Raw genomic sequence first — 57,298 nt, 5'->3', positions numbered from 1 at the left:
GTGGCAACGGCGCGACAATGCGCCTTTCCCGATTCTCCGCGGCCAGGACCGCGCCTCGTCTTCATGCCTCGACTGAGTTCCGTCGCTCCCGTCCCCGCCGCTGCCGTTGCCACCGAGGCACCGGCGCGTCGCAAGGGCGAGCCGCAGCCGGCCGAGCGCTTTGCGCTCACCGTGGACAAGAGCCCGATCGATGGCCTGGGCGTGTTCGCCGCCGAGCCGATCCCGGCGCGACTCAAGATCGGCGAGATGCGCGGCGAAATCGTGCCGGTGCGCGAGGCCCGCCGGCGCATCGAGGGTCGACGCCGCATCCACGTCGTCGAGGTGACCGACAAGACGGCGATCGACGCAACGAAGTCCGACTGCGCGCTGCGCCACGTCAATCACAGCTGTGCGCCCAACGCGGTGCTGCGCATCCGGCAGGGACGGGCCGAGTTCTACGCGATCCGCGACATCGCGCCCGGCGAGGAGATCTGCGCCGATTACGGCGAGAGCCATCACGAGGGGCGATTGCGTTGCCGCTGCGGCGCGCCGAATTGCAAGGGCCGGCTCTGACGCTGAAGGCGCGCCGGGCCCTGGGAAGGACGAACCGCGCGGGCAGGCCGAGGTCGAACCAGGCCGTCGAGGCCCCTCCGCCGGCACCATGAACAACGCCGGCGCGAGGCCGGCGTTCGGTGGTCGGTGTGATGTCCGTGTGAGGCTCAGTGCGTCGAGTCGTCGCCCGCCAGGCCGGAGATCGCATCCTTCAGCACCCGTTGCTGCATCCAGAACAGGCGCAGGTCCTGCACGGTGAAGAGCATGTCGTCGATCAGCGCGTTCTGGTCGATGCCGTCCGGTTCTTCATAGGCCTTCTCGATGTAGGCCGCGCGCGGCGTCGAGTCCGCCGCCAGCGTCACCGCCTCGACCGCCTCCAGCATCAGCCGCAGGTCGTCGGCGCCGTCGCCGTCGGGCAGCGTCCAGGCGTGCGTGTCCTCGACCGCCTGCAGGAAGCCCTGGGCCCACATCGCGCCGGGCGCGGGCATGCGCTCCAGCAGTTCGGCGGTGATCGCGCCTTGCGCGACCAACTCGGCCTTGGTTTCCTCATCGAATTCGGAAATCAGCGGCGTCAGGTGCATCTGCTCCGGCGCCTCCAGCAGCGGCTGCGGCTCGAGGCTGTCGCCGATCTCGTTCCAACGCACGTGCAGCGCTTCCATGAACGCGTCGGTCAGGTCCTCCTCGTCCAGGCCGGCGGGCCAGTCCTCGCCGAACAGCGCGTCCATCGCCTGGATCGGCGCGGCGTCCGAAGGGCCGACGCGCAGCGCGGTCAGGTAGCCATCCAGCGTGTCCAGCGTGATCGCCGGGGCATCCGGATCAGCCTGGCCGGCCAGCACGGCCAGCAGCTCGCCGAGGCGCTGCGCGTTCTCGACGTCAATCGAGTCGCCGAACTCGTCGGCCATCGGGGTGTCAGTCATTGCTACTCCAGTTGCATGAAACGACAAGGGCCCGACCGGGGCCCTTGAAGAAGAGGGTTCGTCAGCGCGCCGGGCCGGGCGGTTCGATGACCGCCGCCACCCGGAGTCTGCGCCGCTTGTGTGTCAGACGCGTTCGCCGACCCAGGCCTGCACGCTGGCCAGCGCGGCGGGCAGCCCCTTGGCATCGGTGCCACCGGCCATGGCCAGGTCCGGCTTGCCGCCGCCCTTGCCGCCGACCTGCTGGGCGACGAAGTTCACCAGCTCGCCGGCCTTGACCTTGCCGATCGAATCGGCCGTCACGCCGGCCGCCAGCTGCACCTTGTCGCCATCGACGGCGGCCAGCACGATCGCGGCGGTCTTGAGCTTGTCCTTGAGCTTGTCCATGGTCTCGCGCAGCGTCTTGGCGTCGGCGCCGACCAGCGTGGCCGCCAGCACCTTCAGGCCCTTGACGTCGACGGCCTGCGACAGCAGCTCGTCGCCTTGCGCGGAGGCCAGCTTGCTCTTGGCGGCGGCCAGTTCCTTCTCCAGCGCGCGGACCTGCTCCAGCACGGCATGCACGCGTGGCTCGAGTTCGGCCGGTGCGGCCTTGAGCGTGCCGGCCACGGCCTGCACCGTCGACTCCAGCGATTGCAGGTAGTGCAGCGCGTTGTCGCCGGTCACCGCCTCGACGCGACGGATGCCGGCAGCGACGCCGCTCTCCGCGACGATCTTGAACAGGCCGATGTCACCGGTGCGATGCACGTGGGTGCCGCCGCACAGTTCCTTCGACGAACCGATGCTCAGCACGCGCACGGTCTCGCCGTACTTCTCGCCGAACAGCATCATCGCGCCGCTCTTCTGCGCGTCGTCCAGCGCCATGACGCTGGCGTCGGTGTCGGCGTTGGCCAGGATCTCGGCATTGACGATGGCCTCGACCTTGCGGATTTCCTCGGCCGTCATCGGCGCGGTGTGCGCGAAGTCGAAGCGGGTGCGCTCGGCATTGACCAGCGAGCCCTTCTGCTGGACGTGCGCGCCCAGCACCTCGCGCAGCGCCTTGTGCATCAGGTGGGTCGCGCTGTGGTTGCGGACGGTCTTGGCGCGACGTTCGGTGTCGACCTTGGCGACGAAGCTGTCGCCGACCTTGACCGAGCCTTCGACGACCTGGGCATGGTGACCAAACACGTCGGCCTGGATCTTCAACGTGTCGTCGACGACCAGGCGGGTGCTCGCGTTGCGCAGCTCGCCGGCGTCGCCGACTTGGCCGCCGCTCTCGGCATAGAAGGGGGTGTGGTCCAGCACGACGACGACGTCGTCGCCGGCATCGGCGCTCTGCACCGCAGAGCCGTCGACGTACAGCGCGACGACCTTGGCGTCCTCGCGCGTGAGGTGCTCATAGCCGTGGAAGGTCGTGGCCGCGCCGGTGTAGGCCAGGCCCTGCGCCATCTTGAACTTGCCGGCCTGGCGGCCGCGGTCCTTCTGCTCCTCGAGCAGGCGGTTGAAGCCGGCCTCGTCGACGGTCACGCCGCGCTCGCGGCAGACGTCGGCGGTCAGGTCCACCGGGAAGCCGTAGGTGTCGTGCAGCTTGAAGGCGGTCTCGCCGTCGACCTGCTTCGCGCCGCCGGCCAGCGCCGATTCCAGCAGTTCCATGCCGGTGGCGATGGTCTTGAAGAAGCGCTCCTCTTCCTGCTTCAGCACCTCGGTGACGCGGGCCTCGTCGCGGCGCAGTTCGGGGTAGGCGTCGCCCATCTCCCTGGCCAGCGCGGCGACCAGCTTGTGGAAGAACGGGGTGCGCGCGCCCAGCTTGTAGCCGTGGCGGATCGCGCGGCGGGCGATGCGGCGCAGCACGTAGCCGCGGCCGGCATTGCCCGGGATCACGCCGTCGACGACGGTGAAGGAGCAGGCCCGGATGTGGTCGGCGATGACCTTCAGCGACGGCGAGTCCTTGTCGCAGTCCCCCGCGCCGGCGCCGTCGACGGCCTGCTTGGCCGCGGCCAGCAGGTTGACGAACAGGTCGATCTCATAGTTCGAGTGCACATGCTGCAGCACCGCGGCCAGGCGCTCCAGGCCCATGCCGGTGTCGACGCTGGGCTTGGGGAGCTTGTGCATCACGCCGTCTTCAGTCCGGTTGAACTGCATGAAGACGTTGTTCCAGATCTCGATGTAACGGTCGCCGTCCTCCTCGGCGGAGCCCGGGGGGCCGCCGGCCACGTCGGGGCCGTGGTCGTAGAAGATCTCGGTGCAGGGGCCGCAGGGACCGGTGTCGCCCATCATCCAGAAGTTGTCGGACATGTAGCGGCCGCCCTTGTTGTCGCCGATGCGCACGATGCGCTCGGCGGGCACGCCGACGACCTTGTTCCAGATCTCGTAGGCTTCGTCGTCCTCGGAATAGACGGTGACCCACAGCTTCTCGGCCGGCAGCTTGAAGTGTTGGGTCAGCAGTTCCCAGGCATAGGCGATCGCATCCTTCTTGAAGTAGTCGCCGAAGCTGAAGTTGCCCAGCATCTCGAAGAAGGTGTGGTGGCGCGCGGTGTAGCCGACGTTGTCCAGGTCGTTGTGCTTGCCGCCGGCGCGGATGCACTTCTGCGCGGTCGTGGCACGGGTGTAGGCGCGCTTGTCGAAGCCCAGGAACACGTCCTTGAACTGGTTCATCCCGGCGTTGGTGAACAGCAGCGTCGGGTCGTCGCCGGGCACGACCGGGCTCGACGCGACGATCTGGTGGCCCTTGGATTCGAAGAACTTCAGGAAGGTGTTGCGGATCTCAGCGGCTTTCATGCCTGTCCTTTGCTTGATGGGCCTGGCGGTGCGGTGTGGCGCAGACGTCGCTGCGACATGAATCAGTTTGTGTCTTCGCGGGTGCGCGGTTTGCCGGAGAACGGGGCCAAACGCTTGATTTCGCGAAGCTTTCGATTATAGGGAGCCGAGCCCGTTGACGCGGCGTTGACATGGCGGCCGGGATGGCGCGGCTAGGATGCCGGCCTTCCCCGGACAGAGACACGGAGCACGGACATGGCGACGATGGACCCCAAGACCTCCCCGCTGGCACAGCTCAAGGATCCGAGCCTGCTCAAGACCGACGCGCTGATCAACGGCGAATGGGTCGGCGGCGTCAGCCGCTTCGACGTCGATGATCCGGCCACCGGCGCGCTGCTGACGCATGTGGCCAACCTCGGGGCGTCGGAGGCCGACGCGGCGATCACCGCCGCGAACGCCGCCTGGCCGGCCTGGCGGTCGAAGACGGCCAAGGAGCGCGCGGCCATCCTGATGCGCTGGTATCACCTGCTGATCCAGCATGCCGACGACCTGGCGCGCATCCTGACGGCCGAGCAAGGCAAGCCGCTGGCCGAGGCGCGCGGCGAGATCGTCTACGGCGCGAGCTTCGTCGAATGGTTCGCGGAGGAGGCCAAGCGCGTGCGCGGCGAGGTGGTGCCGACCACCGACGCGTCCAAGCGCACCCTGGTCATCAAGCAGCCGGTGGGGGTGTGCGCCGCCATCACGCCGTGGAACTTCCCGCTGGCGATGATCACGCGCAAGGTCGCGCCGGCGCTGGCGGCCGGTTGCCCAGTGGTGATCAAGCCGGCCGAGCAGACGCCGCTGACCGCGCTGGCCGCGGCCGAACTGGCGCAGCGCGCCGGCATGCCGGCCGGGGTGCTGAACGTGGTCACCGGCGACGGCGAGCACTCGATCGCCATCGGCCGGGTGCTGTGCGAGAGCGAGGTGGTGCGGCACCTCTCGTTCACCGGCTCCACCGAGGTCGGCCGGATCCTGATGGCGCAGTGCGCGCCGACGATCAAGAAGCTGTCGCTGGAACTGGGCGGCAACGCGCCCTTCCTGGTCTTCGACGACGCGGACCTGGACAGTGCCGTCGAGGGTGCGATCGCCAGCAAGTACCGCAATGCCGGCCAGACCTGCGTCTGCGCGAACCGGCTGTACGTTCAGGCCGGGGTCTACGACGCCTTTGTCGCGAAGCTGGCGGAGAAGGTGGGTGGCCTGAAGGTGGGCAACGGCTTCGAGCCCGGCGTGACGCAGGGACCGTTGATCGAGGACGCCGCCGTCGAGAAGGTCGAGCGCCATCTCGCCGACGCCGTGGCCAAGGGCGCCAAGGTGCTGGTGGGCGGCGCGCGGCTGCACGACCGCTTCTTCCAGCCGACGGTGCTGTCCGAGGCGACGTCCGAGATGCTGTGCGCGCGCGAGGAGACCTTCGGGCCGGTGGCGCCGGTGTTCCGCTTCAACACCGAGGCCGAGGGCATCGCGATGGCCAACGCCACCGAGTTCGGGCTGGCGAGCTACTTCTTCAGCCGTGACATCGGCCGCATCTACCGCGTGGCGGAGGGTCTGGAATCCGGGATGGTGGGCATCAACACGGGGCTGATCTCGTCGGCGGAGGTGCCGTTCGGTGGCGTCAAGCAGTCGGGGCTGGGGCGCGAGGGCGGGCACCAGGGCATCGACGAATACGTCGAGACCAAATACCTGTGCATCGGCGACATCAATCGTTGATGTGGCCGGCGGCGCGTCGTTGCCGACGCGCCGCCGGTGCGGTCGCCGTTCCGCGATCAGCGGATCAACGGATCCGCGGACCGGCAGGTCAGCGCGAGCCGGCGCTCGTCACCGCGGGGCCGACATAGGTCCAGTACGTGTTGGCGCTGGACGTCGTCGGGAAGTACCAGTAGCGGCCGTCGGACCCCGTGGCGCGGAGCTCGTAGACCTCCATCGGCAGGCCCGGCTTGTGCGGGTTCAGGTAGCGGAAGCGGTCGCCGATCGCCGCCTTGCGATCATTGGCGCCCCAGGACTGGAGCGCGGCGATCCGGCCGTTGGCGACCAGCGCCTCGGTCTTGTCCGTGCCCAGGTAGACCCAGAAGCGGTTGTTGGTCTTGTCAGTCGGGAAGTACCAGTAGCGACCGTCGCTGCCCAGGCCCTGCAGGCTGAAGTACTCGGTCTGGCGGGTGTAGGGATTCTGGTACTCGTAGACGGTGTCCAGCGTGCCCTTGCGGTCGTTGCTGCCCCAGGTCTGGACGCGGTCATCGACGATGGTGGCGTCGGGGAAGTGATGCTTGACGCAGGCCACGTAGTCCCCGGCCGTCAGCGCCGAATGCGGCGTCTGGTAGCCGACCAGCTTGCAGGCGTAGCTGCGACCTTCCGGGTTCGTGGGAACCCAGCGATAGTCCTGCTCCCAGTAGATCGGGGTGGCGCCGGCGCCGCCTTCGTCGAACTGCTTCATGCCCTTGCAGCCGAGCACTTCATCGGCGGGGACCGCCACCTTGAAGTGGGCGGCGAACGCGCGGTAGTAGCTGATCCGGTTCAGCGATTGCGCGACCTCCACCGAGCCGCCGCATTCGACGCCGCCGTTGATGATCTGCGTGGTCACGCCGAAGCCGGGCTTGAGGCCGTTCTCCAGGTCGCGCGCATTGGGCTGCCAGGTGCCGTCGACGACAAACAGCATCGGCGGCTTGGGCGGCTGCGGGTACATGTAGAAGAAGACCGCGCTGGCCAGGTTCAGCCAGGTGTCGGCGACCAGTTCCGGCTTGTCCAGCAGCGGGCGCACGGACCCGAACATCGCCAGCGAGAACGGGCCGTAGTTGTAGTTGTAGGACAGCTGCTTGGCGCCGCGGCCGAAGTAGCTCTTGTAGTCGCCATTGGCGAAGGTGCCGCAGGGCCAGGTCTTGCCTTGCCAGGTGGCCGGATTGCACTCGCCGTTGTAGCCGCCGCGCATGTCCTCGGTCCAGCCCATCTCGCGCACCCAGCGCAGGCCCTGGCGCCATTCGGGTTCGGGACGGTAGCTCTCGTGCGCCCCGGTTTCCTGCGCGAAGTGGGCGAACATCGTCGCCAGGGTCTTGCGGCAGATGGTGTCGGCATCCCGGCCGTCGGTGTAGTCGCCGCAGACCGCCGGGAACTTGCCGATCGCGCGCAGGAAGCCGCCGTAGGTGTACTCGGGCGCGCGCAGCGGGAACAGATAGTCCCAGTCGGCGCTGGACATCAGGCGCTCGACGCGCCGGACATTGGCCGGGTTCGCGCTGCGATTGGGCACGATCGCTTCGACCTGCTCGTTGGGCAGCGTGGCGATCGCCCGCTTGATCGCCGTCATGAGCGGGCCGTTGGTGAGGCGCGCTTCGTCGGCGAGCAAGGCCGACTGCTTCAGCACGTGGCCGCCCGTGGCGCCGTCCGCCGCGGTGGCCGGACCCGCGCCGATCAGCAGGGCGGAAGTGGCAAGGAAAGGCGGCAGGATGGACCGCGCGAGGAGAGGGAGACGGGGGAAGGAGAGCGTCATGGCTCGGCTCCGTAGTGAGGGAGCCGAGATGCTCGCGGCGTGGGCGGCCGGGCACCATTCCGTCCATCTGCGTCTGTCGGCGAGGGCTATCGCATGGAGAGGTGGGCCACAGCCTCTCCAGGGGAGGGCGGCCCGCCACGCGCGCTTCAGGCGCCCTGCAACACGGCCATGTGTTCGGCCAGGTAGTCGAGGAAGCAACTGATGCGGGAGGCCAGCGCCGTGTTGCGGTAATAGACCGCGTGCACCGGTTGGCGGGTGTCGACGGTGTGCGGCGCCAGCACCTGCACCAGCGTCCCGTCGGCGCGGTCCTGCGTCGTCATGAAGTCCGAGAGCGTCACCAGCCCCTGGCCGGCGAGGGCGAGCTGGCGCAGGGTCTCGCCGCTGGACGCGCTGAGCGTGGCGTTGATCAGATATCCCTCGCCGCCGGACCAGCGCAGGGGCCAGGTGTTGAGGCTCTCCGGCGCGGTGAAGCCGAGCAGCCAATGCCCGCTCAGCTGTTCGACCTTGGTGGGCCGGCCGTGCGCCGCCAGATAGGCCGGACTGGCGAGCACGCGCAGCCGGAAACTGCCCAGCGGCCGCGCATGCAGCGAGGAATCCGCCAGCGTGCCGATGCGCAGCGCGACATCGGTGCGTTGCTCCAGCAGGTCGATGATCTGGTCGCTGCTGTTGAGCTCGAGCTCGATCTGCGGGAAGCGTTCGCGAAAGCCGCCGATCAGCGGCACCAGCACATGCAGCATGAAGGGCGAGGCGGCATTGATGCGCAGCCGCCCGGCCGGCTGGTCGCGGCGCAGGGCGAGCTGCTCCTCCGCCTCCTCGACCGAGGCCAGCACCTTGCGGGCGCGGGCCAGGAAGAACTGGCCCTCCTCGGTCAGTTCCAGGCGGCGCGTCGAGCGTCGCATCAGCGTCGTGCCCAGCTTCTGCTCAAGCCGGCTCAGCGCCCGGCTGACGGCCGAGACCGCCTGCCCGAGCTGCTCCGCAGCCGCGCTGATCGAGCCGGCATCCACGATGGCGGCGAGGACGGCGAGTTCGTCGAGGGTGCTCTTCATGGGCGGGCGCTCCTGTCCAAGGTCGGGCCCGAGGCGGGCCGCGCCCCGGGGTCACGGCATCATATTTGCGACCGATGCAAAAATCATTTGGATGTTCGAGGCTTTTTCTGCAAGGGATGAATGCGCACACTGGCGCCCATCGTCCCCTCACCGCAGGAGTCCTCCTCATGCCGATCGCCCTCTGGGCGCTGACCGTCAGCGCCTTCGCCATCGGGACCACGGAATTCGTCATCGTGGGCCTGATCCCGACCATGGCCGCCGACCTCGGCGTCAGCCTTCCCTCCGCGGGCCTGCTGGTCTCGCTCTACGCGCTGGGCGTGGCCATCGGTGCGCCGGTGCTCACCGCGCTGTCGGGCCGCTGGCCGCGCAAGCAGCTGCTGCTGGCGCTGATGCTGCTGTTCACCGCCGGCAACCTGCTGGCATGGCTGGCGCCCGGTTACGGCGCGCTGGTCGTCGCGCGCGTGCTGACCGGCCTGGCGCACGGCGTGTTCTTCTCGATCGGCTCGACCATCGCCACCAGCCTGGTGCCCCGTGAGAAGGCGGCCAGCGCCATCGCCACGATGTTCTCGGGATTGACCGTCGCGCTGGTCACGGGCGTGCCGCTGGGCACCTTCGTCGGCCAGCATTTCGGCTGGCGCGCCACCTTCCTGGCCGTCGCCGCGCTGGGCCTGGTCGCCTTCGTCGCCAGCCTGGTCTTCGTGCCGCGTCAACTGGCCCAGCCCGCGCCGGCCCGCCTGCTGCAGCAGCTCGAGCCGCTGCGCCAGCCGCGCCTGCTGCTCGTCTATGCGATGACGGCCGTCGGCTACGGCGGTTCGTTCATCGCCTTCACCTACCTCGCGCCGATCCTGCAGCAGGTCAGCGGCATCTCGGCCAACGGTGTCAGCCTGGTGCTGCTCGTGTATGGCGTGTCGGTGGCCTTCGGCAATGTCTGGGGCGGCAGGCTCGCCGACCGGCGCGGCCCGGTGGGCGCGCTCAAGCGCATCTTCCTCGGCCTGGCCGTGGTGCTGGTCGTGCTCAGCGTCACCGTGCACTCGCCGATCGCCGCGGTGCTGACCGTGCTGGCCTGGGGCGCCTTCGCCTTCGGCAACGTGCCGGGCCTGCAGCTCTACGTCGTCCAGCAGGCCGAGGCCCATGCGCCGAAGGCGGTGGACGTCGCCTCGGGCCTGAACATCGCCGCGTTCAACCTCGGCATCGCCGGTGGCGCCTGGGGCGGCGGCCTGATCGTCGACCGGCTCGGGCTGCTGCACACGCCGTGGATCGGCGCGATCGTGGTGCTCGGCGCCTTCGCGCTGACGGTGCTGGCCGGCCGCCTGGACCGCCGCTTCCCGCTGCCGCGACGCGCGCCGGGCGCCGGTCCGGTCGTCGTCGGACATTGAACGCGACCGCCCGCCGCCGCCCTTCCTGTTCCTCCCCGATTTCTCCCTTCTGGAGTTCCCATGACCCCCTCCACACGCCCCATGCCCGCCCTCGGTCTCGGCACTTTCCGCCTGAAGGACCAGACCGTCATCGACGCCGTCAGGAGCGGCCTGTCGCTCGGCTATCGCCACATCGACACCGCTCAGATCTACGGCAACGAGGCCGAGGTCGGCCAGGCGATCGCCGAGAGCGGCGTGCCGCGCGCCGAGCTCTTCGTCACGACCAAGATCTGGACCGAATCGCTGGCTGGTGACCGCCTGGTCCCGAGCCTGCGCGAGAGCCTGGCCAGGCTCCGCCTGGACGCCATCGACCTGACGCTGATCCACTGGCCGTCGCCCGGCGGCGCGGTGCCGCTCAAGGAGACGCTGCAAGCGCTGCTCGACGCGCGACGCCAGGGCCTGACGCACGCGATCGGCCTGTCCAACTTCACCGTCGCGCAGATGCGCGAGGCGATCGAACTTGTCGGCGTCGCGGCGCTGGCCACCAACCAGGTCGAGTGCCATCCCTTCCTGCAGAACCGCGCGGTGGCCGATTTCGCGCGGGCGCAGGGCCTGCACTTGACGGCCTACATGCCGCTGGCCTACGGCAAGGTCATGGCCGACCCGGTGCTGCAGGACATCGCCGCCAAACACGGCACCACGCCGGCGCAGGTCTCCCTGGCCTGGCTGCTGCAGCAGGGCTTCGCGGTGATTCCGTCCTCCACCCGACCGGCCAACCAGGCGGCCAACCTGCAGGCCTTGTCGCTGCGGCTGGACGATGCCGACATGGAACGCATCGCCACCCTGGACCGCGGCGAGCGCCTGGCCAATCCGGACTTCGCGCCCACCTGGGACTGAGCGGCGCGGCAAGGTGGCGCGAATCGCGGCGGCGGACCGCGTCGCGCTTCCCGCCAATCCCCTTTATCTGGAACGGCCATTCCAGAATCGCTACAGTCCGCCGCATGGCCCGACCCAAGCAATTCGATCCCGAGCTCGCGCTGGACGCCGCGGTGGCGCTGTTCCGCGAGCATGGCTACGCGGGCACGTCCGCCGAGATGCTCACCACCGCAATGGGCATCGGCAAGCAGAGCCTCTACAACACCTATGGCGGCAAGTGGCCGCTGTACTGCGCGGCGCTGCGCCGGTATGCCGACGACGAGACCGGCGAGCACCTGCGCGAACTCAAGGCCGGCAAGACCGGACTCGATGGCCTGGAGCGGATGCTCAAGCGCGTCGCGGCGACGGCCCACCGGCCCTGCCTGGGCGTGAGCTCGGTCCAGGAGTTCGGCACCGACAGCGAAGGCAGCGCCGAACTGATCGAGGTCCGCGCGCCGGCTGGCCAGGCCTTGCAGGCGGCGCTGCTCGAGCGGGTCCGCGCGGCGCAGGCCGATGGCGAGCTGTCGGCGGCGCTCGACCCGCGCCAGGCGGTGAGTTTCCTGTTTGCTCAGATCGCGGCGCTGCGGCTGGCCGCGCGCGGCGGCGCGGGCGAAGCCGAACTGCGCGCCCTGGCGCGACTTGCCTTGCGGGCTCTGAAGTGAGCCCGTTTTTTTTGCTTGATTGTGGAACGACTGTTCCAGTAAACGATCCGAGGATCAAAGGAAGGAAGCAGCGATGACGACATCACCCCGGACGCGCCGCGTGGCGCTGGTTTTCGGCGGCTCGCGCGGGATCGGCGCGGGCATCGCGCAGCGGCTGGCCAGCGATGGCTTCGACGTCGCGCTGACCTATGTGTCGCGGCCGGACGCGGCGGAGGCGGTGGTTGCCGCGATCGAGGCCGCCGGCGGGCGAGGGCTGGCGATCCCGGCCGACAGCGCCGATCCGGCGGCGCTGCGCACGGCGGTCGAGCGCGCGGTCGAGCGCCTGGGGCCGCTGGACGCGGCCGTGGTCAATGCCGGCGTCTTGCGCCATGGCACCGTCGACGCGGTGTCGCTGGAGGACCTGGACCTGTCGCTGAACGTCAACGTGCGGGGCGTCTTCCTCGCGATCCAGGCGGCGGTGGCGCAGATGCGCGAGGGCGGGCGCGTGATCACGATCGGCAGCAACACGGCGATCCGCATCGGCACGCCCGGCTCCAGCGTCTACGCGATGACCAAGGCGGCGGTCGCGTCGATGGCCCAGAACCTGGCGCTGGACCTGGCGCCGCGGGGCATCACGATCAACAACGTCCAGCCGGGGCCCGTGGAGACCGACATGACCGCGCCGTTCGCCGATTACCTGAAGGACAAGCTGCCGATGGGCCGCATGGGCCGGCCAGGCGAGATCGGCGCGCTGGTGTCCTTCCTCGCGGGGCCCGAGTCGGGCTACATGACCGGCACGAGCCTGACCATCGACGGCGGGTACATGCTGTGAGGCCTGGGTCGGCGCCTCGCCGGCTTGGGCCATAATCCGCTCCCACCGCGGGCGTCGTATAACGGCTATTACCTTGGCTTCCCAAGCCAATGACGAGGGTTCGACTCCCTTCGCCCGCTCCACCCACGCGCGCCGGTCTTTTCGCGGTGCTGGGTCTCCTCCCTTGGGGTTCCCCTGGTTCCCTGGCCCGCCCGGGCTATTCCCCCCCGATTTCCCCATTCCAGCGGTCGCGATGCGGCCGCTCCCCGCTTTCGGGGCGCTCTCCAGAACCCCTGCGCCGTCCCGGCGATCGATTCATGTTGCAATGCTGAACGTTTCCTGAACGTTTTCTTTCAGCCGTTCCGACATGTCCGCCGCCTCACCGATCGCCTCGCCCGAGTTTTCCGACGATCCCCTGCCCAGTGCCCATACCGGCTGGGCGCTGCTCGCGCTGGCGATCGGCGGCTTCGCGATCGGCACCACCGAATTCGCGGCGATGAGCCTGGTGCCGTTCTTCGCGCCCGACCTGGGCATCGACATCCCCGCCGCCGGACACGTGATCAGCGCCTATGCCTTGGGCGTGGTCGTCGGCGCGCCGCTGCTGGCGGTGCTCGGCGCCAAGGTCCCGCGCCGCGCGCTGCTGATCCTGCTGATGCTGGCCTTCGCCGTCGGCAACGGGCTCAGCGCGCTGGCGCCGGGGTATCACGCGATGCTGCTGTTCCGCTTCCTGAGCGGGCTGCCGCATGGCGCCTATTTCGGCGTCGGCGCGCTGGTCGCGGCGTCGATGGTGGCGCCGCAGCGCCGCGCCCAGGCGGTGAGCCTGATGATGCTCGGCCTCACCGTGGCCACCATCGTCGGCGTGCCGCTGGCCAACGCGCTGGGGCAGTGGGCGGGCTGGCGCTGGGGCTTCGGCGTGGTGACGCTGCTGGCACTGCTGACGGCGGCCCTGGTCGCGATGCATGCGCCGAAGGACCGCGTCCAGCCCGGCGCCAGCGCGATGCGCGAGCTCGGCGCGCTCGGCCGCCGCCAGGTCTGGTTGACGCTGGGCATCGCGACGATCGGCTTCGGCGGCATGTTCGCCGTCTACACCTACCTGGGCTCGACGCTGCTCGAGGTCACCCGCGCCGGCCCCGGCCTGCTGCCAGTGGTGCTGAGCGTGTTCGGCATGGGGATGACGGCCGGCACGCTTGGCGCCGCCTGGGCCGCCGACCGCGCGCTGATGCCCACCGTCGGCGGGCTGCTGCTGTGGAGCGCCGCGTCGCTGGCGCTGTACCCCTTCGCCGCCGGCCACTTGTGGACGCTGCTGCCGGTGGTCTTCCTGATCGGTTGCGGCGGCGGGCTGGGCACGGTGCTGCAGACGCGGCTGATGGATGTCGCCGGCGACGCGCAGACGCTGGCCGCGGCGCTCAACCATTCCGCCTTCAACGCTGCCAATGCGCTGGGCCCCTGGCTGGGCGGGCTGGCGATCGCCGCGGGCCACGGCTGGACCTCCACCGGATGGGTGGGCGTCGCCCTGGCCTTCGGGGGAATGGCCTTCTGGGCGGCGTCGCTGGCGCTCGATCGCCGATAATCCGCCGCTTGTCTTCAGGAGTTCCGACACATGGCCGACTGGCTGCCGCCCACGCGTTACTGGGTGCTGGCGATCTTCATCGCCTCGGCGCTGTACGCCCATTTCCGCGGCCGCGTCCGCTTCAAGCTGGCCCGCGCGCTCACCGACTTCACCGTGCTGATCTCGCCGATCAACGCGGTCATGTACCTGTTCTCCCGCGCCCCCGCCACGCCCTACCTGAACACGGCCGAGTTCCCCGAGCTCAAGCTGCTGCGCGACAACTGGCAGGTGATCCGCGAGGAAGCCCTCAAGCTCAACGACGAGGGCTTCATCAAGGCCGCGTCCGGCTACAACGACATCGGCTTCAACTCGTTCTTCAAGACCGGCTGGAAGCGCTTCTACCTGAAGTGGTATGACCGGGACATGGCCTCGGCCAACGCGCTGTGCCCCCGCACGGTCGAGCTGCTCAAGCAGATCCCCGGCGTGAAGGCGGCGATGTTCGCGTCGCTGCCGCCGGGCGCGAAGCTGGTGCGTCACCGCGACCCCTACGCGGGCTCGCTGCGCTACCACCTGGGCCTGACCACGCCCAACGACCCGGGCTGCTACATCGAGGTCGACGGCCAGCGCTACCACTGGAAGGACGGCGAGGACGTGATGTTCGACGAGACCTTCATCCACTACGCCGAGAACACCACGACGCATCAGCGCGTGATCCTGTTCTGCGACGTGGAGCGCCCGGTCCACTTCGCGCCGATCCGCTGGCTCAACCGCGCCTTCGGCAAGCTGGTGATGACCTCGGCGGCGACGCAGAACCTGGAGAGCGAGCCCATCGGCGGCCTCAACAAGTTCTTCTATCACGCGTACAAGGTGCGCCTGTTCTTCAAGGCGTTCAAGGCGAGATCCCGCCTCGGCTACTACATCGTCAAGTGGGCGCTGATCCTCGGGATCCTCGCGGCGATCTTCCTCTGATCGCCGACGTGGTGTCCCTGATGAACAACGGCCCTGCGGGGCCGTTGTCGTTGGTGGGTCGGCGGATCAGGAGGCCGCGGCGGGCGCGTCGGCCGGCGTATCGGCACGCGCATCGGCATGCGCCAGCGCGTCCTGGAGCGCGCCGGCCTGCGGCCCGAACGCATAGGCATCCATTCCGAGGCAGCCGAAGGTGACGCCCTCGTGGATCCGCAACGGCGCATGATCGCGACCGCCGGCACCGGCGGCGACATACCAGGGCAGCAGGTGCTCGTCGGTCGGGTGCATCAGCGTCGCATGGGGTGCCTGCGCCCGGTAGGCCGCGAGCGCCGGCCAGTCCCGGGCCGCCGAGCGCTCCGCGAACCAGCGCCGGAAGGCAGCCGATTCCGGCATCTCCGGCACGCCGTCGCCAGCGGCGGTCCCGGTGACCGCGGAGCGCATCAGCAGCCTCAGGTTGTGCGTGATGCTGCCGGTCCCCAGGACCAGCACCCCGTCCGCGCCCAGGCCCTGCAGCTGCTCGCCGAGCGCCATCAGCTGCGCCGGCGACGCGTGCGGCGTCAGCGTCAACGGGATCACCGGCACGTCCGCCGCGGGGATCAGGTAGCGCAGCGCGGTCCAGATGCCGTGGTCCAGTCCGCCGTGCTCGACGACGGGCAAGGCCAGCGTCTGGCCGAGCCGCTCGGCCAGCGCCGGATCGCCGGGCGCGTCGTAGCGCAGCGCGGACAGCGCCGGCGGGAAACCGCCGAAGTCGTAGACCGCCTCGTGCCGTGGCGCGCCGAGCAGCAGCGCCGCGCGCGCGGTGGTGTGCGCGGAGATCGCGAGCACCGCGCGCGGCCGGCCCCAGCCGGCGGCGAGCGTCCGGCCGAGATGTTGCAGGAAGGTGCCGGTCTCGCCGGGTTCCAGCGCGATCATCGGCGAGCCGTGCGAGACGAACAGGGAAGGGAAGGGCAGCGTCATGGGCTCATTGAACGCCCGCCGCCCGGCCGCATCGTCAAAACCGGTTGCACGGACTGTTCAAGCCGATTGCATGGCCGTCTCCCCGCGGCAGCAGGCGGGCATGCGGTTCGCTACAGTCCGCGCATGAGCGCGCACCCGTCTTCCCCTTCCGCCGACCCAACCGGCCCCGCTGGAGCTTCCACGGCCCGGCCCGCCGCCGACCCGGCCGGCCGGCGTCCGCCGTCCCTGTGGCGTCAGATGTCCCTGCAGACCTGGCGCGATGCGCGCGCCGGCGAATTGCACCTGCTGATCCTGGCCCTGATGCTGGCGGTGGCCGCCGTGTGCGCGGTGGCCTTCCTGTCGGACCGACTGGACCAGGGCCTGCGACGCGACGCCGCCCAACTGCTCGGCGGTGACGCGGTGGTCGCGAGCGACCAGCCGACGCCCGCCGCGGTGCGGCAGCTGGCCGATCGCCTGAACCTGCGCAGCGTCGAGACGCTGAACTTCCCGAGCATGGCGCGCGCCGGCGAGGACCAGGGCGGCGGCAGCCGCCTGGTGGCGGTCAAGGCCGTCGGGGCGCGCTACCCGCTGCGTGGGGCGCTGAGCTTGAAGGACGGTCGTCAGGTCGGTGCGCCGGCCGCCGGCACGGTCTGGGTCGACGCGGGCGTGTTGAGCGCGCTGGGCCTGAAGGTCGGCGATCCGCTGCTGCTGGGCGACGCGACGCTCACCATCGCTGGCGAGATCGCCAATGAGCCCGACCGGGGCGCCGGTTTCCTCAACTTCGCGCCGCGGGTGATGCTGGCGCAGTCGGACCTCGCCGCCACCGCGCTGATCCAGCCGGCGAGCCGGGTCACCTACCGCTTCGCGGTGATCGGCCAGGGGCAGGAACCGGGCAGCGCGGTGCAGCAGTTCACCACGCAGACCCGCCAGCAGATGAAGGACGGCCACTGGCGCGGCGTGCGGCTGGAGTCGCTGGAGACCGGCCGGCCCGAGATGCGCCAGACGCTGGACCGCGCGACCAAGTTCCTGAACCTGGTGGCGCTGCTGGCCGCCTTGCTGGCGGCGATCGCCGTCGCGCTGGCGGCGCGCGAGTTCGCCAACCGCCACCTCGACGACTGCGCCATGCTGCGCGTGCTCGGCCAGCCGCAGCGGCGCCTGGCCTGGGTCTTCACGCTGGAGTTCGCCACGGTCGGGCTGGTCGCCAGTGCGATCGGCGTGCTGCTCGGCTTCCTGCTGCATTACGGCTTCATCGCGCTGCTGGCCGGCCTGATCTCCGTCGACCTGCCCGCGCCCGGCGCCTGGCCGGTGCTGCTGGGGCTGGGCATGGGCATGAGCCTGCTGCTGGGCTTCGGCCTGCCGCCGGTGTTGCAGCTGTCGGCCGTGCCGCCGCTGCGGGTGATCCGGCGCGAACTGGGGCGTCCGAAGATGGGCTCCATCGCCGTGCTGCTGGCCGGCGTGATGGGCTTCGCGGCGGTGCTCACCGCGCTGTCGGCCGATTGGCGCCTGGGGCTGGTCGCGACCGGCGGCTTCGCCGTCGCGCTGGGATGCTTCGCGCTGCTGGCCTATGGCGCGGTGCTGGCGCTGCGGCGCCTGGTGCCGCAGGCCGGCGCCCCGCGCTGGCTGCTGCTGGCGACGCGGCAGGTGGCCGCCCGGCCCGCCTTCGCGGTGCTGCAGGTCGGCTCGCTGTCGCTGGGGCTGCTGGCGCTGGCGCTGCTGGTGCTGATGCGCACCGACCTGATCGAGAGCTGGCGCGCCGCGACGCCGGTGAACGCGCCGGACCGCTTCGTCATCAACATCCAGCCGGACCAGGGCGCGGGATTCCGCGGCGAACTCGAACGGGCCGGCGTCAAGGACTACGACTGGTACCCGATGATCCGCGGCCGCCTGGTCGCGATCAACGGCGAGGCGGTGCAGGCCAGCCGCTTCACCGAGGAGCGCGCGCAGCGCCTGGTCGAGCGCGAGTTCAACCTCAGCCACAGCGCCGAACTGCCGTCACACAACCAGATCTCCGGCGGCAAGTGGACCGCCGAGGAGCAGGGCGGCGTGAGCGTCGAGCAGGGCCTGGCGGACCAGCTGGGGCTCAAGCTCGGCGACACGCTGCGCTTCGACATCGCCGGCGTGCCGGTCGATTCGCGGATCACCTCGCTGCGCAAGGTGGACTGGGGCTCGATGCGGGTCAACTTCTTCGTGCTGTACCCGCATGCGGCCATGCCGGAGCTGCCGGTCAGCTTCATTTCCGCCTACCGGTCGCCGCAGGGCGAGGGCGGCGCCGCGGCGCTCGATCGCAAGCTGGTCAACGCCTTCCCCAACCTGACGCTGATCGATGTCTCGGCTGAACTGCACCAGGTCCAGCAGGTGCTGGAGCAGGTGATCATGGCCGTGCAGCTGCTGTTCGCGGTCGCGCTGGCGCTGGGCGTGGTGGTGCTGCTGGTGGCGGCGGTGGGTTCACGGGACGCGCGCACGCGCGAGTTCGCGTTGATGCGGGCCTTCGGCGCGTCCAGTGCGCTGATGGCGGCGGTGCAGCGCGCGGAGCTGCTGGGGCTGGGCGCGCTCGCCGGCCTGCTCGCGGGTCTCGCGGCGCAGGCGCTGGGCTGGGCGCTGACGCATTACGCCTTCGAGTTCGAATGGCAGTTCAAGCCCTGGGTGCTGATCGGCACGACGATCGGCGGCGCGGTGCTGGCCCAGCTCGCGGGCTGGTGGGCGCTGCGCGGCGTGCTGCAGCGCCCGGTGGTGCAGACGCTGCGCGAGGCCGACACCAACTGATCGGCGCTCAGGGAAGCACGGGCTGCTGCACGGCCTCGCAATTCACCCGGGTCGTGCGGCCGGCGATGGTCAGGCGGCACTCTCCCGCCGGATGGCTGCTATAGAGGGCCGGGGTCTGGAAGCGGTTCCAATGATGGATCTGCTCGACGTCGGGAATCGAGCCCGCCACGCCGGCGACCGCGGTCTGTGATCCCACCACCCATCCCTGCGTGAAGAGGTTGCCGACCACGGTGATCGGCCCCTCCTTGGGCACGCCCCGGATCAGGACGCTGGATCGGTTCGAGGTGCCGAAGCGGCCGTAGTCGAAGACATTGCCGGTGATCTCGACGGATTGCCCGCCAGCGCCGGTCGACCCGGCGTGCATGTCGAACTGGTGATACGCGCCCCTGCCGCCGCCGTTGAGGACCAGGTTGTCCCGGGCCTGGTAGCGCTCGCCGGGCTCTCCGCTGCCGGCAATCGCGTGACGATTGGCGTTGAAGACGTTGCAGTGAATGTCCGCCTGGGCGTGGCCATTCTGGACCACGACGCCATAACCCAGCTGTGAGCGAAGGTTGTCGTGGATGTGGTTGTGGTGAATCCGGTTGTCGACGGATTGCTTGACGCTGACCGCCGCCCAGGGCCAGTGGTAGAGCTCGTTGTTGTCGATCTCGACGCCTTGCGTGCCGGGAAGCAGCTGGATGCCGATGGTGCTGTTGGTGGAGGTGGCCTCTCCCGACGGCCCTTCGATGCGCAGGCCCGAGATGCGCGCGCCGCTTTCAACCACGATGACGGGATAGTTGCGCGCGGCGGCGTCGACCCAGCGGGTGCGCAACAGTCCGCCGGGGCGGCCCTCGAGGCCTCGGTCGCCGAAGAGCGTCTGCCCGGCGCGCAGCCACAGCGCGGAGGATTGATTGGGCAGATCGATGGTCGCGTCGCTCGGCACATGGATGTGGCGGGCACCGCTGTCGACGGCGGCCTTGAGCGAGGCGAAGTCGCGGGCCACCACATGTCCCGGCATCTGTTCGGCGCGAAGCGCGGCGCTGTAGCCGCGCCCGCCGCCGAGCACATCACAGTTCTGGGCCAGCGAGAGGCCGTGGACCAGTCCTAGTGCGAGCAGCACGGGGACCGATGCGGCGCAACGCCGGATGGTGGAACGGGAAGGAAGCTTGAATGTGGAGCGCATGGTTCGCTTTCTGCACTTGAAGGGGAGCGCAGTGTGCGAACCGACCTCACTTCCGTCAGTCGCTCCAAACCATCTTCAAAGTCGGCCGACCGACCTCTTTGAGCTGGTCTATTCCCTATAGCGAAAGAGCCTCAGTCAGCGCTGTGCGGCGGCGCGCTCGGCCGATTCGATGGTGTTGACCAGCAGCATCGTGATCGTCATCGGTCCGACACCGCCCGGCACCGGCGTGATCCAGCCGGCGACTTCCTTGACGCCGTCGAAGTCCACGTCGCCGCAGAGCTTGCCTTCCTCGGTGCGGTTCATGCCCACGTCCAGGACCACCGCGCCCGGCTTGACCATGTCCGCGGTCAGCACGTTGCGCTTGCCCACCGCCGCCACGACGATGTCGGCCTGGCGGGTGAAGTGCGCCAGGTCCGGCGTCGCGCTGTGGCACACCGTCACCGTCGCGTTGGCCTGCAGCAGCAGCATCGCCATCGGCTTGCCGACGATGTTGCTGCGGCCGATCACGACCGCATGCTTGCCCTTCGGGTCATAGCCGATGAACTCCAGCATCTTCATGCAGCCGTAGGGCGTGCAGGGCTTGAAGCCGTCCTGGCCCACCATCAACGCGCCGGCGCTGGCGACGTGGAAGCCGTCGACGTCCTTCTCCGGCGCGATCGCCTCGATCACCTTGTGCGCATCGATGCCCTTGGGCAGCGGCAGCTGCACCAGGATGCCGTGGATGGCCGGATCGTTGTTGAGCGCATCGACCCGCGCCAGCAGCTCCTCCTCGGTCATCGTGTCGGCGTACTTCTCCAGCACCGAATGCATGCCGGCGTCCTCGCAGGCCTTGACCTTGTTGCGCACGTAGACCTGGCTCGCGGGGTTCTCGCCGACCAGCACCACCGCCAGGCCGGGCTTGAGGCCCTTGGCGGTCAGCGCGGCGGCGCGCGTCGCCACCTCGGCGCGCAGTTGCTTGGACAGCGCGTTGCCGTCGATCAGTTGAGCAGTCATGGTCGGTACTCCGGAATCAGAAAAGCGCAAGGGCAGAGGATCGCTCTGCCCGGGGAATGCAAAAGGCTGAATGCAAAAGGCCGCTTCGCAGCGGCCTTCGGATGGGACGTCGGATCAGCCCGCCTTGGCGGCCGCCGTGTTCGCGCCGAGCGCGATCTTCAGCAGATCGGCCACGGTGTTGGCGTTGAGCTTCTCCATGATGTTGGCGCGGTGCGCCTCCACCGTCTTGATGCTGATGCCCAGGTCGTCGGCGATCTGCTTGTTCAGGCGGCCGGCGACGATGCGCTCCAGCACCTGCGCCTCGCGCGTCGTCAGGCGCGACAGCAGGGCGTCGCGGCTGGCCGCTTCCTGCTGCGTCGCGAAGGCGCCGCGCGCCTGGTCCAGCATGCGCTCCACCAGCGACAGCAGCTCTTCTTCCTTGAACGGCTTCTCGATGAAGTCGACCGCGCCCTTCTTCATCGTCTGCACCGCCATCGGCACGTCGCCATGACCGGTGATGAACACGATGGGCAGCGGGCTCTTGCGCTCGATCAGCTTGTCCTGCAGTTCCAGGCCGCTCATGCCCTCCATGCGGATGTCGGCGATCAGGCAGGCCACTTCGCGCGGGTCGTAGCGGCTCAGGAAGCTCTCGGCGGAGTCGTAGCACTTGACCCGGTAGTCCTTGCCTTCCAGCAACCACTGCAAGGAATCTCGCACGGCCTCGTCATCGTCGACGACGTAGACATTACCCTTCTTCGGAATCAAGCTCATGGTGTTGCTGCGGTGTTGTGAGCAGTGCCCGTCCCCGGGTCGCCGCTCTTGTCGAGCGGAGCCAGCTGGGGCTCCGGACGCGGAATGTCCACGGGGATCGTGAACGCGAACCGGCACCCGACGATGGACGGGCCATTGTAGAGGTTCTCGGCGCGGATCCGACCCTGGTGGGACTCGATGATGGACCGGCATAACCCTAGGCCGATGCCCAATCCATCGGCCTTCGTGGAGAAGAAGGCCTCGTACATGCGCTCGATGACCTCGACCGGCAGGCCCGGTCCCATGTCGGTCACCGAGAACTCGATGTTGGCGCCCAGCTCCGCCGTGTGCTTGGGCACGACGCGCAGCTCGATGTGGCGGCGCGAGGGCGGCAGCGCCGCGTTGTCGATGGCCTCGGCGGCGTTCTTGAGCAGGTTCAGCAGCACCTGCTCGATCAGGATGGGATCGACCCGCATCACCGGCAGCCGCTGCGCGACGTAGGTGTGGATCTGCACGTTGCGCCGGCGCAGCTCGATGCCGGCGAGCTCGACCGCGTCCTCCACGATCGAGGCCGCGAACGCCGGCTGGCGCTGCGGCTCGCTCTTCTTCACGAAGGCGCGGATGCGATGGATGATCTGGCCCGCGCGCTGCGCCTGCTTGGCGGTCTTTTCCAGCGCGACGATCAGGTCGTCCTTCTGGATGTTGTCGTTGCGCACCCGCGAGACCATGCCGTTGCAGTAGTTGGTGATCGCGGTCAGCGGCTGGTTGAGCTCATGCGCGACGCTCGAGGCCATCTCGCCCATCGTGATCAGGCGGCTGGTGACCTGCGCCTTCTCGGCCTGCTGCTGCTGCTGGGCCTCGGCATGGCGGCGCGCGGTGATGTCGGTGGCGATCAGCATCTGCGCCAGGCGGCCGTCGGTCCACTGCAGGTAGCGGGCGCGGACGTCGAACCACATGTCGAGCTGCGCGATGAAGACCTCGCGCGAATCGCCGCCGACCTCGGTCAGGTGCTGCGCCGGCAGGCCGCCGTAGTCGTCGACGTCCTCGTCGGTCTCGAAGTTGGTTTCCTTGGTGCTGGTCGCGCCGGCCAGCTGCGAGCCCGCGAGCATCGCGTGCCCCTTGGGATCGGCGCCGAACCAGAGGCGGTAGCTGCGGTTGGCGAAGAGCAGCTCGCCCTGCTGCACCGACAGCACCGACACCGCCGCGTCCAGGCCTTCCAGCACCGTGGTGAAGCGCTCGTGCGACGCGGACAGCTGGTCGCGCACCCGCTTGGCCTCGGTGATGTTGGTCATCGAGGTCATCCAGCCGTTCTGCTTGCCCTTGGGGTCGATCAGCGGCGAGACATACATGCGGGCGTCGAAGATGCTGCCGTCCTTGCGCATCACCTTGACCTCGGAGCCGCCGGCGGGGCTGCGGCCCTGCATCTCCTGCTGCAGCAGGCGCAGGTTTTCCTCGTAGCGGTCGGGCGGCCAGTAGGGGAAGGGCGGCTTGCGGCCGATCAGCTCCGACTCGGCGAAGCCGGTCATCGCGCAGAAGGCCGGGTTGACGTAGCTGATGCGCGTCTCCAGGTCCATGGCGCGCATGCCGGTCAGCATGGAGTTCTCCATCGCGCGCCGGAAGTTGGTCTCGGCGGCGAGCGCGTTCTGCACCTGCGCGCGCCGGCGCATGTGCTTCCAGGTGCCCAGCAGCATCCAGACGGTCAGCACCGACAGCGCCATCACCATCCAGAACAGCGTGTTGGAGATCAGCCCGATCGAGGTCCGGTAGCCCTGGCCGCGCAGCACCAGCCCGGGGGCCGGCGCCATCGGCACCTCGTAGTAGATCGGCGCGCGCGTGATGCGCTTGCCCGGCATCGGCGTCACCGTGCTGGCGACGACCTGCTCGCGCGGATCGAGCACCGCCACCGCGTGACGCGAAGTCAGCTCGTTGGGCACCGAATAGCGCAGCAGGCCCTCCACCGCGTACTCGGCGATCAGCACGCCGGCGAAACCGGCGCGGTCGCTCAGCGGCAGCTGCAGCTGGAAGACGGTGGTGTTGTTGGCGTCGGCGAAGGAGGCCGAGTAAACCCGGGTGCGTCGGTCGCGGGCGCCCTGGAAGGCGCGCTCGGGCTCGCTGTTGGCATGGCCGTTGGGCATCGACGGGTCGCTGCCGTCCAGCGTCATCAGCGAGTCGGCCTGCTCGCCGATCGCCGCCACGCTGACGCGGCGCTCGCGGCGCGCGTTCAGCCAGGTGATGTGGGTGATCTCGGGGCGGTTGCGGGCGATCGCCATCGCGCGCTGCGTGAATTCGAGGTTGTCGATCGCGCGGTTGGCCAGGTCGCGCTGCAGCGGGATCAGGAAGTCCTCGTTCTCGATCAGGCGCGAGCGGATCTGCTGCTGCGCCATCTCGGTGTCGCGCTTGACGGCCTCGGCCTCGCGCTCGATCTCCTCGTTGCGCAGGTACCAGAAGGCCGAGACGATCGCCGCCAGGAACAGCACCACCGACAGCAGCGGGCCCAGCGTCGCGAAGCGGTCCTGCCGCGACGGCGACTGCCGCCGCCACCACGCCGAGACCAGGCGTTTGAGAGGGTTCAGGGCACGGCGCGCAAAGCCTTGGACATCGAGGCGGGACAACATGGGCGCGATTATCCCGGCGCCTTTGGTGCGACCCGGCTCCGGCGGCCCCGGGCATTCCCGATCCGGGCATTCCCGGATCGCATCGTGAAAGACATCCATCACGAAACCCCGCTGAAAACGCCTTGGAAATTTCACGATACGGAAACGCATCGCGCTATTTGGAAAATCCACGGCTTATGCGACACTCCGCCGCCATAGCCCTTCTGGAGGGTGCCGACGCATGCGTGTTTCCTCAAGCTCGGGCAGGATTGCCTGTTCGGAACGGACACCGCGCCGCGCGACCCGCCCGTCCGAAGGCCGTGATTGAGACACAGGAGACAACACATGTCCGCGCAGCCCCAGTCGTTCCTCGGCGCAGCCGCCAATGACACCGACGCTCTCGAAACCAAGGAATGGCTGGACGCGCTGTCCGCCGTCATCGGCGAGGAGGGCGGCGAGCGCGCGCACTTCCTGCTCGAGACCTTGATCGACCACGCGCGCCAGGCCGGCATCGACGTGCCGTTCTCGGCCACCACCGCCTACGTCAACACCATCCCGGCCGACCAGGAAGAGCGCTTCCCCGGCAACATCGACATGGAAGAGCGCCTGCGCGCCTTCATGCGCTGGAACGCGATGGCGATGGTGGTGCGCGCCAACCGCCTGCATCCGGAAGACGGCGGCGACCTGGGCGGCCACATCTCCAGCTTCGCCTCGCTGGCGACGATGCTGGGTTGCGGGTTCAACCACTTCTGGCATGGCGACGATGGCGTGCACGGCGGCGACCTGCTCTACATCCAGGGCCACAGCGCGCCCGGCATCTATGCCCGCGCCTTCCTGGAAGGCCGCATCACCGAGGAACAGCTGAACAACTTCCGCCAGGAAGTCGACGGCAAGGGCCTGTCGAGCTACCCGCACCCGAAGCTGATGCCGGAGTTCTGGCAGTTCCCGACGGTGTCCATGGGCCTGGGCCCGCTGATGGCGATCTACCAGGCGCGCTTCCTGAAGTACCTGCATGCGCGCGGCATCGCCGACACCTCCAAGCGCAAGGTCTGGGTCTTCCTGGGCGACGGCGAGATGGACGAGCCGGAAAGCCTGGGCGCGATCGGCCTGGCCGCGCGCGAGAAGCTCGACAACCTGATCTTCGTCGTCAACTGCAACCTGCAGCGCCTGGACGGCCCGGTGCGCGGCAACGGCAAGATCATCCAGGAACTCGAGGGCGAGTTCCGCGGCGCCGGCTGGAACGTCATCAAGCTGATCTGGGGCTCCTACTGGGATCCGCTGCTGGCGCGCGACAAGCAGGAGCTGCTGCGCAAGGTCATGCTGGAGACGCTGGACGGCGACTACCAGGCCTACAAGGCCAATGACGGCGCGTTCGTGCGCAAGCATTTCTTCGGCAAGCATCCGGAGCTGCTGAAGATGGTCGAGAACATGTCCGACGAGGACATCTGGCGCCTGAACCGCGGCGGCCACGACCCGCAGAAGGTCTACGCGGCCTACCACAAGGCGGTGAACACCGTCGGCCAGCCCACCGTCATGCTGATCAAGACCGTCAAGGGCTACGGCATGGGCAAGATCGGCGAGGGCAAGAACACCGCGCACCAGACCAAGAAGCTGCAGGACGAGGACATCAAGGCCTTCCGCGATCGCTTCAACATCCCCATCCCGGACAGCGAGCTGGCCAAGATCCCGTTCTACAAGCCGGCCGACGACACGCCCGAGATGCAGTACCTGCACGAGCGCCGCAAGTCGCTGGGCGGCTACCTGCCCAAGCGCCGCCCGCAGGCCGAGGAAGCGCTGAAGGTGCCCGACCTGGCCACCTTCCAGGCCGTGCTGGACCCGACCGCCGAGGGCCGCGAGATCTCGACCACGCAGGCCTACGTCCGCTTCCTGACCACGCTGCTGCGCGACAAGGAACTGGGCCCGCGCACCGTGCCCATCCTGGTCGACGAGGCCCGCACCTTCGGCATGGAAGGCCTGTTCCGCCAGATCGGCATCTACAACCCCGCGGGTCAGAACTACACGCCGGTCGACAAGGACCAGGTCATGTACTACCGGGAGGACAAGGCCGGCCAGATCCTGCAGGAAGGCATCAACGAGGCCGGCGGCATGGCCAGCTGGATCGCCGCGGCGACGTCGTACTCGACGAACAACCGCGTGATGATCCCGTTTTACGTCTACTACTCGATGTTCGGCTTCCAGCGCATCGGCGACCTGGCCTGGGCCGCCGGCGACATGCAGGCGCGCGGCTTCCTGCTGGGCGGCACCTCGGGCCGCACGACGCTGAACGGCGAAGGCCTGCAGCACGAGGACGGCCACAGCCACATCCTGGCCGGCACCATCCCGAACTGCATCAGCTACGACCCGACCTTCGCGCATGAGGTGGCGGTGATCCTGCACTCGGGCCTGAAGCGCATGGTCGAGAACCAGGAGAACGTCTACTTCTACCTGACGCTGCTCAACGAGAACTACCCGATGCCCGGCCTGAAGGCCGGCACCGAGGAGCAGATCCTCAAGGGCATGTACCTGCTGGAGGAGGCCGCCGCCCAACCGCTGACGGTGAACCTGCTCGGCTCGGGCACCATCCTGCGCGAAAGCCAGGCCGCCAAGAAGCTGCTCGAGGCCGACTGGGGCGTGGGCGCCAACGTCTGGTCCTGCCCCAGCTTCAACGAGCTGGCCCGCGATGGCCAGAACGCCGAGCGCTGGAACCTGCTGCACCCGACCGAGCTGGCCTGCGTGCCGTTCGTGACGCAGCAGCTGAGCAAGGTGCAGGGGCCGGTGATCGCGTCGACCGACTACATGAAGAACTACGCGGAGCAGATCCGCGCCTTCATCCCGGCGGGCCGCTCGTACAAGGTGCTCGGGACCGACGGCTTCGGCCGCAGCGATTTCCGCTCCAAGCTGCGCGAGCACTTCGAGATCAACCGCCATTACATCGTCGTGGCCGCGCTGAAGAGCCTGGCTGACGAAGGCAAGATCCCGCAGGCCAAGGTCGCGGAAGCCATCAAGAAGTACGGCATCAACGTCGACAAGATCAACCCGCTGTACGCATAAGCGCAGGACTCGGAGACAACCCAAATGGCATTGGTGGAAGTCAAGGTTCCCGACATCGGGGACTTCAAGGACGTCGCGATCATCGAGCTGCTGGTCAAGCCCGGCGACACGGTGAAGGCTGAGCAGAGCCTGGTCACGGTCGAGTCCGACAAGGCCTCGATGGAGATCCCGTCCTCGGCGGCGGGCGTCGTCAAGGAAGTGAAGGTCAAGCTCGGCGACAAGCTGAACGAAGGCGACCTGATCGTCGTGCTGGAAAGCGACGCCGCCGCGGCCCCCGCGCCGGCCGCTGCCGTGCCGGCCTCTGCGCCGGCTCCCGCGGCCGCCGCCCCGGCGCCGCAGGCCGCGCCCGCTCCGGCCCCCGCGGCCGCAGCCGCCCCGGCCGCATCGGCCGGTCCGGTCGACATCGTCGTGCCGGATATCGGCGACTTCGACGAAGTCGCGGTGATCGAGGTGCTGGTCAAGGTCGGCGACACGGTGAAGACCGAGCAGAGCCTGATCACCGTCGAGTCCGACAAGGCCTCGATGGAGATCCCGTCGTCGCACGGCGGCGTGATCAAGGAGTTGCTGGTCAAGCTGGGCGACAAGGTGTCCAAGGGCACGAAGATCGCCGTGATCGAGGCCACCGGTGGCGCTGCCTCGCCGGCACCCGCCGCTGCCGCGCCCGCCCCGGCGCAAGCCGCGGCGGCACCGGCTCCGGCCACCGCGAGCGCCCCGGCCACCGCGCCGGTGGAGCGCCAGGTCCCGACCGCCGCGCTGCCCCCGCACGAGCCGACCAAGCCCACCGGCAAGCTGCCGCACGCCTCGCCGAGCATCCGCAAGCTCGCGCGCGAGCTGGGCGTGCCGCTCGAGGAAGTGAAGGGCTCCGGCGCCAAGGGCCGCATCACCGAGTCCGACATCCAGTCCTTCGTGAAGGCCGTGATGGCCGGCACCGCGCAGACCTCGGCGCAGAAGGCGGCCGCGCCGGCCGGCGGCGCTGCCGGTGGTGGCGCCTTCCCGGGCCTGCTGCCCTGGCCCAAGGTCGACTTCGAGAAGTTCGGCCCGGTCGAGCGCAAGGACCTGTCGCGGATCAAGAAGATCAGCGGCGCCAACCTGCATCGCAACTGGGTCACGATCCCGCACGTCACCAACCACGACGACGCGGACATCACCGAGCTGGAAGCCTTCCGCGTCCAGCTGAACAAGGAGAACGAGAAATCCGGCATCAAGGTGACGATGCTGGCCTTCATGATCAAGGCGACCGTCGCGGCGCTGAAGAAGTTCCCCGAATTCAACGCCTCGCTGGATGGCGACACGCTGGTCCTGAAGAACTACTTCCACATCGGCTTCGCGGCCGACACACCCAACGGGCTGGTCGTGCCGGTGATCCGCGATTGCGACAAGAAGGGCATCTTCCAGATCAGCCAGGAGATGTCGGAGCTGGCCAAGAAGGCCCGCGACGGCAAGCTCGGCCCGGCCGACATGACCGGCGGCTGCTTCTCGATCTCGTCGCTGGGCGGCATCGGCGGCACCTACTTCACGCCGATCATCAACGCGCCTGAAGTCGCGATCATGGGCGTGTGCAAGTCGCAGACGCGGCCGGTGTGGGACGGCAAGCAGTTCGCGCCGCGCTTGATCCTGCCGCTGTCGCTGAGCTGGGACCACCGCGTCATCGACGGCGCGGCCGCAGCCCGCTTCAACGTGTACTTCGCCTCGCTGCTGGCCGACTTCCGTCGGATCGCGCTCTGATCGGAAGGACCTGACATGGCATTGGTTGAAGTCAAGGTTCCCGACATCGGGGACTTCAAGGACGTCGCGATCATCGAAGTCCTGGTCAAGGTCGGCGACACGATCAAGCAGGAGCAGAGCCTGGTGACCGTCGAGTCCGACAAGGCCTCGATGGAGATCCCGTCCTCGACGGCCGGCGTGGTCAAGGAGCTCAAGGTCAAGCTGGGCGACAAGATCAACCAGGGCGACCTGATCGTCGTGCTGGAGAGCGATGCGGCGGCAGCGCCCGCGCCAGCGGCCCCTGCGCCGGCTCCGGCCGCAGCGGCGCCCGCTCCGGCGGCCGCACCTGCGGCGCCGGCCCCGCAGGCCGCCACCTACACCGGCCCCGCCGAAGGCGAGTACGACGTGATCGTGCTCGGCGGCGGTCCCGGCGGCTACTCCGCGGCGTTCCGCGCGGCCGACCTGGGCCTGAAGGTCGCGCTGGTCGAGCGTTACGCGACGCTGGGCGGCGTCTGCCTGAACGTCGGCTGCATCCCGTCCAAGGCGCTGCTGCACGTCGCGGCGGTGATGGACGAGGTCAAGCACTTCGCCGATCTGGGCGTCGAGTTCGGCGAGCCCAAGGTCGAGCTCCCCAAGCTGCTCACGCACAAGAAGAAGGTCATCGGCAAGCTGACCGGCGGGCTGGCCATGATGGCCAAGATGCGCAAGGTCACGGTCGTGCGCGGCTACGGCTCGCTGCTGGACGCCAACCACCTGTCGGTGGAGGAGACCGGCGGCGAGGGCCAGGAACGCACCGGCAAGACCCAGACGCTGAAGTTCAAGAAGATCATCCTGGCTGCGGGCTCGCAGGCGGTGCGCCTGCCCTTCATGCCGAACGACCCGCGCGTGATCGATTCGACCGGCGCGCTGGAGCTCACGAGCAAGCCCAGGCGCATGCTGATCGTCGGTGGCGGCATCATCGGCCTGGAGATGGGCACGGTGTACTCGACGCTGGGCGCGCGCCTGGACGTCGTGGAGATGCTGCCCACGCTGATGACCGGCGCGGACCGCGACCTGGTCAAGGTCTGGCAGAAGATGAACGCGCCGCGCTTCGACAACATCATGTTGAACACGAAGACGGTCGCGGCCGAAGCCACGCCCGAAGGCATCAAGGTGACGTTCGAAGGCGAGGGCGCCCCGAAGGAACCGCAGGTCTACGACCTGGTGCTGCAGGCGGTGGGCCGCACGCCCAACGGCAGGAAGATCGGCGCGGACAAGGCCGGCGTCGTGGTCACCGACCGCGGCTTCATCCCGGTCGACGTGCAGATGCGCACCAACGTGCCCAACGTCTTCGCGATCGGCGACATCGTCGGCCAGCCGATGCTGGCGCACAAGGCGGTGCACGAGGGCCACGTGGCGGCGGAAGTCATCGCCGGCGAGCTGCTCGGCGACGACGCGCTGGCCAAGTCGCGCTTCGACGCGCGCGTGATCCCCAGCGTCGCCTACACCGATCCGGAAGTGGCCTGGGTCGGCGTCACCGAGGACGAGGCCAAGGCGCGTGGCATCAAGGTCAAGAAGGGCCTGCTGCCGTGGACCGCCTCGGGCCGCGCGATCGCCAACGGGCGCGACGAGGGCTTCACCAAGCTGCTGTTCGACGAGGAGACCCACCGCATCATCGGCGGCGGCATCGTCGGCACGCATGCGGGCGACATGATCGGCGAGATCGCGCTGGCGATCGAGATGGGCGCGGACGCGGTCGATATCGGCAAGACCATCCACCCGCACCCGACGCTGGGCGAGTCGATCGGCCTGGCCGCGGAAGTCGCGCACGGCTCGTGCACCGACGTGCCGCCGCCGCGCAAGTAAGCCTCGGGCAGGAAGTCGACGAGCGGATGCTGGTCCTGGACGCCGCCGCCACCGCGCGGGCGCTGCCGTGGTCCCTCCTGATGGAGGAGATCGCGCTGGTGTGCCGCGAGCATCGCGATGGCCGCCTGACCTGTCCGCCGCGGCAGGTCCTGCCGCTGCGTCAGGACGGCGTGCTGCTGGTGATGCCTTGCCTGAGCGACACGCTGTCGATCACCAAGCTCGTCAGCGTGCATCCGCTCAATGCCTCGCTGGGCCTGCCGACGATCTCGGGCGAGGTCGTCGTCATGGACAGCCGCACCGGCCAGCGCCTGGCGGTGCTGGACGGCCCCGCGCTGACGGCGCGCCGCACCGCCGCGGTCAGCATGCTGGCGCTGCAGCACCTGGCCCGCGAGGCGCCGCGCCGCGCGCTGGTCGTCGGCGGCGGGGTGCAGGCGCGGGCCCATGTGGAAGCGCTGCAGGCGCTGCATCCGCAGGCCACCATCCATGTCCAGGGCCATCAGGCGGAGCCGGGCTTCGTCGAGGAACTCGGCGTCGAGCCCCTGCCGGCCGAGTCCCAGGCGCGCCACGCCTGGGACCTGATCGTCTGCGCCACGACCAGCCGCGTGCCGGTGCTGCGGCCCGGCGTCGGCGAGGGGGCGGTGGTGATCGGCGTCGGCGCGTTCCGCGACGACATGGTCGAGTTGCCGCCGGAGCTGGTCCGCGGCGCGCAGGTGTGGGTCGACGACCCGGTCGGCGCGCAGGCCGAGGCCGGCGACCTGATGGCGGCCGGCCGCTTCGAGCCGCAGGCCTCGATCGAGGACCTGGTGATGGGCCAGCGGCCCGTCGACGACGGTCGCACGCGGCTGTTCAAGAGCGTCGGCTGCGCCCGCTGGGACCTGGCCGCGGCGCGCGTCGCGGTGCGTGGCTGAAGCGCCCCGGGCGCCCCGGGTGACGCCCGCGTGAGGTCCTCAGGCCTCGTCCAGCCTCGGACGCAGCGCCTCGTCCCACTGCTCGAGCTCGTCCTCCGACAGGTGCAGCCAGGCCATCGCCGCCGCGCGGTTGGCGGCCCAGTCGACGTCCTCGTCCAGGCCTTCGTGCCGGCGCATCAGGTGCTCGGCGATCAGGCCGGCGGCAATGAGCGTGCGGACTTCGGGCTCGACGCCTTCATCCCGCAACGCGTCGAAGTCGTGGTGCAGCCGGATCGCCGTCATCAGCTCCGGCGCCAGGTGCCACACCTTGATCACCAGCGCGCCCACGACCGCATGGTCGGTGCGGTGATTGACGTTCTCGGTGGCGATGAAGGGCCGGTCGATGCGGGCGGCGGCCTCGACCATGGTGGCGCCGTAGCCGCGCACGCTCTGCAGCAGCACCGGCATGCCGACGTGGCAGAACAGGCCGTAGCTCTGCGCCAGGTCGACCCGCATGCCGGGCAGCTGGCCGGCGATGAAACCCATCGCGATCGAGCGTTTGGTGGAGCGCTGCCAGAAGCGCAGCAGGTGCGGGCTGTTGACCGGGATCGCGTGACGGACCAGGAAGGCCTGCATCAGCGCCGCGCTCTCGTCCAGGCCGAGCCGGTACATCGCCTGGCCCACGGTGGTGCAGGGCACGTGGCCTGCCACCAGGTGCAGCGGGCTGTTAGCCACGCGCAGCAGGGTGGCGGACATGGCGACGTCGGCGGCGGCGATGCGCGCCACCTCGTTGAGGTCGGGCTGCGGCTGGTCCATCGCCGCGCGCAGGCGCTGCAGCAGCTCGGGACAGGGGGGAATCTGGATCTGGCGCAGCGGTCCGTTGGCGCGCGCCTGGTCCAGTTCCTGGCGGATGGCATGGGTCTTCATCTGAGCGCCGGATTATCCCGGCCGCTCCCCGGGCGCCGCGTGAAGGCGGTGCGGCAAATTGCCGGTCCCCGGGGGGCGCGTCGCGGTTCGCCCTCGGGCAGGCGTGGAGGCAGATACATTGCAGCGCATGTCACGTTTCGTCACGCGTACGGTGTCCCGTGCTGGCCGGAGAATCCGGCCGGCGCTGTGGGCGCTCGCGTGGACGGCGGGACTGTGGTCGGCGCTGGCCTGGGGCTGGGACCAGGATCGGCTGACCGAATCGGCCGCGAAGCTGTCGCCCCGGACGCAGGCCGCGGTGAAGGCGATGATCCAGATGGCCGACCGCGCGGCCGCGATGCCGGACGAGCGCGACCGGCTGGCCGCGGTCAACGGCTTCTTCAACCAGCGGGTGGCGTTCCGCGACGACATCGAGGTGTGGGGCCAGATCGACTACTGGGCGACGCCGCTGGAGCTGCTGGACAAGGGCGCCGGCGACTGCGAGGACTACGCGATCGCGAAGTACATGAGCCTGCTGGCCGCCGGGGTGCCGCAGTCGCGGCTGCGGATGGTCTACGTGCGGGCGCAGTTCCAGGGGCGGCCCCAGGCGCACATGGTCCTGGCCTACTATGCGCAGCCGGAGGCGGAGCCCCTGATTCTGGACAATATCAATCCGGAGATCCGGCCTGCGTCGCTGCGGCCGGATCTCACGCCGGTGTTCAGCTTCAACGGCGAGGGCCTGTGGAGCGGCGTGGGCGCCACCACCGCGGGCAATCCGCTGGTGCGGCTGTCGCTGTGGCGCGACCTGCTGGCGAAGGCGAAGGCGGAGGGCTTCTGAGGGACCGGCGCGGCGCGGCGGGTCCCCCGGGAGAGGCCGGAGACGACAAGACGAAGGGCGACGGAGAATTCACGACATGTCCCTGATAAGACAAATCTGGTGCCTGGTCCTGGGCGCGGTGCTGGCGTCCGTGCTGGGCGGCGTGGCGGTGAGCACCTGGTCGCTGCGCGAGCTGCTGCAGACGCAGGCCCAGCTGAAGAATGCCGACAACGCGAATGCGCTGGCGCTGGCGCTGTCGCAGCAGAAGGGCGACGCGGAGCTGATGTCGCTGCTGATCTCAGCGCAGTTCGACGCGGGCGCCTACGAAAGCGTGCGCTGGCGCGACGGCGGCGGGGCGCAGGTGTTCGAGCGGCACCTGGAGACGCCGCAGGTCGCGCATGCGCCGCGCTGGTTCGTGGCCTTGCTGCCGCTGGACGTGGCGCCGGGCGTGGCCAAGGTGTCGGACGGCTGGAAGGCGGTCGGCGAGATCGAGCTGCGCGGCCAGACCGGCTACGTCCACGAGGCGCTGTGGCGCGCGACGCTGAGCACGGCGAGCTGGCTGCTGCTGGTGGGCGTGGTCACGGGCGTGGCGGCGGCGATCGTGCTGTCGCGGCTGCGGCGGCCGCTGGACACGGCGGTGCGCCAGGCCGAGGGCGTGACGCAGGGGCGCTTCGAGACCGTGCTCGAGCCGCGGGTGCCGGAGATGCGCAAGCTGACCAGCGCGATGAACACGATGGTGGTGCGCACCCGGCAGATGTTCGAGGCCCAGGCCGAGCAGCTGCGCACGCTGCATCACCAGCTGCTGTGCGACGAGCTGACCGGGCTGTCGCACCGGCGGCAGTTCGTGGCGGAGCTCAATTCCGCGCTCGAGCGCGATGACGGTCCGCTGCGCGCCGGCCTGGTGCTGCTGCGGCTGAAGGACCTGCAGGGCCTGAACCAGCGGCTCGGCCATGGGGCGACCGACCAGGCGCTGGTGGCGATCGCGCAGGCCCTGCGTGTCTATCCGGAGCAGGTCCGAGGCTGCCTGGCCGGCCGGCTCAACGGCTCGGACTTCGCGTTGTGGCTGCCGGCGCCGAACGTGGTCGGCGACACGGCGCAGGCGCTGGCCGATGCGCTGCGGGCGGGCCTGCAGAACCTCGGTTCGGGCGTGGGCGTCGCGCTGGGCGCGGTCGAGCTGATGCGCGACCAGCCGATGAGCGCCTGGTTCGCCGCGGCCGATGCGGCGCTGGCCAAGGCCGAGCAGGGCGAGGGCGTCGTGCTGGAGCTGCGCGAGGCGCCGCCGTCGGACGAGGTCGCGCAGGGCGAGCGTGCCTGGCGCGCGCTGATCTCGGACGCGCTGGCGCAGCAGCGCAGCCGGCTGCTGGAGTTCCCGCTGATCGGCCGCGAGCGGCAGGTGCTGCACCTGGAATGTCCGCTGCAGCTCAAGCTCAATCCGGTCGGCGAGTTCGAGCCGGCCGCGCGCTGGCTGCCACTGGCGCTGCGCCACCGGCTGAGCGCGGAGGCGGACCTGCAGGCGCTGGCGCTTGCGCTGCAGGCCACGCAGCAGGACCAGCGCGCGCGCTGCGTCAACGTGGCGCCGGCCACGCTCAACGACGGCAGCTTCATCGCGCGGGCGCGCGAACTGGTGCAGGCCGCGCCGGCCTCGGTGCGGCGCGCCATCGGCCTGGAACTGGCCGAGCCAGCCGCGGTGCAACACTTCGAGACGCTGCAGGAACTGGGCCGGCAGCTGCGACCGCTGGGCGTCCAGCTGGGCCTGGAACACGCGGGCGCGGGACTGGCTCAAATTGATCGTCTTTTCCAGGCGGGCCTGGACTACGTGAAGCTGGACAGCTCGGTGGTGAGCGGGGTGTCGGCGGATGTGGCGCGCGCAGCCTTCGTGCGCAGCCTGGTGGTCATGCTGCGCAGCCTGTCGCTGAAGGTCTATGCCGAAGGCGTGACCGACGCGCTGGACGCGCAGGCGCTGTGGGATTGCGAACTCGACGGCATCACCGGTCCGTGGGCGTCCGCGCAGGAGATCAAGCCCTGACTGATCCAAGTCGGTGAAGCGCTTGACCGCCGTCAAGCGCTCTTGCCAAGCGATCTGAAGCTCTCAGAATGCGCGCCTTCCTCTTGTCGCTGAAAGAGCAGGTGCAGAATGTCCGCCGTTCTCCAACCCCTTGAACCGTTCATGCCGCGCGTCGATTTCCATGTCCAGATTGACGAGCAGATCAAGGCCCGCGTCGAGGCGCTCGCGAGCCGCCTGACGATCGACATGGACGAACTCGTCGAGTTCCTCGTCAAGCGCTGGGTCGAGCGCACGCATCCTGACGAGCCTGATGTGACCGAGCATGAAGTGCTCATGGAGCGTCAGGAGGACAACAGCATCAAGGCCGCGTTGCGTGGCGATCTGGTTCCAGAGGAAGAGATCGAAGCCGAAGACGCGCAGATGATGGCTGACATCCGTCGTCGCCAGGAGCTCGTCGGTTGAGAGCCGACTGGTGAATGCTCAATCGATATCCGCCGTATGCAACGGGTACCCGTTGCCGCTGCGGCGGTCGTCGAAGAAGCGCTGCAGCGTTTCGCGGATCGTGTGGAACGCGATCTCGTCCCAGGGGATCTCGTGTTCGTGGAACAGCCGGGCCTCGAGCGTCTCCGGGCCCGGATCGAAGTCGGGGCTCAGCAGCCGGGCGCGGTAGAACAGGTGGACCTGGCCGACGCGCACCACGTTCATCACGCAGTACAGGTTCTCGAGCTCGATCCGCGCGCCGGCCTCCTCGACCGTCTCGCGCCGCGCGCCCTCGGCCAGCGTCTCGCCCAGCTCCATGAAGCCGGCCGGCAAGGTCCACTTGCCCAGTCGCGGCTCGATCGCGCGCTTGCACAGCAGCACCTGTTCGCCCCAGACAGGCAAGGTGCCCACGACGTTCAGCGGGTTCTCGTAATGGATCGCCCCGCACTGCGTGCAGGTGGCCCGCTCCCGGTTGTCGTCGGCCGGGACGCGGTATTCGATCTGGCCGCCGCAGGTGGGGCAATGCTGGTAGCGCCGCGCTTGGAACATGGGGCGCAGTGTAGCGGCCTCCATCGCGGGCCCCCGTGGCATCATCGCCGGCCATGGAGCTCTACAACTACTTCCGCTCGTCGGCGTCCTACCGGGTCCGCATCGCGCTGGCGCTCAAGGGCCTGGACTTCGACTACAAGTCGGTGCACCTCGCGAAGAACGAGCAGTTCAACGAGTCGTACTCGGCCGTGTCGGCCTCGCGCCTGGTGCCGCTGCTCAAGGACGGCGAAGCCGTCGTCACGCAGTCGATGGCCATCATCGAGTACCTCGACGAGGTCCATCCCGAGCCCCCGCTGCTGCCCGGCGACGCGCTGTGCCGCGCCTACATCCGCGCGCTGTCGCAGGACATCGCCTGCGAGATCCATCCGCTCAACAACCTGCGGGTGCTGCGCTACCTGGTGAAGGAACTCGGCGTCGGCGACGACAACAAGACCCGCTGGTACCAGCACTGGGTGGAGAGCGGGCTGGCCGTGGTCGAGCAGCGCCTGAAGGCGGAGGGCCGCGCCGGCCGCTTCTGCTTCGGCGATGCGCCCACGATGGCTGATTGCGTGCTGGTGCCGCAGATCTTCAACGCCCAGCGCTTCGACTGCCGCCTCGATCACGTGCCCACGGTCATGGCGATCTTCGAGCACTGCATGTCGCAGGAGGCCTTCCGCCAGACGCAGCCCAGCGCCTGTCCCGATGCGGAGTGAGCCTGCGGGCGACGCGGCCATGAACTCCGTCGACGCGCCGCATCCCGACTGGCTGCGGCCCGACTGGGCCGTGCCCGAGGTCGTCGCGTTCATGACCACGCGCGCGGGCGGCGTCAGCGGCGGCGCGGAGGGCCCGGCCGAGCGGCGGGGCCTCGCGAGCCTGAACCTGGGCCGGTCGGTGGGCGACGACCCGGCGCATGTCGCCGAGAACCGGCGTCGCGTCGCCGCCGCGATCGGCGGTCAGCCGGTCTTCCTGAAGCAGGTTCACGGGACCACGGTGTTGCGGCTGCGCGCCATGCATGCGGCGCCGGACGCCGACCCCGAGCCCGCCGACGCCGCCGTCAGCACCGACCCCGCGCTGGCCTGCGCGGTCATGGTGGCGGACTGCCTGCCGGTGCTGTTCGCCGGACCGGGCGTGGTCGGCGCCGCGCACGCGGGTTGGCGCGGCCTGGCCGGTGGGGTGCTGGAGAACACGGTCGCCGCCATGCGCGAGGCGACCGGCTGCGACGCCCGCGAGATCCGGGCCTGGATGGGCGCGGGCATCGGCCCGGCACGCTTCGAGGTCGGCGCCGACGTGCTGGCGGCCTTCGGTGCCGAGCCGGTGCACGCCGACCAGCCGCTGTTCCGCTTCGAGCCCAATGCGCAGGGCGAGCCGCGCTGGCGGGCCGATCTCTACGGACTGGCGCGGCGCAGGCTGGCGGCGCTGGGCCTGGGCGCGATCAGCGGCGGCGGCTGGTGCACCTTGAGCGAGCCGTCACGATTCTTTTCGTTCCGCCACGAACGTGTCGATGGGCTGCGCAGCGGCCGCATGGCGGCCGTCATCCGGCTGCGGTGAGGCCGGCGCGCGGGCCGCCGTGGCGGCTTCGTCGGCTTGATTCGCTTTCGTCGCTTTCGTCGCTTGAGCCGCTTCGTCGGCCTCGGCCCGCCGGCGCGCGGCGCGCCGCCGTGGTGTGCCCATCAGGTACATCACGATCGAGAGCGGCAGCAGGCCGTAGAACACCAGCGTGACCAGCGCGCCGAGCACCGTGCCTTGCGGGCTGAAGGCCTCGGCCACGGCCATCATCAGCACCACATACATCCAGGCGATGGCCACCAGATACATCAGCAAATTCCTCGGGTCATCGGCGACATCATCGTCACGCGGGGGTAAGCTGAACGGGCTACAAAGCGCCTGAGCATATGCGAAGCGACCTCGGTGATCCTCGTGATCGGCTGTGGCAAGCTTCTTGCTCAAGTCGGCATGAGGAGACACATGAGCGCGAACAACGCCGCGGCCGGATTCCCCGGCGCATCGTTCCCCGGTTTCGAGCAGTGGGCCCAGCAGGCGCAGCAGGCCGCGGCCGGCCTGTCGCATGGATTCGGCGACGCCTTCAAGCAGCTGCAGGCCATGCAGGTCGCGCCCGACGCCTGGTCGCAGCTGCAATCGGACTATCTCCGCCAGGCCGGCGAGCTCTGGAACGCGGCGCTTGCCGAGTCCCACGCGAGCGATGGCGCACCGGCCTCCGGCGCCGCGCTGAAGGACCGCCGCTTCGCCGATGCCTCCTGGAACAACAACCGCCTGGCCCACTTCACCGCGCAGCTTTACCTGCTCAATGCGAAGACGCTGCAGCGCATGGCCGATCAGGTGCAGGGCGACGACAAGACCCGCGCCCGCGTCCGCTTCGCCGTGCAGCAGTTCATCGACGCGGCCTCGCCGAGCAACTTCCTCGCCCTCAATCCCGAGGCCCAGCAGCGCGCGCTGAACACGCAGGGCGAGAGCCTCGCCCGCGGCCTGCAGCTGCTGATGGCCGATGTGCGGCGCGGCCATGTGTCGCAGACGGACGAATCGGCTTTCGAGGTCGGCCGCAACGTCGCGACGACCGAAGGCAGCGTGGTCTTCGAGAACGACTTCTTCCAGCTGCTCGAGTACAAGCCGCTCACCACGAAGGTGCATGCCCGGCCGCTGCTGATGGTGCCGCCCTGCATCAACAAGTACTACATCCTCGACCTGCAGCCGGAGAACTCGCTGATCCGCCACGCGGTCGCGCAGGGCCACCGCACCTTCGTGGTGAGCTGGCGCAACCCGGATGCGGACTGCGTGCACTGGACCTGGGACGACTACATCGGCCAGGCCGCGATCAAGGCCATCGAGGTGGTGCGCGAGATCGCCGGGACCGAGACGATCAACACGCTGGGTTTCTGCGTCGGCGGCACGATCCTGGCGACCGCGCTGGCGGTGCTGGCCGCCAGAGGCCAGCAGCCCGCCGAGAGCGTCACGCTGCTGACCACGCTGATCGACTTCAGCAGCAACGGCGTGCTGGACCTGTTCATCGACGAGCAGGCGGTGAAGCTGCGCGAGATGACGCTGGGCGACCAGGCGGTGAGCGGGCCCGGCCTGCTCAAGGGCCAGGAGCTGGCGACGACCTTCAGCTTCCTGCGCCCGAACGACCTGGTGTGGAACTACGTCGTCGGCAACTACCTCAAGGGCGACGCGCCGCCGGCCTTCGACCTGCTGTACTGGAACGGCGATGCGACCAACCTGCCGGGCCCGATGTACTGCTGGTACCTGCGCCACACCTACCTGCAGAACGAGCTGCGCATCCCCGGCCGCCTGACCGTCTGCGGCGAGGCGATCGACCTCGGCCGGATCCAGGCCCCGGTCTACATCTACGGCTCGCGCGAGGACCACATCGTCCCCTGGGATGCCGCCTACCGCAGCACGCAGGTCTTCAAGGGCAAGCGGCGTTTCGTGCTCGGCGCGTCCGGGCACATCGCCGGCGTCATCAATCCGCCGGAGAAGAAGAAACGCAGCCACTGGATCGGCAAGGGCACGGCGCTGCCGGCCGATCCTCAGCAATGGCTGCAGAACGCCACCGAGCATCCCGGCAGCTGGTGGCCCGACTGGTCGCAGTGGTTGGCCGGCCACGCGGGCCCGCTGAAGGCGGCACCGCGCGCGCCGGGCGGCCGCGGCCATGCGGCGATCGAGCCGGCGCCGGGCCGTTATGTGAAGCAGCGCGCGTGAGACCGCCCGCGCCGCGTCCAGGAGTCATCACCTTCATCCCGCTGACATCCGCAGTTCAGCAGTTTCGAAAGAGGAGCGAGTCATGAGTTCACCGCAAGACATCGTCATCGTCGCCGCGGCACGCACGCCGATCGGCAAGTTCGGAGGGACGCTGTCGAAGACGCCGGCCAGCGAGCTGGGCGCGATCGTGATCCAGGAACTGCTGCGCCGCAGCGGCCTGCAGGGCGAGCAGATCAACGAGGTCATCCTCGGCCAGGTGCTGACCGCGGGCGTGGGCCAGAACCCCGCGCGCCAGGCGGTGATCAAGGCGGGCCTGCCGGTCACGGTGCCGGCGCTGACGATCAACAAGGTCTGCGGCTCCGGCCTGAAGGCCGTGATGCTGGCGGCGCAGGCGATCCGCGACGGCGACTCCGAGATCGTCATCGCCGGCGGCCAGGAGAGCATGAGCCTGGCACCGCACGTGCTGCCGGGCTCGCGCGACGGCCAGCGCATGGGCGACTGGAAGCTCGTGGACACGATGATCGTCGACGGCCTGTGGGATGTGTACAACCAGTACCACATGGGCATCACCGCCGAGAACGTGGCCAAGGAGTACCACGTCAGCCGCGCGCAGCAGGACGAACTGGCGCTGGCCAGCCAGCAGAAGGCCGCGGCGGCGCAGGACGCCGGCCGCTTCACCGCCGAGATCGTGCCGGTGACGATTCCGCAGAAGAAGGGCGATCCGGTCGTGTTCGCGGCGGACGAGTTCATCAACCGCAAGTCGACCGCCGAGGCGCTCGCGGGCCTGAAGCCGGCCTTCGACAAGGCGGGCTCGGTGACCGCCGGCAACGCGTCGGGCCTGAACGACGGCGCGGCCGGCCTGGTGCTGATGACCGATGCGAAGGCGAAGGCACTGGGACTGACGCCGCTGGCGCGGATCGCGTCCTACGCGAGCGCCGGCGTGGATCCCAAGACCATGGGCATGGGCCCGGTGCCGGCGTCGCGCAAGGCGCTGGAGCGCGCCGGCTGGCAGGCCAAGGACCTGGACCTGCTCGAGATCAACGAGGCCTTCGCCGCACAGGCCTGCGCCGTCCATCAGGAGATGGGCTGGGACCTGAGCAAGGTCAACGTCAACGGCGGCGCGATCGCGCTGGGCCATCCGATCGGCGCGTCCGGCGCCCGGATCCTGGTGACGCTGCTGCACGAGATGATCAAGCGCGATGCCAGGAAGGGCATCGCCAGCCTGTGCATCGGCGGCGGCATGGGCGTGGCCCTGTGCGTCGAGCGCTGAGCGCGGATTCCCTTTCGCGCGTCGTATCCGTTCCGACATTCCAGGCACCCCGGCCGCGGACGCGGCGGCCCGGCGGGCCCCTCAGGAGGCAAGCAAGATGAGTCAGAAAGTTGCATACGTCACCGGCGGGATGGGCGGCATCGGCACCGCCATCTGCCAGCGCCTCCACAAGGATGGCTTCAAGGTCATCGCCGGTTGCGGCCCCAGCCGCGACCATGCCAAGTGGTTGGCGGAGCAGTCCGCGCTGGGTTACACCTTCCATGCGTCGGTCGGCAACGTCGCCGACTGGGACTCGACCGTCGCGGCCTTCGACCGCGCGATCGCCGAGCACGGCAAGATCGATGTGCTGGTCAACAACGCGGGCGTGACCAAGGACCGCATGTTCCTGAAGATGACCCGCGACGAGTGGGACACCGTCATCGACACCAACCTGAACAGCATGTTCAACGTCACCAAGCAGGTGGTGCCCGGCATGGTGGACAAGGGATGGGGCCGCATCATCAACATCTCGTCGGTCAACGGCGAGAAGGGGCAGGCGGGCCAGACCAACTACTCGGCGGCCAAGGCCGGCATGCATGGCTTCACGATGGCGCTGGCGCAGGAACTCGCCGCCAAGGGCGTCACGGTGAACACGGTCAGCCCGGGCTACATCGGCACCGACATGGTCAGGGCGGTGCGCCCGGACGTGCTGGAGAAGATCGTCGCCGGCATCCCGGTCAAGCGCCTGGGTGAGCCGGATGAGATCGCCTCCATCGTCGGCTGGCTGGCGGGCGAGTCGTCCGGGTTCACCACCGGGGCGGACTTCAGCTGCAACGGCGGCCTGCACATGGGGTGAAAAGGGGACCGAGCCCAGTCCCGCGGACTAGGCTCCCCAGCGATCAGTCCTTCTTCATCAACACCAGCAGCTGCGACAGGCTCTGCGCCGCCGCCTGCAACTTGGGCAGTCCCTGCTCGAGCAGCACCTGCGGCGGCGTCCGCGACGCATGGGTGCTGATGTTGATCGCCGCGACGACCTTGCCATCGCGGCCGGCGATCGGCGCGGCCACGGTCAGCACGCCGTCCTCGAGCTCCTGGTCCACCAGGCACCAATGCTGGCGCCGGGCCTGCTCGACCGCGGCGCGCAGTTCCTCCGGCGTGCGCACGGTGTTGACCGCGCGACGCGCCAGCTGCACCTGCGCCAAGCGGGCTTCGCGTTCCTCGACGGGAAGTGCCGCCAGCAGCACGCGGCCGGTCGCCGTGGCCCACGCTGGCAGCCGGCTGCCCACGCCCATCGGGTCCGACAGCACCTTGCGCATCGGCACGCGCAGCACGAAGACGGCGTCGTCGCCGTCGAGCACCGCGATGGAGACCGATTCCCGCACGTCGTTGGCCAGCTGCATCGCGATCGGCTCGGCGAAGCGCCACAGCGGCTGCGAGGACAGATAGGCGAAGCCGAGGTCCAGGATCTTCGGCGTCAACTCGAACATCCGCCCCTCGGAACGGACGTAGCCCAGCGTCTGGAGCGTCAGCAGGATGCGGCGCGCGCCGGCGCGCGTCAGGCCGCAGCGCTTGGCCACCTCGGTCAGGGTCTGCCGGGCGTGGTGGCTGTCGAAGGTCCGGATCACCGACAGGCCGCGCGCGAAGGATTGCACGTAGCTGTCGCCGGGTTTCAGGGGAGTGAGGGGTGCGCTTTCGTCAGGGGACATGGGCGTCATGACCGCAGTATAGAAAGGCCGCGAAACGTTAATATCGCGCCCGTTTCTTTGTGATGTGACAGAGGGTGAACACCATGGCGATGGACGTTGTCGACTACGAAATCAAGGGTGCCGAGATGCAGTTCGTGGAGGTCGAACTCGACCCCGGCGAAGCTGCCATCGGCGAGGCCGGCAGCATGATGTTCATGGATGCCGGCATCGGCATGGACACGGTGTTCGGCGATGGTTCCGCCAACCAGGGCGGGTTCTTCGGAAAGTTGCTCGGTGCCGGCAAGCGGCTGGTGACCGGTGAATCGCTGTTCACCACGGTCTACACGAACCAGGCTCATGGCAAGCAGCGCGTCGCCTTCGCGGCGCCGTACCCCGGCAAGATCCTGCCGATGGAGCTGGGCAAGCTCGGCGGCACGCTGATCTGCCAGAAGGACGCGTTCCTGTGCGCGGCTCGCGGCGTGTCTCTGGGCATCGCGTTGCAGCAGCGGCTGTCGACTGGCTTCTTCGGTGGTGAAGGTTTCATCATGCAGAAGCTCGACGGTGATGGGCTGGCGTTCGTGCATGCGGGCGGAACCGTGGTTCGTCGCACGCTGCAACCGGGCCAGACGCTGCTGGTGGACACCGGCTGCGTCGTCGCCTACACGCCGAGCGTGAGTTTCGAGATCCAGTATGTGGGCAAGATCAAGACCGCCCTGTTCGGCGGCGAAGGCCTGTTCCTGGCCAAGATGACCGGCCCGGGCGAAGTCTGGCTGCAGAGCCTGCCGTTCTCGCGCCTGGCGTCGCGCGTCTTCGCCGCGGCCCCGCAGCGCGGTGGCGCGCGCGAGGAGGGCTCCATGCTGGGCGGCTTCGCTACCGGTGGCCTGCTGGGCGGCCTGCTCGGCGGCGACGACGAGTAACCGGCCCAAGAAGTTCGCGATGCGCAGACTTGCCGCAACCCTGGCGGCAAGTCTTCCGCAACCGGATGCAACCGCGGCGGCGCGCTCCACCCGTTCCGACGCCCGCAGCGTCCGCGCGTGAACGCGCCGCTTCGACGCCGCCTGCCTGACGCCCAGGTCCGTCCCCAACCCGCACGAAACCCGCCCCAAACCCGCATCAGGCGGGCCTTGGCGGCGCTGTTCCGGGTCGGACCTAGGGAGAACCCGCCTACACTTGAGGGCTGCGTGCCGCCTGGCTCGCCGGGCATCTCCCTGTTGAGGATCTCCATGCTGTCTTCCCTCGCGCGGCCGCTGCTGGCCGCCCTGGCCGTGGCGCTGAGCGCGTCGATCGCGGCGCCGTCGGCGCTGGCCACCACCGGCAGTCCCATCTTCGTGCTGAACTCGCTGGACGCCGACGTCAGCGTGATCGATCCGAAGGACTTCCGCCAGGTCAAGCGCATTCCGACCGGCAAGGAGCCGCACCACCTCTACCTGACGCCCGACCGCAAGACCATGGTCGTGGCCAACGCGCTGGGCGACTCGCTGACCTTCCTGGACCCGGTCACGGCCGAGGTGCAGCGCACCGTCCACGGCATCCCCGACCCCTATCACCTGCGCTTCTCGCCCGACATGAAGTGGCTGGTGCTGGCCGGCAACCGCCTGGATCACGTCGACATCTACAAGTGGCAGCCGCAGAACGCGGCGCAGCCGCTGGCGCTGTTCAAGCGCTTCTCCGCGCCCAAGACGCCGAGCCACCTGTCCATCGACACGAAGAGCAGCGTTGTCTACGCCAGCCTGCAGGACAGCTCGGAGCTGCTGGCCATCGACCTGAACACGATGGCGCCGCGCTGGAAGATCCCCGTCGGCAAGCTGCCGGCCGACCTCTACCTGACGCCCGACGACAAGTACCTGCTGGTGGCGCTGACCGGCGAGCGCAGCGTCGAGGTCTACGACGTCGGCGGCGCGCAGCCGCGGCTGGTCAAGAAGCTGGAGACCGGCGACGGCGCGCATTCGTTCCGCGCGCTGGGCGACCGCAAGCATGTGCTGGTGAGCAACCGCGCGGCCAACACGATCAGCAAGATCGCGCTGGCGGATTTCAAGGTGGTCGACACCTTCAAGGCGCCCGGCGGCCCGGACGACATGGAGATCCTGACCGACGGCCGCACGCTGATGTTCACCTCGCGCTGGGCGCGCAAGCTCACCGTGATGGACCTGCAGACCAAGCAGATCCTGCAGCAGGTCAAGGTCGGCAAGTCGCCGCACGGCGTCTGGACGCTGGACCAGATGCCGCGCCAGTGAGCGCCGGCTGACGAGGGCCCTGGCCGTGAAGATCCCGTTCGTCCTGCGTGGTCCGGCGCAGCTTGCGCGAGTTGCGCAGCTTGCGCGTCCGGCCGTGGCGCTCGCGCTCGGCCTGACCATGGCGGTGCAAGCGCAGCCGCAGGGCGCCTCGGCCCCGGCGCCGGCCCCCTGCGACAAGCCCGTCTACCTCACCTTCGACACCGGCCACATGGGCGTGGCGCCGCTGATCGTCGACACGCTGCGGCGCTTCGACGCGAAGGCGACCTTCTTCCTCGCCCAGGAACCGACCATGGACGGCGGGCAGACGCTCGACGACAAGTGGGCGCCGTGGTGGAAGCTGCTTGCCGCGCAGGGCCATGATTTCGGCTCGCACACCTGGTACCACGACGCCTGGTCGGCGGACCTGCCCGACGGCCGGTTCCGCTTCAAGCGCGCCGCCGGCGAGCAGGTGCCGCAAAACGTCGTGCTGAGCGCGGCCGAGTACTGCGAGGAGCTCAAGCGCCCCGCGCGCCGCTTCCTCGAGATGACCGGCCGGCCGATGTCGATGATCTTCCGCGCACCGGCCGGACGCACCTCGCCGGCGCTGCTCGCGGCGGCGCAGGCCTGCGGATTCCGGCACGTGGGCTGGAGCGCCTCCGGTTTCCTCGGCGACGAACTGCCCAGCGACAAGTACCCCAACCCCGCGCTGCTCGACCAGGCGCTGCGGCGCGTCAAGCCGGGCGACATCCTGATGGCGCACCTGGGCATCTGGTCGCGCCAGGACCCGTGGGCGCCGACGGTGCTGGAGCCGCTGCTGCAAGGCTTGAAATCCCGGGGCATGTGCTTCGCGCCCTTGCGCGATCATCCGGATTACGTCGCCTGGATGCGCCGGCCGCAGGAAGCGATTGCGAAGGCGGCCGCGAGCGGCGTGCCGGTTGGCGCTCCGGCGGGCCTTCCGGCCGTGCCGGCCACCCCCGGGCCCGCGGGGCCGAAGGACGCCCTGAAGCGCTGAGGCGCGCGGGCGGCACGGACGCGATCCACCGATTCATGGAAGGACCGACAGCGTGATGGACTGGCTCACCGATCTGTTCGCACAGGCGCAGCAGGCGCTGTTCGAGAGCGTCATTCAACCGGTCGTCTTCCACCTGGGCTACGGCAACCTGCTGGAGGACGCGTTCGACGCGACCGGCTGGCTGCTGGTGGGCCTGATCCAGATCGTCGTGATGCTGGCGGTGATCGGTTCGCTGCAGCGCTGGCGCCCCGCGGAGGCGGTCACCGATCGCCATGCGATCCGCATCGACATCGTCTACACGCTGATCCAGCGGCTGGGCGTGTTCCGGCTGGCGATGTTCTTCTCGCTGGATCCGGTGGTCGACAGCCTGGTCGGCGAGATGCGCATGCTCGGCCTGCCGTCCTTCCAGCTCGACGCGATCTGGCCTGGCGTCACCGACCAGGCCTGGGTCAGCTTCGTGCTGTACCTGGTGGCCTTCGACCTGCTGCAGTACTGGCTGCATCGCGCGCAGCATTCGTGGCACTGGTGGTGGGCGCTGCATGCGCTGCATCACAGCCAGCGCCAGATGACGATGTGGAGCGACAGCCGCAACCACCTGCTGGACGACCTGCTGATCGACAGCGCGGTCGCGCTGACCGCGGTGCTGATCGGCGTCGGGCCCGGCCAGTTCGTCGCGCTGGTCGCGATCTCGCAGCTGCTGGAGAACCTGCAGCATGCCAACCTGCGGCTGAGCTTCGGCGCGATCGGCGAGCGCCTGCTGGTGAGCCCGCGTTTCCACCGCCTGCATCACTCGATCGGCATCGGCCATGAAGGCTTCGGTCGCGGCACGCTGGGCGGCCACAACTTCGCGGTCATGTTCCCGATCTGGGACGTGCTGTTCCGCACCGCCAACTTTGAGGACCGCTGGGACCCGACCGGCGTGCGCGACCAGTTGCCGGAAGAGGGCGGCCGCGACTACGGCCGCGGCTTCTGGGCCCAGCAGTGGCTGGGGCTGAAGCGGCTCGCCGGACGTGACAAGATCGCGGCCGCGCCCGGAGGCGGCGCCCTGCCGCCCGGCGGCGCGACGATGGACATCGCCGGCCAGGCGCCGGCTGGAGGGAACCAGGGATGATCAAGCCGATGAGCCGCATCGCGGACGCGTTCTGGCGGGCGGCCGCGTACTGCCTGCATCCGCGGGTGATCGGCCTGTCGCTGCTGCCGCTGATCGTGTCGGCGGCGCTCGCGTTCGGGCTCGGCTACTTCTTCTGGGAAGCCGCCGTCGCCGGCGTGCGCGCGACGCTCGAGTCCTGGAGCCTGATCGACGGCCTGCTCAAGTGGCTGGACAGCCTCGGCGCCGCGTCCTTCCGCACGGTGCTCGCGCCGATCATCGTGCTGGCGATGGCCGTGCCGGCGCTGGTCGTGCTGAGCCTGCTGCTGGTGGCGCTGCTGATGACGCCGTCGATGGTGGACCTGGTCGCGCAGCGCCGTTTCGCGGGGCTGGAGCGCAAGCGCGGCGCCGGCTTCGTGGCCAGCCTGAGCTGGTCGCTGGGCCACACGCTGCTGTGCGTCGTGCTGCTGGTGGCGTCGCTGCCGTTCTGGCTGATCCCGCCGCTGGCGCTGATCCTGCCGCCGCTGATCTGGGGCTGGCTGGGGTATCGCGTGTTCACCTTCGACGTGCTGGCCGAGCACGCGTCCGCGCCCGAGCGCCGCCGCCTGCTGGCCGAGCACCGGCTGCCGCTGCTGCTGCTGGGCCTGGCGACGGGCTACCTGGGCGCGGCGCCGGCGGCGATCTGGGCGATGGGCGCGTTGACGATCGCCTTCGCGCCGGTGCTGATCCTGGTGTCGGTCTGGCTCTACACGCTGGTGTTCGCCTTCAGCTCGCTGTGGTTCTCGCATTACGCGCTGGCCGCGCTGCAGGAGATGCGCCGCGCCGACACCCGCGCCGAACGCGCGCCCGATCCGGTGATGGACGCGTTGCCCGCCAACTATGCGACGGCGCCGCCCCTGGACGCCGAGGACCCGACGCCGCCGCCCGCGATCGAGAACCGGCCGTCGCCGCTCTGAAGCCGGCCGACGCGGCGAGCGCCGCGATCGCCTTCGTCTTCATCGCCTTCTTCGCTCCCACGTTTTCGCAGGAACCCGCATGAACATCGGCCTCTTCATCATTGGCGACGAGATCCTGTCCGGGAAGCGCCAGGACAAGCACCTGTCCAAGGTGATCGAGTTGCTGGGCGCGCGCGGCCTGTCGCTGGCCTGGGCGAAGTACCTGGGCGACGACCGGGAGCAACTGGTGCGCGAGTACCGGGCCGCCTTCGCCAGCGGCGACCTGTTCTTCAGCTGCGGCGGCATCGGCGCGACGCCCGACGACCACACGCGCCAGGCCGCCGCCGCGGCGCTGGGACGGCCGCTCGAGCTGCATCCGGAGGCGGCCGAGCTGATCTGGCAACGCGTCCAGCAGATGGCGGCGGAGCAGGGCACGACGCCCGAGCGCGAGCACCCCGACACCCTGCGTCGCATGGAGATGGGCGTGTTCCCGCAGGGCGCGGCCATCATTCCGAATCCGTACAACAAGATCCCCGGCTTCTCGGTCGGCACGGCCTACTTCGTCCCCGGTTTCCCGGTGATGGCCCATCCGATGATCGAGTGGGTGCTGGACCACCGCCATGCCGAGCTGCACCGCGCGGTCGGCACGCGCGAGCGCTCGCTGATCGTCCAGGGCGCGATGGAAGCCAGCCTGACCCCGCTGATGGAGCGGATCGAATCCGACTTCCCCGGCATCAAGGTGTTCTCGCTGCCCAGCGTCGATCACCCGCAGTGGGGTCGCCACATCGAACTGGGCGTCAAGGGGGACGCGGCGGCCATGGACGCCGCCTACGAGGCCCTGCGCGCGGGCGTTGTCCAATTTGGTGCTGTCATCGGCACCGAGTTGGTGCGATGATGCACCGATTCGGGCTTCGGTCCGGATCAGGCGGAGATCGCCCAGGCGTCGCTGCGCTCTGAACGACGGGCATTGCCCTCGGGTGGCGCGTTCGGCATCAAGGGCTTGCGCCTCATGCACCGGTCTGGCGCCTGGCTGTCACCGGATTGCCATCCGCTGGCATGCAAACTGCTAAATCGTCCGCGCTGGGCCGAAGCCCCACGACTCTTTCTTTCTCATCCAGCCCCCCTAGGAGTGATTGATGGCCACCAAGACCGTCGCCGACGTGATGAACATGGTGAAGGAGCACGAAGTCAAGTTCGTCGACTTCCGCTTCACCGACACCCGCGGCAAAGAGCAGCACGTGACCGTGCCCGTCTCCCATTTCGACGAGGACAAGTTCCAGTCGGGCCATGCCTTCGATGGCTCCTCGATCGCCGGCTGGAAGGGCATCGAAGCCTCGGACATGCTGCTGATCCCGGATCCGAACACGGCCAACATCGACCCCTTCTTCGAAGAGCCGACGCTGATCCTGTCCTGCGACGTCATCGACCCGACCGACGGCAAGGCCTATGAGCGCGACCCGCGCTCGCTGGCCCGTCGCGCCGAGGCCTACCTGAAGTCCTCCGGCCTGGGCGACACCGCCTACTTCGGTCCGGAACCCGAGTTCTTCATCTTCGACAGCGTGCGCTGGAACGTGGACATGTCCGGCTCGTTCGTGAAGATCGAATCGGAAGAAGCCGCCTGGAACACCGGCAAGGACTACGAGCACGGCAACAGCGGCTACCGTCCCACCGTCAAGGGCGGCTACTTCCCGGTGCCCCCGGTCGACAGCGGCCAGGACATGCGCTCGGAGATGTGCCTGATCCTGGAACAGATGGGCATCCCCGTCGAAGTCCACCACCACGAGGTCGCCAACGCCGGCCAGATGGAGATCGGCACCAAGTTCAGCTCGCTGGTGCAACGCGCCGACTGGCTGCAGCTGCAGAAGTACATCATCCAGAACGTCGCGCACGCCTACGGCAAGACGGCCACCTTCATGCCGAAGCCCATCGTCGGCGACAACGGCTCGGGCATGCACGTGCACCAGTCGGTCTGGAAGGACGGCAAGAACCTGTTCGCCGGTGACGGCTACGCGGGCCTGAGCGACTTCGCGCTGTACTACATCGGCGGCATCATCAAGCACGCCCGCGCGCTCAATGCCATCACCAACCCCGGCACCAACTCGTACAAGCGCCTGGTGCCCGGCTTCGAAGCCCCGGTGAAGCTGGCCTACTCGGCCAAGAACCGCTCGGCCTCGATCCGCATCCCCTACGTCGCCAACCCGAAGGGCCGCCGCATCGAGGCGCGCTTCCCGGATCCCTCGGCCAACCCCTACCTGTGCTTCGCCGCGCTGCTGATGGCGGGCCTGGACGGCGTCGAGAACAAGATCCATCCGGGCGAAGCCGCCACGAAGGACCTGTACCACCTGCCGCCGGAAGAAGACGCGAAGATCCCGACCGTCTGCCACTCGCTGGACCAGGCGCTGGAGTATCTGGACAAGGACCGCGCGTTCCTGACCAAGGGCGGCGTGTTCACCGACAGCTTCATCGATGCCTACATCGAGCTGAAGATGCAGGAAGTCCAGCGCTTCCGCATGACCACCCACCCGGTCGAGTTCGACATGTACTACTCGCTGTGATCGCAAGCGCGGAGCGCGCCATGACCGCCCAGGCACGGCCCGCTCCGCACGCTTGCCACCGCGCGCAGGGACGGCCATGGCCGTCCCTTTTCCTTTGCCGCGCCGTGTCCGACGTTCCACAGCCCTACACCTGGCAACAGCGCTTCCGCATGGCGCCATGCCCATCGGCGACCGATTGCGTCACAATGCCTCCCGGCTCTGGTCAGTTGGAAGCAGGGAATGCAGATGACGCTGCAGAAGAAGCGGGTGGGACGGGGATGGCCGGCGCTGGTGCTGGTCGCGATGGCGGCCATGGCCGCCGGTTCTGCCGGGGCGCAGGGCGTGGTGTACCGCTGCCCCGGACCGCCGGTGCTGTACACCGACGCGCTGTCCGCGAAGGAGGCCGCCGAGAAGGGCTGCCGCAGCATCGAGGGCACGCCGATCTCGGTGATCGCGCCGGTCAAGCCGCGTACGCCGACGGTGTCGGCCTCGGGGACGCAAGGTGACCTCAAGGTCGATGCCAAGGACCAGCGCGTGCGCGACGACGATCGCCGCCGCATCCTCGAGCAGGAACTGCGCGAAGCCGAAGGCAAGCTCGCCAAGCTCCAGCAGGAGTACAACAACGGCCAGCCCGAGCGCCGTGGCGACGAGCGCAACTACCAGAAATACCTGGACCGCACGACCGAGCTCAAGGCCTCCGTCTCGCGCCAGGAGGCCGACGTCCAGGCCATCAAGCGCGAGCTCGCGAAGCTGCCGCCGCCCAACCTCTGAACGGGGATCGGCGGGGCGCACCGCCGCGGTGTCGCGCGTCATTGGCGACGACGGCGACGAGGGCGACACCGCATGAATCCCAAACCCGTTACCCCCGTTTCACCCGACGAGCCGTTCGCGTGCTTCGATCTCCTGGCGACGCTGGTCGCCGTGGTCCGTCCCGACGGCACCTGCGAGTTCGCCAACACCGCGGTCGAGACGCTGTTCAACCTGCCGCGCCGCGCGGTGCAGGGCAGCAACCTGCTGGAGTGGTTCACCGACACCGGCCGCCTGGTCGAGGCGCTGGAGGAAGTCAGCCGCAACGCCTTCTCCAGCTCGCGCTTCGACGCGACCATCCGCCGCGGGCCGCGCACCCATGACGACCTGCTGCCGGTGCACGTCATCGTCAGCCAGACGGACGATCCGCAGCGGCTGGTGATCGAGCTGATCGAGAACGCGCAGCAGACGCGCCAGGACCGCGAGGAGCGCAACCTCGACCAGGTCCACTCGATCAAGGAACTGACGCGCAACCTGGCGCACGAGATCAAGAACCCGCTGGGCGGCATCCGCGGCGCGGCGCAGCTGCTGGCGCTGGAGCTGCAGCCCACCGACCTGTGGGGCGAGCTCGAGGAATACACCGAGGTCATCATCCACGAGGCCGACCGGCTGCAGTCGCTGGTGGACCGGCTGCTGGCGCCGCACCGGCGCGCGCAGGTGGTGGGCGACGTCAACATCCACGAGATCTGCGAGCGGGTGCGCTCGCTGGTGCTGGCGCAGTACCCGCGCGGGCTGACGCTGCAGCGCGACTACGACATCTCGCTGCCCGACTTCCGCGGCGACCGCGAGCAGCTGATCCAGGCGGTGCTCAACATCGTCCAGAACGCGGCGCAGGCGCTGCACGAGCGCATCGCCGCCGGCGACGCGGTCATCGCCCTGCGCACGCGAGTGGCCCGGCAAGTGACGATCGGCAAGCAGCGCTGGCGCTTGGCATTGGAATTGCATGTCGAGGACAACGGCCCGGGCGTGCCCGAGGAGATCAAGGACCGCATCTTCTTTCCGCTGGTTTCAGGGAGGGATGGCGGTTCCGGTCTCGGGTTGACGCTGGCGCAGACGATCGCCCAACAGCACCAGGGGATGATCGACTGCGACAGCCAGCCGGGCCGGACCGATTTCCGAATCACCCTGCCTTTGCCCTGAGCCGCGGCCACAAGTCGACAACGGGGAAAAGGGGAGCCATAGATGAAGTCGATCTGGATTGTTGACGACGACCATTCGATCCGTTTTGTTCTCGAGAAGGCGCTGACGCGCGAAGGGCTGCCGGTGCGCAGCTTCAGCCAGACGCGCGACGTGCTGGCGGCGCTGGAGGACGACACACCGCAAGTGCTGGTGTCGGACATCCGCATGCCGGGCGGCTCCGGCCTGGAGCTGTTGACCACGGTCAAGAAGCAGCTGCCGGGTCTGCCGGTGATCATCATGACGGCCTACTCGGACCTGGACAGCGCGGTCAGCGCCTTCCAGGGCGGGGCCTTCGAATACCTGCCCAAGCCCTTCGACCTGCCGCGCGCGGTCGAGCTGATCCGGCGCGCGCAGGAGGAGAGCCAGCGCGAGGCGGTCGGCGAGGCCGAGCAGGTGCAGATGCCCGAGATGCTGGGCCAGGCGCCGGCGATGCAGGATGTCTTCCGCGCGATCGGCCGCCTGAGCCAGAGCCACGTGACGGTGTTGATCACCGGCGAGTCGGGCTCGGGCAAGGAACTGGTGGCGCGTGCGCTGCACAAGCACAGCCCGCGCGCGGAAGGACCGTTCGTCGCGATCAACACCGCGGCGATCCCCAAGGACCTGCTGGAGTCGGAACTCTTCGGCCATGAGCGCGGCGCGTTCACCGGCGCGCAGGCGACGCGGCGCGGCCGCTTCGAGCAGGCCGAGGGCGGCACGCTCTTCCTCGACGAGATCGGCGACATGCCGCTGGACCTGCAGACGCGGCTGCTGCGCGTGCTGTCCGATGGCCAGTTCTATCGCGTCGGCGGCCACAGCCCGCAGAAGGCCAATGTGCGCGTCGTCGCGGCCACGCACCAGAACCTGGAGACGCTGGTCAAGGAAGGCCGCTTCCGCGAGGACCTGTTCCACCGCCTGAACGTGATCCGCCTGCGGCTGCCGCCGCTGCGCGAGCGCCGCGAGGACGTGCCGCTGCTGGCGCGCTACTTCCTGCAGCGCAGCGCGGGCGAGCTCGGCGTCGAGCCGAAGCGGCTGTCCGAGGCGGCGCTGCAGCGCCTGGTCGGTTTCGACTTCCCGGGCAACGTGCGGCAGCTGGAGAACATCTGCCACTGGCTGAGCGTGATGGCACCCAGCCTGGTGGTCGAGGCCAAGGACCTGCCGCAGGAGCTGCTCGCGACGCCGGGCGCGCACGCGGCGCCATCGGGCGGGCTCTCGGCCGAGGTGGTGCCGCTTGCGAGCGGCCTGACCGGTGCCGGCGCGGCGGCACCGCTGCCGCTGCCGGCCGTCCCGATCCCGCCGTCGCCCGACGCCTGGATCGCCGAGATGGCGCGCGAGGCGCGCCGGCTGCTTGCCGCCGGCGAGCCCAACGTCTGGGACGTGCTGACCCGCCGCTTCGAGGCCAGCCTGATCCTGACCGCGCTGGACCTGACCCGCGGCCGCCGCATCGAGGCCGCTCAGAAGCTGGGCATCGGCCGCAACACCATCACGCGCAAGATCCAGGAGCTCAACCTCGACGCGTGAGGCGGTCCAGCCACACGCCCAGTCCCTGGGCGTTGAGCTCGACGTCCATCGCCAGCAGCGCGGCCACGCGCGTGGGCGCCATCCGGTCGCCGAGGTGCTCGCGCACCCGGCGCTGGAACATCGCGAGCAGTTCGCGCTTGAGCACGGCATGCCGATCGGGCGCGTCCTTCAGGCCGCTCGCGATCGCGACCATCTCGTCGATCTGCGACAGCAGCAGCGCCGCCAGGCGCTCGACGTCCGCCGCATCGCGGCCGACGGCGCTGTAGTGCGTCAGGTACATGCGTGACGGCCGCGTCGCCATCATCCGGCGGATGGAGTCGCGCAGCGCGTCGGGTTCGAACTGCACCGGCGTGCTGGTCGGCAGGATCCAGGCGCCCCGCTCGGGATCGTCGAACTCGCGGTAGGACAGGCCGAAGGTGTCGCCGGTGAACCAGCCGCCGCTGGTCTCGTCCCACAGGCAGTGGTGGTGCCGCGCATGCCCCGGCGTGTCGATCAGCCGCAACGTGCGGGCGCCCACGGCGATGCGCTGCTCGTCGCTGCTGGCCTGGGCGCGCGACTCCGGCACACCGACCAGTTCGCCGTAGGAGCGGCGCATCTCTTCCTCGCCGTAGACGGCCAGCGCGCCGGCCCACAGCGCCGAGGGATCGACCATGTGCCGCAGCCCGCGCGGGTGCACCAGCATCGTGGCCGACGGCAGCGCCGCCATCAGCGGCCCGACGCCGCCGGCGTGGTCCAGGTGCACGTGCGTCGGGATCACCCAGTCCACCGCCTCGCGCGGCAAGCCCAGCGCCTCCAGCGCGCCGAGCAGCCGCGGCAGCGCATGGCGCGTGCCGGTGTCGATGAAGGCCGCCCGGCCGCCGTCCACGACCAGGAAGGCGGCATCGAAGTGGTCGCGCTGGAAGGCGGTGTCCACGGCATAGAGGCCGGGGCCGAGCGCTTCCAGGTAGGCCGGCAGCGATGCCGGGGCCGGGGGCAGGGCGGTGTTGTCGCTCACGGGAGGTCTCCGGGTCGGGTTCTTAGAATGGCCCGCAGGTTACGCGATGCCGCCGTCCGGCGCCGTCGCCCGCATGTCACCGCAAAGGAAGCCGCCATGGCCGTTCGCGAGATTCTCAAGATGGGCGATCCCCGCCTGCTGCGCCATGCCCAGCCGGTCGAGGCCTTCGACACGCCGGAGCTCCGCGCGCTGCTCGAGGACATGTTCGACACGATGAAGGCCGCCAACGGCGCCGGCCTGGCCGCGCCGCAGATTGGCGTGGACCTGCAGGTGGTCGTGTTCGGTTTCCAGCGCAACGAGCGCTATCCGGAGGCGCCGCCGGTGCCGATGACGGTGCTGATCAATCCGACGATCGAGCCGCTGACCGACGAGACCGAGGAGGGTTGGGAAGGCTGCCTGTCGGTGCCGGGCCTGCGCGGCGTGGTGCCGCGGCTGAGCCGCATCCGCTATCGCGGCTTCGACGCCTTCGGCGGCCTGATCGACCGCGAGGCCGAGGGCTTCCATGCCCGCGTCGTCCAGCATGAATGCGACCACCTGGTGGGCACGCTCTATCCGATGCGGATCAAGGACTTCAGCCGCTTCGGCTTCACCGAGGTCCTGTTCCCGGGCCTGGACCCGAACACCGACGATTGAGGCGGCCCGGCGCCGGGCGCTCGGCGCAGGTGTACGCTGCCCGATTGACGGTTCGGCAACAGGGCGACAAGTTGTAAGCATCCGTGCACCGGCTTGTCGTCGCCGCGTTAAGAAACGATCGCGGAACTCCGCGTCCCGCAGCCCCGGCGTCCTCCGGGGGAGGCTACTGGTCATGACTGAGTCCCTGAATCGATGGCCGGCCCGCGTGCCGAGGGCGCGTTGGCCGATGACCCTGGCGATGCTGCTGCTCACGCTGGCCGCGGCGCTGGCGCATGCGCCGGCCTGGGCGGACCCCCCGGCCCGCGCCGGACGACTGGCCGAGATGACCGGCACCGTCTGGCTGTACGACGCCGAAGAGCGCGAATGGGTGCAGATGCACCGCAACCAGACCGTCGGCGAGGGCGATCGCCTGCGCGCCGACGACGGCAGCGGCGCCACGGTGACGATCGGGACGGCGACGCTGTGGATGGACCAGCGCAGCGAGATCGAGTTCAACGCGCTCGCCGATTCCCGCATCGCGGTGCAGATCGTCAAGGGCGGCGTGGGGCTGCGCGTGCGCGGCCAGGAGTCGGCGGATGAATGGACGCTGCGCACGCTGGAGGGCCGCTTCGGCTTCGAGCGCGAGGGCCTGTACCGCATCTCGCAGCTGGACCGTGGCAGCGAGGCGCAGGCCTGGCAGGGCAAGCTGCGTTTCGACTCGCGCGCGACCGACGCGCAACCGGTCTGGCTGGGCACGAACGAGCAGGCGGAGTTCTGGTGGGACAACGGCCCGCGCACCGAGCGCCAGCCGCTGCAGCAGGATGGCTTCGCGCGGCTGATCCTCGAGGACAACCGTGACCTCGGCGCGCAGCCGCTGGTGGGTAGCGGCACGCCTGTGCCCTATGTCTCGCCCGAGATGACCGGCGCCGAGGACCTGGCGCGCTACGGCGCGTGGGAGCAGAGCCCCGACTACGGCGCGGTGTGGGTGCCGACGGTGGTGGTGGCCGACTGGGCGCCGTACCGCTACGGCCGCTGGGTGTGGAGCGCGCGCTGGGGCTACACCTGGGTCGACGACATGCCCTGGGGCTTCGCGCCCTTCCACTACGGCCGCTGGGCCTACTGGCGCGACCGCTGGTGCTGGGTGCCGGGGCCCTACGTGCGCCGGCCGGCCTACGCGCCGGCGCTGGTGGGCTGGGTGGGGCCGGGGATCTCGGTCGGCGTGGTCGTCGGGGGCGGACGTCGTCCGCCGCCGCCGCGCTACGGTGGCTGGGTGCCGCTGGCGCCGCGCGAGGCGTGGACGCCGTCCTACCGCTACAGCCAAGCCTATTGGCGCCGGGTCAATCCGGGGCCGAATCCCGCGACCGTCGTCCGGCCGGGCGAACGCCCGCCGTACTACCGCCATGAACGCGAG

General features: G+C 69.4%; 47 protein-coding genes and 1 tRNA gene (2 of these 48 only partly in view). 34 read left to right on the top strand and 14 right to left on the bottom strand.

Features of this window, described 5'->3' with window-relative positions; all coding sequences use genetic code 11:
• A protein-coding gene (locus BM393_RS24760; protein WP_254783604.1) for an SET domain-containing protein crosses the window boundary here: on the top strand, positions 1–552 show its 3' portion. It extends 114 nt beyond the left edge of the window; the window shows 552 of its 666 coding nt (coding positions 115–666); the start codon falls outside the window, past its left edge; it ends in the stop codon at positions 550–552.
• 146 nt (positions 553–698) lie between these two features.
• Here the strand turns inward: BM393_RS24760 and BM393_RS24755 are convergent, their stop codons facing one another.
• Together BM393_RS24755 and alaS are read right to left on the bottom strand one after the other, a co-directional pair.
• Positions 699–1,448: a UPF0149 family protein gene (locus BM393_RS24755; protein ID WP_091734157.1), complete on the bottom strand. Its 750-nt coding sequence runs from the start codon at positions 1,446–1,448 to the stop codon at positions 699–701.
• A gap of 123 nt (positions 1,449–1,571) precedes the next feature.
• Positions 1,572–4,199, bottom strand: coding sequence for an alanine--tRNA ligase (gene alaS / locus BM393_RS24750; RefSeq protein WP_091734155.1), 2,628 nt, complete (start codon positions 4,197–4,199; stop codon positions 1,572–1,574).
• 243 nt (positions 4,200–4,442) lie between these two features.
• Here alaS and BM393_RS24745 point away from each other — a divergent pair, with 243 nt between their 5' ends.
• On the top strand, positions 4,443–5,921 hold the full coding sequence (locus BM393_RS24745; protein WP_091734201.1) for an NAD-dependent succinate-semialdehyde dehydrogenase: 1,479 nt from the start codon (positions 4,443–4,445) through the stop codon (positions 5,919–5,921).
• Between the two features lie 88 nt (positions 5,922–6,009).
• On the opposite strand, the gene BM393_RS24740 is transcribed toward BM393_RS24745, so the two are convergent.
• Both BM393_RS24740 and BM393_RS24735 read right to left on the bottom strand, forming a co-directional pair.
• Positions 6,010–7,689 carry a chitinase gene (locus BM393_RS24740; RefSeq protein ID WP_091734153.1) on the bottom strand — a complete coding sequence of 560 codons (1,680 nt, stop codon included), beginning with the start codon at positions 7,687–7,689 and terminating at the stop codon, positions 6,010–6,012.
• A gap of 146 nt (positions 7,690–7,835) precedes the next feature.
• Positions 7,836–8,735, bottom strand: coding sequence for a LysR substrate-binding domain-containing protein (locus BM393_RS24735; RefSeq protein WP_091734151.1), 900 nt, complete (start codon positions 8,733–8,735; stop codon positions 7,836–7,838).
• A 167-nt stretch (positions 8,736–8,902) separates the two neighbouring features.
• Here BM393_RS24735 and BM393_RS24730 point away from each other — a divergent pair, with 167 nt between their 5' ends.
• From BM393_RS24730 to BM393_RS24700, 7 genes are all read left to right on the top strand, one after another.
• Positions 8,903–10,111, top strand: a complete 1,209-nt coding sequence (locus tag BM393_RS24730) for an MFS transporter (protein WP_091734149.1) — start codon at positions 8,903–8,905, stop codon at positions 10,109–10,111.
• A gap of 81 nt (positions 10,112–10,192) precedes the next feature.
• Entirely contained in the window at positions 10,193–10,987 is a 795-nt protein-coding gene (gene dkgB, locus BM393_RS24725) for a 2,5-didehydrogluconate reductase DkgB (RefSeq protein WP_091734147.1), read from the top strand.
• A gap of 104 nt (positions 10,988–11,091) precedes the next feature.
• A complete protein-coding gene (locus BM393_RS24720) occupies positions 11,092–11,667 on the top strand; it encodes a TetR/AcrR family transcriptional regulator (RefSeq protein ID WP_091734146.1) in 576 nt (191 codons plus the stop codon).
• A 73-nt stretch (positions 11,668–11,740) separates the two neighbouring features.
• Positions 11,741–12,478, top strand: coding sequence for an SDR family NAD(P)-dependent oxidoreductase (locus BM393_RS24715; RefSeq protein ID WP_175538500.1), 738 nt, complete (start codon positions 11,741–11,743; stop codon positions 12,476–12,478).
• 47 nt (positions 12,479–12,525) lie between these two features.
• A tRNA-Gly gene (locus BM393_RS24710) sits at positions 12,526–12,600 on the top strand.
• A gap of 224 nt (positions 12,601–12,824) precedes the next feature.
• Positions 12,825–14,027, top strand: a complete 1,203-nt coding sequence (locus BM393_RS24705) for an MFS transporter (RefSeq protein ID WP_091734144.1) — start codon at positions 12,825–12,827, stop codon at positions 14,025–14,027.
• Between the two features lie 30 nt (positions 14,028–14,057).
• On the top strand, positions 14,058–14,975 hold the full coding sequence (locus tag BM393_RS24700; protein ID WP_091734142.1) for an aspartyl/asparaginyl beta-hydroxylase domain-containing protein: 918 nt from the start codon (positions 14,058–14,060) through the stop codon (positions 14,973–14,975).
• 66 nt (positions 14,976–15,041) lie between these two features.
• On the opposite strand, the gene BM393_RS24695 is transcribed toward BM393_RS24700, so the two are convergent.
• Entirely contained in the window at positions 15,042–15,929 is an 888-nt protein-coding gene (locus BM393_RS24695) for a dioxygenase (protein ID WP_091734140.1), read from the bottom strand.
• Positions 15,930–16,166: 237 nt separating this feature from the next.
• Here BM393_RS24695 and BM393_RS24690 point away from each other — a divergent pair, with 237 nt between their 5' ends.
• The gene (locus tag BM393_RS24690) at positions 16,167–18,671 is read left to right on the top strand and encodes an ABC transporter permease (RefSeq protein ID WP_091734138.1); all 2,505 of its coding nucleotides are present in this window, start codon (positions 16,167–16,169) and stop codon (positions 18,669–18,671) included.
• 7 nt (positions 18,672–18,678) lie between these two features.
• On the opposite strand, the gene BM393_RS24685 is transcribed toward BM393_RS24690, so the two are convergent.
• From BM393_RS24685 to BM393_RS24670, 4 genes are all read right to left on the bottom strand, one after another.
• Positions 18,679–19,833 carry a right-handed parallel beta-helix repeat-containing protein gene (locus tag BM393_RS24685; protein WP_091734136.1) on the bottom strand — a complete coding sequence of 385 codons (1,155 nt, stop codon included), beginning with the start codon at positions 19,831–19,833 and terminating at the stop codon, positions 18,679–18,681.
• 135 nt (positions 19,834–19,968) lie between these two features.
• A complete protein-coding gene (gene folD, locus BM393_RS24680; protein WP_091734135.1) occupies positions 19,969–20,826 on the bottom strand; it encodes a bifunctional methylenetetrahydrofolate dehydrogenase/methenyltetrahydrofolate cyclohydrolase FolD in 858 nt (285 codons plus the stop codon).
• Between the two features lie 114 nt (positions 20,827–20,940).
• Positions 20,941–21,576: a response regulator transcription factor gene (locus BM393_RS24675; protein ID WP_091734133.1), complete on the bottom strand. Its 636-nt coding sequence runs from the start codon at positions 21,574–21,576 to the stop codon at positions 20,941–20,943.
• Entirely contained in the window at positions 21,573–24,170 is a 2,598-nt protein-coding gene (locus BM393_RS24670) for a PAS domain S-box protein (RefSeq protein WP_091734130.1), read from the bottom strand. Before BM393_RS24670 ends, BM393_RS24675 begins: the two co-directional genes overlap by 4 nt.
• A 324-nt stretch (positions 24,171–24,494) precedes the next feature.
• Here BM393_RS24670 and aceE point away from each other — a divergent pair, with 324 nt between their 5' ends.
• From aceE to BM393_RS24650, 4 genes are read left to right on the top strand one after another with little or no spacing between them, the layout of a single operon-like run.
• A complete protein-coding gene (aceE, locus tag BM393_RS24665) occupies positions 24,495–27,200 on the top strand; it encodes a pyruvate dehydrogenase (acetyl-transferring), homodimeric type (protein ID WP_091734128.1) in 2,706 nt (901 codons plus the stop codon).
• A gap of 24 nt (positions 27,201–27,224) precedes the next feature.
• Entirely contained in the window at positions 27,225–28,925 is a 1,701-nt protein-coding gene (gene aceF, locus BM393_RS24660; protein ID WP_091734126.1) for a dihydrolipoyllysine-residue acetyltransferase, read from the top strand.
• A 15-nt stretch (positions 28,926–28,940) separates the two neighbouring features.
• Positions 28,941–30,749 carry a dihydrolipoyl dehydrogenase gene (gene lpdA / locus BM393_RS24655; protein ID WP_091734124.1) on the top strand — a complete coding sequence of 603 codons (1,809 nt, stop codon included), beginning with the start codon at positions 28,941–28,943 and terminating at the stop codon, positions 30,747–30,749.
• Positions 30,719–31,657, top strand: coding sequence for a delta(1)-pyrroline-2-carboxylate reductase family protein (locus BM393_RS24650; protein WP_141225482.1), 939 nt, complete (start codon positions 30,719–30,721; stop codon positions 31,655–31,657). The genes lpdA and BM393_RS24650 overlap by 31 nt, the downstream gene beginning before the upstream one ends.
• Before the next feature lie 39 nt (positions 31,658–31,696).
• Here the strand turns inward: BM393_RS24650 and BM393_RS24645 are convergent, their stop codons facing one another.
• Entirely contained in the window at positions 31,697–32,563 is an 867-nt protein-coding gene (locus tag BM393_RS24645) for an HDOD domain-containing protein (protein ID WP_091734120.1), read from the bottom strand.
• Between the two features lie 127 nt (positions 32,564–32,690).
• On the opposite strand from BM393_RS24645, the gene BM393_RS24640 reads away from it, so the two are divergent.
• From BM393_RS24640 to BM393_RS24630, 3 genes are all read left to right on the top strand, one after another.
• Positions 32,691–33,377, top strand: a complete 687-nt coding sequence (locus tag BM393_RS24640) for a transglutaminase-like cysteine peptidase (protein ID WP_091734197.1) — start codon at positions 32,691–32,693, stop codon at positions 33,375–33,377.
• A gap of 76 nt (positions 33,378–33,453) precedes the next feature.
• Complete coding sequence (locus tag BM393_RS24635) at positions 33,454–35,382, top strand: EAL domain-containing protein (protein WP_091734118.1); 1,929 nt, start codon at positions 33,454–33,456, stop codon at positions 35,380–35,382.
• A 108-nt stretch (positions 35,383–35,490) separates the two neighbouring features.
• On the top strand, positions 35,491–35,823 hold the full coding sequence (locus tag BM393_RS24630) for a hypothetical protein (protein WP_141225481.1): 333 nt from the start codon (positions 35,491–35,493) through the stop codon (positions 35,821–35,823).
• Between the two features lie 18 nt (positions 35,824–35,841).
• Here the strand turns inward: BM393_RS24630 and BM393_RS24625 are convergent, their stop codons facing one another.
• Positions 35,842–36,390, bottom strand: coding sequence for an NUDIX hydrolase (locus BM393_RS24625; protein WP_091734114.1), 549 nt, complete (start codon positions 36,388–36,390; stop codon positions 35,842–35,844).
• 53 nt (positions 36,391–36,443) lie between these two features.
• Here BM393_RS24625 and maiA point away from each other — a divergent pair, with 53 nt between their 5' ends.
• Together maiA and pgeF are read left to right on the top strand one after the other, a co-directional pair.
• Positions 36,444–37,082, top strand: a complete 639-nt coding sequence (gene maiA, locus BM393_RS24620; RefSeq protein ID WP_091734112.1) for a maleylacetoacetate isomerase — start codon at positions 36,444–36,446, stop codon at positions 37,080–37,082.
• Positions 37,083–37,101: 19 nt separating this feature from the next.
• Positions 37,102–37,917: a peptidoglycan editing factor PgeF gene (pgeF, locus tag BM393_RS24615; RefSeq protein ID WP_175538499.1), complete on the top strand. Its 816-nt coding sequence runs from the start codon at positions 37,102–37,104 to the stop codon at positions 37,915–37,917.
• Here the strand turns inward: pgeF and BM393_RS24610 are convergent.
• A complete protein-coding gene (locus BM393_RS24610) occupies positions 37,837–38,184 on the bottom strand; it encodes a hypothetical protein (RefSeq protein WP_091734110.1) in 348 nt (115 codons plus the stop codon). The genes pgeF and BM393_RS24610 overlap by 81 nt on opposite strands.
• A 150-nt stretch (positions 38,185–38,334) precedes the next feature.
• Between BM393_RS24610 and phaC the strand changes: the two genes are divergently transcribed.
• From phaC to phbB, 3 genes are all read left to right on the top strand, one after another.
• Positions 38,335–40,083, top strand: coding sequence for a class I poly(R)-hydroxyalkanoic acid synthase (gene phaC, locus BM393_RS24605; protein ID WP_254783603.1), 1,749 nt, complete (start codon positions 38,335–38,337; stop codon positions 40,081–40,083).
• Positions 40,084–40,165: 82 nt separating this feature from the next.
• On the top strand, positions 40,166–41,353 hold the full coding sequence (locus BM393_RS24600; protein WP_091734106.1) for an acetyl-CoA C-acetyltransferase: 1,188 nt from the start codon (positions 40,166–40,168) through the stop codon (positions 41,351–41,353).
• Positions 41,354–41,450: 97 nt separating this feature from the next.
• Positions 41,451–42,188 (top strand): acetoacetyl-CoA reductase, encoded by a 738-nt coding sequence (phbB, locus tag BM393_RS24595; protein WP_091734104.1) that lies wholly within the window; start codon positions 41,451–41,453, stop codon positions 42,186–42,188.
• Between the two features lie 43 nt (positions 42,189–42,231).
• Here phbB and BM393_RS24590 read toward each other — a convergent pair whose 3' ends face one another.
• Positions 42,232–43,038 (bottom strand): IclR family transcriptional regulator C-terminal domain-containing protein, encoded by an 807-nt coding sequence (locus BM393_RS24590; protein WP_091734193.1) that lies wholly within the window; start codon positions 43,036–43,038, stop codon positions 42,232–42,234.
• A gap of 83 nt (positions 43,039–43,121) precedes the next feature.
• Between BM393_RS24590 and BM393_RS24585 the strand changes: the two genes are divergently transcribed.
• The 10 genes from BM393_RS24585 to ntrC all read left to right on the top strand — a co-directional run bounded on the left by BM393_RS24585 (position 43,122) and on the right by ntrC (position 54,281).
• Positions 43,122–43,934 (top strand): TIGR00266 family protein, encoded by an 813-nt coding sequence (locus BM393_RS24585; protein ID WP_091734102.1) that lies wholly within the window; start codon positions 43,122–43,124, stop codon positions 43,932–43,934.
• A 306-nt stretch (positions 43,935–44,240) separates the two neighbouring features.
• Positions 44,241–45,251: a YncE family protein gene (locus tag BM393_RS24580; protein WP_141225480.1), complete on the top strand. Its 1,011-nt coding sequence runs from the start codon at positions 44,241–44,243 to the stop codon at positions 45,249–45,251.
• A gap of 94 nt (positions 45,252–45,345) precedes the next feature.
• Positions 45,346–46,242: a polysaccharide deacetylase family protein gene (locus BM393_RS24575; RefSeq protein ID WP_404932684.1), complete on the top strand. Its 897-nt coding sequence runs from the start codon at positions 45,346–45,348 to the stop codon at positions 46,240–46,242.
• Between the two features lie 55 nt (positions 46,243–46,297).
• Entirely contained in the window at positions 46,298–47,353 is a 1,056-nt protein-coding gene (locus BM393_RS24570; protein WP_091734100.1) for a sterol desaturase family protein, read from the top strand.
• A complete protein-coding gene (locus tag BM393_RS24565; RefSeq protein ID WP_254783602.1) occupies positions 47,350–48,285 on the top strand; it encodes an EI24 domain-containing protein in 936 nt (311 codons plus the stop codon). Before BM393_RS24570 ends, BM393_RS24565 begins: the two co-directional genes overlap by 4 nt.
• A gap of 79 nt (positions 48,286–48,364) precedes the next feature.
• Entirely contained in the window at positions 48,365–49,159 is a 795-nt protein-coding gene (locus tag BM393_RS24560; protein WP_091734098.1) for a molybdopterin-binding protein, read from the top strand.
• Between the two features lie 241 nt (positions 49,160–49,400).
• Positions 49,401–50,819, top strand: a complete 1,419-nt coding sequence (gene glnA, locus BM393_RS24555) for a type I glutamate--ammonia ligase (protein WP_091734095.1) — start codon at positions 49,401–49,403, stop codon at positions 50,817–50,819.
• Between the two features lie 219 nt (positions 50,820–51,038).
• Positions 51,039–51,569: a hypothetical protein gene (locus BM393_RS24550; protein WP_310732162.1), complete on the top strand. Its 531-nt coding sequence runs from the start codon at positions 51,039–51,041 to the stop codon at positions 51,567–51,569.
• Positions 51,570–51,641: 72 nt separating this feature from the next.
• On the top strand, positions 51,642–52,745 hold the full coding sequence (gene glnL / locus BM393_RS24545) for a nitrogen regulation protein NR(II) (protein WP_091734093.1): 1,104 nt from the start codon (positions 51,642–51,644) through the stop codon (positions 52,743–52,745).
• 42 nt (positions 52,746–52,787) lie between these two features.
• The gene (gene ntrC / locus BM393_RS24540) at positions 52,788–54,281 is read left to right on the top strand and encodes a nitrogen regulation protein NR(I) (RefSeq protein WP_091734091.1); all 1,494 of its coding nucleotides are present in this window, start codon (positions 52,788–52,790) and stop codon (positions 54,279–54,281) included.
• On the opposite strand, the gene BM393_RS24535 is transcribed toward ntrC, so the two are convergent.
• A complete protein-coding gene (locus BM393_RS24535) occupies positions 54,265–55,275 on the bottom strand; it encodes an MBL fold metallo-hydrolase (protein ID WP_254783601.1) in 1,011 nt (336 codons plus the stop codon). The two genes, ntrC and BM393_RS24535, sit on opposite strands and share 17 nt — an antisense overlap.
• A 96-nt stretch (positions 55,276–55,371) precedes the next feature.
• Between BM393_RS24535 and def the strand changes: the two genes are divergently transcribed.
• A complete protein-coding gene (gene def, locus BM393_RS24530) occupies positions 55,372–55,908 on the top strand; it encodes a peptide deformylase (RefSeq protein WP_091734089.1) in 537 nt (178 codons plus the stop codon).
• Between the two features lie 172 nt (positions 55,909–56,080).
• Positions 56,081–57,298 carry the 5' portion of a DUF6600 domain-containing protein gene (locus BM393_RS24525; protein ID WP_141225479.1) on the top strand. It continues 828 nt past the right edge of the window, so only the first 1,218 of its 2,046 coding nucleotides appear in the window; it begins with the start codon at positions 56,081–56,083; its stop codon lies off the right edge, out of view.

Origin of the sequence: Mitsuaria sp. PDC51, assembly GCF_900113225.1 — a bacterium.
Taxonomy (GTDB): domain Bacteria; phylum Pseudomonadota; class Gammaproteobacteria; order Burkholderiales; family Burkholderiaceae_C; genus Roseateles.
Note: the sequence above shows the minus strand (reverse complement) of the source record. Positions and strands in the feature narration are given on the sequence as shown.

Coding starts and splice junctions, on each gene's coding strand:
- BM393_RS24670 (WP_091734130.1), bottom strand. CDS start 24,170: ATGTTGTCCCGCCTCGATGTCCAAGGCTTTGCGCGCCGTGCCCTGAAC.
- BM393_RS24630 (WP_141225481.1), top strand. CDS start 35,491: ATGTCCGCCGTTCTCCAACCCCTTGAACCGTTCATGCCGCGCGTCGAT.
- BM393_RS24755 (WP_091734157.1), bottom strand. CDS start 1,448: ATGACTGACACCCCGATGGCCGACGAGTTCGGCGACTCGATTGACGTC.
- maiA (WP_091734112.1), top strand. CDS start 36,444: ATGGAGCTCTACAACTACTTCCGCTCGTCGGCGTCCTACCGGGTCCGC.
- BM393_RS24690 (WP_091734138.1), top strand. CDS start 16,167: ATGTCCCTGCAGACCTGGCGCGATGCGCGCGCCGGCGAATTGCACCTG.
- BM393_RS24585 (WP_091734102.1), top strand. CDS start 43,122: ATGGCGATGGACGTTGTCGACTACGAAATCAAGGGTGCCGAGATGCAG.
- BM393_RS24715 (WP_175538500.1), top strand. CDS start 11,741: ATGACGACATCACCCCGGACGCGCCGCGTGGCGCTGGTTTTCGGCGGC.
- pgeF (WP_175538499.1), top strand. CDS start 37,102: ATGAACTCCGTCGACGCGCCGCATCCCGACTGGCTGCGGCCCGACTGG.
- BM393_RS24645 (WP_091734120.1), bottom strand. CDS start 32,563: ATGAAGACCCATGCCATCCGCCAGGAACTGGACCAGGCGCGCGCCAAC.
- ntrC (WP_091734091.1), top strand. CDS start 52,788: ATGAAGTCGATCTGGATTGTTGACGACGACCATTCGATCCGTTTTGTT.
- def (WP_091734089.1), top strand. CDS start 55,372: ATGGCCGTTCGCGAGATTCTCAAGATGGGCGATCCCCGCCTGCTGCGC.
- dkgB (WP_091734147.1), top strand. CDS start 10,193: ATGCCCGCCCTCGGTCTCGGCACTTTCCGCCTGAAGGACCAGACCGTC.
- BM393_RS24740 (WP_091734153.1), bottom strand. CDS start 7,689: ATGACGCTCTCCTTCCCCCGTCTCCCTCTCCTCGCGCGGTCCATCCTG.
- phaC (WP_254783603.1), top strand. CDS start 38,335: ATGAGCGCGAACAACGCCGCGGCCGGATTCCCCGGCGCATCGTTCCCC.
- alaS (WP_091734155.1), bottom strand. CDS start 4,199: ATGAAAGCCGCTGAGATCCGCAACACCTTCCTGAAGTTCTTCGAATCC.
- BM393_RS24635 (WP_091734118.1), top strand. CDS start 33,454: ATGTCCCTGATAAGACAAATCTGGTGCCTGGTCCTGGGCGCGGTGCTG.
- aceF (WP_091734126.1), top strand. CDS start 27,225: ATGGCATTGGTGGAAGTCAAGGTTCCCGACATCGGGGACTTCAAGGAC.
- BM393_RS24565 (WP_254783602.1), top strand. CDS start 47,350: ATGATCAAGCCGATGAGCCGCATCGCGGACGCGTTCTGGCGGGCGGCC.
- BM393_RS24640 (WP_091734197.1), top strand. CDS start 32,691: ATGTCACGTTTCGTCACGCGTACGGTGTCCCGTGCTGGCCGGAGAATC.
- BM393_RS24695 (WP_091734140.1), bottom strand. CDS start 15,929: ATGACGCTGCCCTTCCCTTCCCTGTTCGTCTCGCACGGCTCGCCGATG.
- BM393_RS24705 (WP_091734144.1), top strand. CDS start 12,825: ATGTCCGCCGCCTCACCGATCGCCTCGCCCGAGTTTTCCGACGATCCC.
- BM393_RS24700 (WP_091734142.1), top strand. CDS start 14,058: ATGGCCGACTGGCTGCCGCCCACGCGTTACTGGGTGCTGGCGATCTTC.
- lpdA (WP_091734124.1), top strand. CDS start 28,941: ATGGCATTGGTTGAAGTCAAGGTTCCCGACATCGGGGACTTCAAGGAC.
- BM393_RS24600 (WP_091734106.1), top strand. CDS start 40,166: ATGAGTTCACCGCAAGACATCGTCATCGTCGCCGCGGCACGCACGCCG.
- BM393_RS24550 (WP_310732162.1), top strand. CDS start 51,039: ATGCAGATGACGCTGCAGAAGAAGCGGGTGGGACGGGGATGGCCGGCG.
- BM393_RS24745 (WP_091734201.1), top strand. CDS start 4,443: ATGGACCCCAAGACCTCCCCGCTGGCACAGCTCAAGGATCCGAGCCTG.
- BM393_RS24685 (WP_091734136.1), bottom strand. CDS start 19,833: ATGCGCTCCACATTCAAGCTTCCTTCCCGTTCCACCATCCGGCGTTGC.
- BM393_RS24560 (WP_091734098.1), top strand. CDS start 48,365: ATGAACATCGGCCTCTTCATCATTGGCGACGAGATCCTGTCCGGGAAG.
- folD (WP_091734135.1), bottom strand. CDS start 20,826: ATGACTGCTCAACTGATCGACGGCAACGCGCTGTCCAAGCAACTGCGC.
- BM393_RS24675 (WP_091734133.1), bottom strand. CDS start 21,576: ATGAGCTTGATTCCGAAGAAGGGTAATGTCTACGTCGTCGACGATGAC.
- BM393_RS24580 (WP_141225480.1), top strand. CDS start 44,241: ATGCTGTCTTCCCTCGCGCGGCCGCTGCTGGCCGCCCTGGCCGTGGCG.
- glnA (WP_091734095.1), top strand. CDS start 49,401: ATGGCCACCAAGACCGTCGCCGACGTGATGAACATGGTGAAGGAGCAC.
- BM393_RS24730 (WP_091734149.1), top strand. CDS start 8,903: ATGCCGATCGCCCTCTGGGCGCTGACCGTCAGCGCCTTCGCCATCGGG.
- BM393_RS24735 (WP_091734151.1), bottom strand. CDS start 8,735: ATGAAGAGCACCCTCGACGAACTCGCCGTCCTCGCCGCCATCGTGGAT.
- BM393_RS24625 (WP_091734114.1), bottom strand. CDS start 36,390: ATGTTCCAAGCGCGGCGCTACCAGCATTGCCCCACCTGCGGCGGCCAG.
- BM393_RS24570 (WP_091734100.1), top strand. CDS start 46,298: ATGGACTGGCTCACCGATCTGTTCGCACAGGCGCAGCAGGCGCTGTTC.
- glnL (WP_091734093.1), top strand. CDS start 51,642: ATGAATCCCAAACCCGTTACCCCCGTTTCACCCGACGAGCCGTTCGCG.
- aceE (WP_091734128.1), top strand. CDS start 24,495: ATGTCCGCGCAGCCCCAGTCGTTCCTCGGCGCAGCCGCCAATGACACC.
- BM393_RS24720 (WP_091734146.1), top strand. CDS start 11,092: ATGGCCCGACCCAAGCAATTCGATCCCGAGCTCGCGCTGGACGCCGCG.
- phbB (WP_091734104.1), top strand. CDS start 41,451: ATGAGTCAGAAAGTTGCATACGTCACCGGCGGGATGGGCGGCATCGGC.
- BM393_RS24590 (WP_091734193.1), bottom strand. CDS start 43,038: ATGTCCCCTGACGAAAGCGCACCCCTCACTCCCCTGAAACCCGGCGAC.
- BM393_RS24610 (WP_091734110.1), bottom strand. CDS start 38,184: ATGTATCTGGTGGCCATCGCCTGGATGTATGTGGTGCTGATGATGGCC.